Origin of the sequence: Secundilactobacillus collinoides DSM 20515 = JCM 1123 (assembly GCF_001435975.1) — a bacterium.
GTDB classification, from domain to species: domain Bacteria; phylum Bacillota; class Bacilli; order Lactobacillales; family Lactobacillaceae; genus Secundilactobacillus; species Secundilactobacillus collinoides.
The window spans coordinates 91,687-138,780 of record NZ_AYYR01000054.1 but is presented as its reverse complement, the minus strand read 5'-3'; the positions used below and the strand labels follow the sequence as shown (position 1 = coordinate 138,780).

Genomic DNA, 47,094 nt, shown 5'->3' with positions numbered 1-47,094 from the left:
TTGCCTTGCTGAACACGTTTCGACAAGAGTGTGAAGCAAGGCGGTTAAAGGGCGGAACATAAGCGACTTTGGATTGGAAATCCCGCTTTTGGATTTCTAAGCCGAAGTTGCTTATGTAGTAGCCCTTTGCCTTGCTGAACACGTTTCGACAAGAGTGTGAAGCAAGGCGGTTAAGGGCGGAGCATAAGCGACTTTGGATTGGAAATCCCGCTTTTGGATTTCTAAGCCAAAGTTGCTTATGCAGTAGCCCTTTGCCTTGCTGAACACGTTACCCATCTGTTCCTAAACGTCGCTACTACCTATGATACATCCATTTAATCAAAATCAGTGTACCAGTGTCACGTTTTCCCTGACATGGCTTAAAATTTCTGGTACTTTGTGGCCGAGAAGGTCCATGGCCAGGTGGCGCTCGCCGTACGCGCCCATGACGAGGTGGCACACGTTGTCTAGATTGGCGAAACGGGCAATTTTTCGCACCGGATCGCCGTACATGACAGACCAGATAAAACGAATGTCTGCCTCCGCGGCCATTTCGCTGTGACGTTGCATATTGAACGTTCCCAGCGCCTCCTGTGTCTCGATCCAGGTCTCCCACTGATCCTCATCATAGGGCAGATTCTGGACTGTATCAATGACATAGATACCATAAACGGCTTTGTGCCGTTCCTCAGCAAGTTCAATGGCGTACTTAAAAATTCGGTTAGCATTCTTCGTGTTCTCCATGGCGACGACGACGTAGTTTCCCTGTTCAGGCATGCGCGGAACCTCCTAGTTTTACGACCTAATCTACTATCATAACAATAGCAAAAACCGTCCCTTCTGTCAGCCAAAGTGCCACGCATTTCTTAAATCAGTTGCATAATGAACACTTGTTCAACGCAATCATGATCATCACGTGTTGTGCCTGTCAGCTTGAACCCTAACGTTTCGTAAAAGCGAACGGCGGAAACGTTGTCGCGCAGCACCCAAAGAAATGCCGTGCGGTACTGCCGTTTTAACTGTGCTAGGGCTTTGGCCATTAATTGCTGACCCAGGCCCAGATGCTGGAATGCCGGTAATATGTATATTGAATACACCTCGCCCATGTTTGCCAGCGTTGGCGTTCGCGATGCACCATACGCGCAAACACCAACGATCCGGCCTTCATCCGTTTCCGCAACAACTGTCTGTTGCCACCGCTTTTCCGGATGCCACATATCTGTGGTCAGGCCGGCCAAGAATGCCTGGTCAAACAGTCCAGCGTAAGTTGCACGCCAAGTCGTCAAATAAATCTGCGCGATGGCTTGAAAATCATCATCCTTTCGCGCGGGTCGAATCCGCATCCGCATCAGTTCTTTCTGTAAGTAGTCTTTCTTTAGTTTAGCATGCATCATGCACGTAATTCTCTAAATTTTTAACTGATTCCGAGAAATTTCCAAGAGATAATAAAGTCCCCGGCCAGAATAAACGGGTTCTGACCGGGGACTTCTAATGTTGTAGTTCAAATTCTTTTTAGAAACGACCTAGATGACGCCTTGCGCTAACATGGCATCGGCAACTTTGTTGAACCCGGCAATGTTAGCGCCGGCCAAGTAATCGTTACCCAAGTCATATTCATCAATTGCGGCTTGCGATTCATCAAAAATATTTTGCATAATATCCTTCAAACGGTTGTCAACTTCTTCAAAAGTCCATGACAGACGTTCGCTGTTTTGACTCATTTCAAGGGCAGAAACCGCAACCCCACCGGCGTTAGCAGCCTTGGCCGGGCCGAGAAGTACGTTGGCCTTGCTGAAAGCAGCGACAGCAGCTGGTGTACATGGCATATTGGCCCCTGAGGCAACAACCGTGGCGCCATTCTTGATAACGCGATTGGCTTGGTCACCGTCAATTTCGTTTTGGGTGGCACACGGCAATGCAATGTCGTACTCAGCATCGAAGTCCCAGACGGATCCTTCATGGTATACCGCTGTTGACACGCGGTCAGCATAGTCCTTGATCCGGCCGCGTTCAACTTCTTTGATCTGTTGAACGACCTTGTAGTCAATGCCGTTTGGATCGTAAACAAAACCGTTCGAATCAGAAGCAGTCACCACAACAGCCCCTAATTCAGTCGCTTTTTGGATAGCGTAGATAGCAACGTTCCCAGAACCGGAAACCTTGATTTTCTTGCTCTTCAAACTGTCATTGTTTGCGGCTAATAACGCCTTGGTGTAATACAGCAATCCAAATCCGGTGGCTTCAGTGCGGGCTAAACTCCCGCCGTAACTGAGACCCTTACCGGTTAAAATACCACGTTCAGCGCCTCGTAAACGCCGGTACTGGCCGTACAAGAAGCCGATTTCACGACCACCGACGCCAATGTCACCAGCTGGCACGTCAATGTCCAGCCCAATGTGGCGTTGTAGTTCAGTCATGAAACTCTGACAGAAACGCATGACTTCGCCATCGGATTTACCCTTCGGATCAAAGTCACTCCCACCTTTACCACCACCGATCGGCAGCCCGGTCAGTGAGTTTTTAAAAATTTGTTCAAAACCTAAGAATTTCACGATTGAAAGATTAACGGTTGGGTGTAAACGCAAACCGCCCTTGTACGGGCCGATTGCGGCGCTATACTGAACCCGGAAACCCCGGTTAACCTGCACGTTACCAGCATCATCAACCCACGGTACACGGAATTGGAATGCTCGCTCTGGTTCGACTAACCGACCAACAATGTTGGCCTTCACGTATTCGGGGTGTTTTTCCAAAACAGGCACAATCGTCTTAAAAAAGTTATCGATGGCCTCCAAAAATTCGGGTTGGTTAGGATCTCGTTGTTCAAGTTGGGCACGAACTGATGCTAAATAGTCTGTAGCTGCTGTCAAATTAAATCAATCCTCTCGTCAGTAAAATCAGTAAATTAAAACTGTATGAAAGTATTATAGCATATTAAAAATTGCTCATAATTATGCTTAAGCCTTATTTAAATGCATTGGAAACGCGCTGTGTAAAGGATTTTGCGCGAATTGTCTCATGATATTTTAATTTTTTGTTACAAAATTGGAATATTTTGATATAGGACTTATAAAAACTGCTATTTCAGGAATTAACGTGATAGGAAGAGTGATAAACTAGCAATTGGTATAATTTGAAGCCTAAAAATATTCTTTATAGGAATATTTGAGTATTATTCGCATAAGAATTAGATAGGATTATTTGTTTGATTAACTATTTTTGATGATTTGGGCGTTTGATTGCGATTTTCTCAAGTTCGCCTGCTTTTTTGTTCTTTGTCCTTGAGATTAAATGTGCTGTTGAAGGGCACGGAACCGCACATGAGCCAATTCTGGTTCAGTTGAACGCGAGAATTCGTACCTAATGTCTGGTGATGTTTAACCGGCTGCTGCACAAGCCGCCTTCTTTCGCAAGCAACACAAAAACACCCACTAGCGCTGTATTCTAGTGGGCGTCTCATACTTTTATTTACCGTACACTCATCGTCAAGGGGGTGAGACGAGTTGGTACGACTTACCTTGGTGATACCGGCGCCTAACCGGTATCTGTGATCAGTATTTGGAGGACGCTGACCAGTTTTGCTATATAGAGAGGTGAATGGGTAATTTTGGGATTGTGTTGCAATGTTTGGGGGTTGTAACTTTGTTTGGAAATCTCTTTATTTTGGGGTGTTTATGCTTGTGAGGTGTTACTTATTTGGGAGTATTTATTACTGTTTATGCTTGAGGAATGTTGCTTATCTTATTAGTTGTTCCTAGTTAAGAGCGAGTGTGGTATCGAAAATTTCGAGTTACAGTGCGTGTTCAGTAGTTTTTCCATAAAAAGGACTTCCTTTCTGATCTGTGCTGTAGTTGTTTTGAACTTAATGTTCGAAGCCTATGTTACGGTGGCTGGCTTAATGTGAGCTTAAAATGAAATAAAGCCCTTTTTAAGTTTGGTAAGAAAAGCTTAAGCAGTTGAAATAGGGCCGTTATTGTTGGGAACCGCAGCCGATTATTCACCATACTTTTTACCAAATGATTTTAAAAAAGTGACCACTGTTACCTGGAGAACACATTGGGAGAACGTTTTGCCAAAAAAGCCGGACGCTATTCTCGGCCGTATTTTATTAATTGCCGGTGGCTGCTCATTTGCACGACACTCTTTTTGAAAACAGCAAAAAAGCATCAAGTCCCTCAACCCGATACTTCCGCCAATACTGTAAGATTTTAGAATACCTGCACGTCCAGACTAGATGGCATCCAGATGCAGCGTTGTCGTTTATACAAATAAGGCTGTTAACTCCAATTCTAGGAATTAGCAGCCTTATTTAAATGCATCGTACTCGTTTCCTACGCGTTTACGATGACTTTTTGTATCTCTCCCTAGTTATCCACTCGTGTTGCAATGAAACTACCTTGCCGCCTTGCCGTCTAAATCGATACTCCCTTAGTTTCGATTTAATTTCTAAACCTCGTGATCTACCGGCCAGCCAATAACCTTGGCTCTGCCGTTTCACTCAGTTGGTGTAAATAGGTGTCCTCAGCTTCTTCCCTAAGCTGACAGGCACGTTCATATGTGGTGACCGTCTTGTTCAACACGTACTTGCCGTTGTATCGCAGACGGGCAACATATAGTCCCGTTCGTTTGACGTATGAGACGCCGATGTGACCGGAGCGGTTTCGCTTACTGCGTCGTAGCGACGAGTAACAAATACCGTCTTCATTTTTCAGCTGTGACGCATTATTTGCCTTCATTTGAATGAACGCATCATTGTCACTGCTTCGTCTGGCTGAGTCTTCGCGTCGTAAACATCCGCAGCTCTTGGTTCTCCCTTTCCGCAAGCGGTAGGAATCCACCACGCACTCTTGACCGCAGTCACACTTACAAATCCAACGGGCATCACCATTGGCGGCGTTCAATGTCGCCCTGGCAATCACCGTTAACCGGTTGTAATGCTTACCAATTAAATCAATGGCACGCAATCGCATTTCCCCCTATCTTTGATAACCCTTAAAGTTCCCAATTGTTAATCTTGGTATGCAGCAAGCCAACGTGTCACTCCCCCGAGCTCACGTTGACGTCTTCCACGCCAATGACTGATATCAGCCACTTGAAACTGTCCTATAAATCAATGTTTCAACTGCACCGGTTCTTTGGCATCGGCGCCATTAACAATTGGCTTTAATCGGTAAGTCACCCTTATGACGAACCTCGTTGTCAAAAGATACAATGAGTTGAGATACGGTTGTGCCTCAAGCAGCAATAGATTCAATTACCCGATCACACACCGTTGTGAATCAGAGTAATAATTGCACAAGATGGTGTATAATTAGCTAGTAATAACGTGACGATTATTTTTATAATCTGTCACCTCTCTATTCCCAAAATTCTAGAGTGAAAACGCCTAAAGCTCAACCCTTTACGCGTGTGTGTTTTTTTGAAATTTTGCAAAAAACTTGCACACACAATTTGCTAATTTTGTGTAATCATTAGCGTTGGGGAGGGTGAACGGACCCGGAGGTGAACCCCACAGATGAATTATGCGACTTTGTTTAACGATGACGACCAGACCAGCTTTATTGTGCTGCACCTTTTAACCGACTCAGATTCTGGAACTGTTTCACGAGCTGAGCTGACAGAAAAGCTGGATCTGACCCGTTACCAATTAGATAAATGTTTCGATAATTTAAATAATGATTTAAGCTTGGTCGCAGGTGAGGCTCCGAGTTATGTCGATGAAACAATCCAGGGTGTTTGGCACGTCAATAACGTGACCGCGGACATGTTGCAACGGATTCAGTTGCAGTATCTGTATCGCGCAACAAAGTACGTCATCTTGGAGTATCAGTTCTTCTATTCAACACTGTCTGGCAAAACGGCCTTTGCGGAAGCAAATCACTTAAGCCGTTCCAGCTTTTACAGTGGTGAACGGGCACTGGCGAAACTATTAAAGAAGGAAAACTTCTATGCGCCAACGAGCCTGATTGAAGATCCTGAATTCACCATCCGCCTGCATCTGTTCCAGTTGTATTACACGCTGTTCAACGATATTGACGACCCGTTTCCAGATTTGGACGAACTTGTTACCCAGCTTCTGGCTGCCTATCATCGCTGTTTCAACCGGGCATTGGCGCCAACGCAGGAAATCAAATTGAGCTTCTTTTTAAAAGTGTGGCTCAAACGATTGGGTAATCAGGGTCATCTCACCGAAGACACGATTACAACACCCGTTACCGACGAGACCGCTATTGACTTTCTCGGGCAGGTTCAGCAATTACTAGGTGACACCTACGTCGTTAGTCAACAGGAACTCGATTATGTTTACTACTTCCTGTTGTCACAAGCGCTTGTGGACCCGAAAAACGACCACGTGCTTGCTGACACCTTTCCGCTAGCCAAACGATTGACAGACGATTTTATTAAATCGTTGTCCGGCGGCAGAATCATCGTCTCACGCGATAATCTTAACTGGGCCGAATTACGAAACAGCCTGTTTAGTGTCCACATGCAATATACATCGTTTTATATAGAACCAACTACGTTTACAGATCCCAGCAAAACCACATTTTTCCGAGATTTGTATCCAGCTTTCGACATTGTCATTACGAGATTCATCACGAACCTCGTGCACTCGCACCTCGTGCCAGTTAATGGCAACGGTCAGGTCAACCTGTACTTCAGCTACATGTTCTCACTGATCAACTCGGTGCCGCCGGAAGCCGTTGTCGACCGTGTTCATATCTTCGTTGATTTCTCACAGGGCTGCCTTTACAGCAGTTACGTAAAGAAATCACTCAACGCGTTTGACAATGCCAATCTCGTTTTGGAAACACAGTTAACTGATGACGTCGATATCTACATCTCAGACTTTCACTCAAAGAAGGTCACGGCACCGCAAGTTGTTTGGCAGGATCCGCCCACTCCAAATGATTGGTCGAATCTTGCGGACATGATTTTGGAACGTAAACATAGTAAATTAAAGCAATTAAGTCACATTGAAGAAGAGTCATAGGGGCATGCCAGAAAGGAGGAGCAGATGATGAAGGTCACAATTGGGGAGAAGCACGACCGCCAGCTTAGCAAATGGATCACACTGGGTGTGGCATCATCCGTGCTGTTCTTAGCGAGCCAAGCTAACCAAGGCGTAACCGCTAATGCAGATACTGGTGGTAGTACAACTAGTTCGTCAAATACAGGCACGCCGACTACGACAATGCCTAATGTCAATAATATCGGCCTGAGTTTGTCGTCAGACGGCGAGTTTACCGTTTCCGGCAACAACTGGACCCAAGTGTCTGCGAATTCCAACTATAGTATTATCGCCTACGATGTAACGAAAGACAGTACTGGCGATTATATTTATCACAAGGATTCCAAACTTGTTCTGCTCTTCAACTCTGACGAGGATCTCAGTAATGGCAGTTTTGCGTTGAATGCAGACGATGGCACTGGTGACTACGACAGCGGCAGCTTTACAACTACTAAAGTCGGTGGAAAAATTTACTCTGGCGTTTATTTGGACAGCGGTATGATAAAGGATATCGTTCAAAAAAATATCGCCGGCCACACCTCGACATTAAAATTGACGAACGGCCCGTCGACAGTGTCTGACAGTCTAAAACTCAACATTGATGAACAACTAACTGTCAATTTACCCACCCAGAATGAACAAACAGATGGGCAAAACGCCAGTACCTTTTTAGTTGGCCAGTCAGTCTCACTGAGTGATGATTTTGGTGATGACAACATTGCTGCCTATACGCTGACAGCCGATGACATCACAATGAAGGCAGATGGGTCAAGCACTGGATCTTACGAATACTACTTGAGCACGACGGGCCGCACCCATATCACAAAACTCATCAGCGAAAAATCGATTAAAAATAGTTTTGTCGATTTAAGTGCTGAGAGCACCTATGGTCAATTTGAGCTGTTAGCACAAGGCGCAAGCACTACTGGTTCTTCAAGTACCAGTTCTGCTGCTTCGACTGACGGGTCAACCTCGAGTTCAAATCCATCAACCACCTCAAACGATAACGGCAGCGGCACTGACACAGAATCCACGGGCGGAAACAGTGTTCCAACCGCAGATACTTATACCTACACAATCAATTATGTGAATAATCTGAATAGAATCGTTGACACTAAGGTGATTACAGGTACTGCCAAGAGCAATCAAACAATCGATTACAATGACTACCTGCCAAGTGGTTATGAGATTGCCAGCGGACAAGCTACCTCCGATGACCATTACTTCGATAAAGATCACACGATCAATATCAAAGTCGTTGTGTCAAATACGCTTGTTTCCGGGACTGTTGAGTACGTTGATCAAAATAACAATCAAGTCACCACTGATGCCCTAAAAGTGGCCTCTGGCGCATTACAACTTTATAGTGTCACGGTACCTTCCGGCTATGTTTTAGCTTCCGGGCAACGAACTTCGGTACCGTTTATTTGGACAAACGCCGACAGTTCAAAAAACACGCTGATAATTCATCTCATTAAGTTGGCGACCCAGGACTACGGAACTACAACCGTCAATTACGTTGATGCCGATAACGGTAAAACACTTGATTCTGAATCGTTTACCGGCATTGTTGGTACGCGTGTCCCATTTGACACGTCCACCATTGTTAGTCGTTTCTTAAAAGAAGGTTATTTGGTTCAAAGTAATGGAACGTTAGCAACCGCCTGGTACACAACACAGGGACAAACGCTAACGGTTGTGTTAAAGAAACAGGCAACCACTAAGACTGTGACGCCAAAGTCATCAGGTCGCGTCGTTCTACCATCAACTATGAAACAACCAGCTTCACAGACCACCACAAAGTCTGGCAATAACAGCACCACCCCCGTTGCATCCGCAACCCCATCTTCAACCAACGGGACGAGCACTACTCCTATGAGCAATGCATCAACAGGCACTGTATCAACTGGCGACGCCTCGCCTTCCATCAGCGAGTGCCCCCTTTGTTACTCTGACCGACGATGCTACCCCGTCTACGTCCGATGCAGCCACTCCATCTACGGCGGAATCAACGCCGCAAACGACCGCTGACACGCAGAACACATCTACAAATGAAACAACTCCAGCACAGCAAAAAGCTGCCGAAGCCGCTGCCACCCAGCAGCGGCAAATCACAGCAGCCCGCAAGGCAGCCGCCGCAAAACGCGCTGCCCATGAGCGGGTACAGCGAGAAGCCTTGAAACAGTTCGAAGATGCCAATGAACGTGATCAGTTCCAGCATCAAAGTGTCGCCTTTTCAGACAGCGGCCACTCGCACCAGCATGGTGACGGTGGCCCAGCCGGTGGCGGTGACAGTTTTACGGAATTGGCAAAGTACTTTTCGGTATTGTCAGGGAAAATTAATTTCGGACGATAGTAAAAAAGTGCCCCCTCATCATTTGAGGGGGCACTTTTTTGCCTATTTCGTCGGTTTATAGGCGCATGTCACAGCGCGACTCGCCAACGGCTGACTCATTATACGTCTTGGTCGTCTTAAACCCATGACGTTCAAAGAACAGGACTGCATCTTCATTTTTTTGAAACACACTCAGTTTCAGGTGTGGCTTTTTAGCCTTTAACGCAAACAACAGCATGCTGCCCACACCCTGTTTTTGGGCATTGGTTCTCGTATAAATACCCAACAGCGTGTTACCCAGTGTTACAGCAAATCCCAGAATTTCACCGTCATCATCAACCACCGCAGTAACATCACTTTCGCGCATCTGGCGTGCCACATTGTCACGCTGATGCCGCCAATATTCCGGTTGAATAAAATCATGACCAGCTAAATTACTCGAGAGCCAAATACTCATCAGCTGTGCCAACTGGGTGTCGTTGATAGCATCTAAATTTTTAATTTGCATCGTTTTAACCCTCTAATCTATCCTCAATCTATAACTCTGTTCTTTCTCTCATCATAAGGTAGTCTCTTTTCTTCAAAAAAGCCATCTTTTTAACTCACTTTTGCAAATTTTTTTATACTTTATCAATCCCATGAGACCAGCATTCATAGTGAATCGGTTACATTTAATCTGTTTTTAATCTTGATTTTATTTTCCTTTAATGATAAATTAATCTCATACTACAAGCGAGGTAATTGACTATGAAAAACACGAACACGTCAACTAAATCTTTAGTCATCCGGGTCGTCGTCATTTAACGTACGGGCCGTTGATTTAGTGCCCGTAATAAACAACGGGCAGTGTTGGTGCAAACCAGGGGCTGTTCATTAGGCTTCTGGCTTTTTTTATAGCATGACCCTTACTGGAGGTGAGGCCAATGAAATAACATCGCGTGACAGTACGCAAGATTACATAGTAACTAAAACAACGAAGGGCGTGACCTGTTATGTCTAAACTAACGGGTTCTGTTCAATCAGAACACCCAGTTGTTTCGCTTCAAAATGACGAACTAAGCTGATTCAACTGGGAATTGCCCAGTTCATAACTTAGCATATTAAATCTGGAGGGATTTTTAAAATGACACGTAAAATTGGTATTATCGGTATGGGTAACGTTGGCGCAGCCGCAGCACACTACGTCGTTGCCATGGGCTTTGCTGACGATTTAGTTTTGATTGACACACGGACTGAAAAGGTTGAAGCTGATGCACTGGATCTTCGCGATGCTATTGCGAACCTGCCATATCACACCAACATTTTCACAAACGACTATTCAAAATTGTCAGACGCTGACGTCATCATCTCAGCTATTGGGAACATCAAGCTCCAAGATAACCCAACTGATGACCGGTTCGCGGAATTACCATTCACCCGTGTACAAGTTCCACGTGCTGCTAAGCAAATTAAGGAATCCGGCTTCAACGGTAAGATTGTGGTTATCACCAACCCAGTTGATGTCATCACCTCGATCTACCAAGAAGTCACGGGTCTGCCAAAGAATCACGTTATCGGAACTGGGACCTTGCTTGATTCCGCTCGGATGCGTCGTTCAGTCGCTGAACAGTTAAATATTGATTCACGTTCCGTTGTCGGCTATAACTTAGGCGAACACGGTAACTCTCAATTTACTGCTTGGTCAACGGTTCGTGTACTGGGTCATCCCATTACCGAAATTGCTGAAAAACGTGGCCTAGATTTGAATGAACTGGACCATCTGGCCCGCATCGGTGGGCACACCGTGTTCCATGGCAAAAAGTACACCAACTACGGGGTTGCTACTTCTGCTGTACGGTTGGCCTACACGATTATGAGTGATGCACAAACTGAATTACCAGTGTCAAACTACCGTGAAGAGTACGGCACTTACCTTTCATATCCCGCTATCGTTGGCCGGGACGGCGTTCAGGAACAACTTCAACTCGATCTGACTGAAGAAGAACTTAAAAAGTTACAGACTTCTGCCGACTTCATCAAGACGAAGTTCGCCGAAAGTCGTGATGATATCGACTCAAACAAGTAATCCTTGCTTGCTGAAACATCAAATTTGAAGTGCAAAATTTCGATGTCTGCTTTCATGACACCCCAGCCCTTTCTCAGCTGGGGTGTTTTTGTATACCAACATTTTCAGAAAATACATCAGAATTCCCGAAAATTTCAAGACTTAGTAAACACGCGTTCAATAACAAGGATATATGACCCATATTAAGTTCTAGTATTAGGTTATTAAGTGCATTGACACATTTTAAATGTATAATAATATACTAATTAACAACATAATTGACATTATTGTTCATCAAATCACCATTTTTGAATAAATTGTACGCAATATATTTTCGGCTAAAGCATTGTATTTAAACCTTTTTCAAGTTATAATAACTGTACTCGATACTTGTAATTGAGTACTAGGCTATTGGAGACTCCCGTACAACATTCCCCTATAATTGTTGTGCGGGTTTTATTGTAGCCAGAGTGCGAAGCAAGACGCTTTGTGGGCGGAGCAGAAGTGAGGCAGCTATAGCCTACGTTACCGCTGAACGGATCACACATCTGAGCAGAGAAACGTCAAATACATAAAAACCACTACCTGATTTTTCAACTGATCAAGTAAAAAATAAACCCTAATACCTAATCATCGAAGTGTGACTGCAGCATACCATGCCAGTGTAAATATTCTGGATTAAACTTGTAAAAATCGTGTAAATGATTTATCACGAAAAAACGACCTCTCCCGCACGGAAGAGGTCGTTTTAGTATCTATTCATTTTAACTGTTAATCGTTCTTAGAAGCTGAGGAAACAGTATCTACCAGCTCGCCAATTGCAGTCTTAGCTGCAATCGGGCCGAAGGTGAAGATATCAGCTAACGAGTTCCCACCAAGACGATTCCCGGCGTGCAGCCCGCCAGCAACTTCACCGGCAGCGTACAAGCCGTTGATCTTAACACCGTCTTTATCCAAAACATGTGCGTCAGGATCAATGGTCAAACCGCCCATGGTATGGTGAATGGCTGGTCGACGCGGCGTTGCGTAGAATGGCGCGTGTTCAACCTTCAAATCGAAGACGTTCTTGCCGAATTCTGGGTCCTTGCCGGCGTCCACGTAACTGTTGTACTTGGTGACCGTATCCTTCAAGGTATCCGGATCAACATTGATCTGTTTTGCCAGATCATCCAGGGTGTCAGCCTTGAACAACCGGCCTTCTTTAACCTGTTGTTCGAGTTTTTCTTTGCTGGTGTTGTAAGCCGTTTTCTTGATTTCATTATCGGCAATCAAGTAGAACAACCCGCCATTATCAAAGGCTGCCTGAGCCAAAACATCACGTTCAGCAAATTCGTTGACGAACCGCTTCCCCTTGTTGTTGACCATCACGAAGTTGGCAGGCGGACATTGAATCCCGGAGAACAGTTCACCAGTATCCGGGTCGGAAACGGGCATCATTTGGATAAAGCCCATCCCAAATTCACCAGCGTTAACACTTTCGCCCAAACGAATCCCGTCACCAGTAATCGCTGGTGAGTTCGTCGTGGCAATGTTGTCGTCGATAGTTGACCAGTAGGTGTTGTACTTTTGAACCATCTTCGTGTTGGCACCAAACCCACCAGAAGCTAAGATGACTGCTTGAGCATGAATGGTGATGGTCTGACCGTTAGCTTTCTTGACGATAACTCCCTTGACCTGACCGTTTTCGTGGATCAGTTCAGTAACTGGGCTCTCCAACATAATTTGGCCGTTGTGGGCCTTAATGTAGTCGCCTAATGCAGAAATGTAGCCGAAACCAGCTTCTTTAACTGGTTTGTGACCACGCCGCCAAAGGGCACCTACGGGCATCGTTACTTGTGAGTAGTCAAAGTCAACGCCAATCTTATCCAGCCACTTTTGTGAGGCCAGTGCATTGTCGGTCAACTTCTTGACCAGCGGGTACTTCCCGAAAATCCGGTTACCCTTCAAATCGGTCCGTACGCCACCCAAGTATGTTTGGATCCGGTGCAATTCAACGGAATCAAACAGGTATTCGTGGCCGGACTTCTTAGTATCTGCTAGGTAGTCGGTAATTTGTTGTTGTAACGTCTTAAAGTCGGCTTGATAGTCGGCGTCAATATCGTTAACGTCCATGTCCAGAAAGGCTTGCAGGGACTTGTCTTCACCAGGAAGAGCGTCAAACTTGTTTTGCCACTGTGGGTCGGCAGCGTTCATTGGACCGCCGGCACGAACGGTGTTGCCACCAAGAGCAGCGGTCTTTTCAAGTAAAATAACCTTCTTGCCCTGATCCAAGATAGTAGCAGCTGCTGATAAGCCAGCGCCCCCGCCACCAATCACAGCAACGTCCGTTTCAATGGTCTTATCTTCGGTATCAGCATTCGGGTTCACATATTTTGCACGTGCCTTCAATGCATCCGGATTCCCACCAGCTTGTTTAACGGCTTCGGCAACCCCGTTGATAATCCCGTGACTGGTGTCAGAAGCACCGGTAACCACGTCAACGTTCAAGGTTTGGCCGGCAACGATTTCAGCTGGCAGCTTCACATAAGCTGTGTCACCGATTCCCTTTGTTTCAGTGTCACCCTTCACTTCAACGGCTTCGATCCGATCGTCTGACAAAGTAACGTCCAGTGGGAAGTCACCGTTGTGACCCTTAGCCTGAACCGTGTACTTGCCAGCCTTGAAATGCTGGTCATCCTGTGCTGGGACGGCAATTGGTGACGCTTCTTCGGTCTTGGAAGCGCTGGTCGTGGCATCAGCAGCACCATCGGCTGCGTCGTCGACCGGTGCACCGGTCTCCTCAGAAGCTGCGGTCGTTGTGTCAGCAGCTTCATGCTTTGACGCACCGCTGGTCACATCCGCAAAAGCGCCGTTTTCAAACAGGCCGATAATGTGTTCAACACTCCCGGTAAATTCAATGGTGCCAAGGTAGGATCCGTCCACGTCGCGCAGGGCGTAGTACTGGATCAGTGTCCGGTGACCATGCATAATCAGTGGGCGCTCCACCATGTCCTTTGACCCATCTTTAAAGCTGTTAATAATGGCCTTCACTGCAGGCAAAGCCTTCGGTGGGTGACATTCATCGACAGTTTCACCAATTTCATTGACGTGACGCACATGTTCACGGTTTGGTTTATCTGAGTACCAGGCAAAGTGGTCGGTACGGTCAATTAAATCAATTTCAAACGGAATGGTACTAAAAATTTGTTGGGCTTCCTTAAAAGTCAAACGGCCTGTAGGGAAGTTAATGTAAGCCTCGTTAACGAATGGTTGTTTTAAAGTCACAAGATCATCCTCCTTCGTACGACTTTCGAGTGCATCAATCAGCTGAATAAAGCTGGTAAAGCTCTCTTCCAGATTCTTCACGGCGGCGGCATCGGTAATGTTGCCATCCTTAGTAAAGTTGTTGGCCGCTTTGCCGACCAGTACTTCATGGCCGGACAGAACAGCAGCGTTACAGTCAGGCGAAGCCAAAATGGCCCGCACTTGTTCCTGCGCTCTTGAGGTTGCCTGGGTGCCGTACGACACCCCAACAACCATGGTTGGCTTTTCTTCCAAAATATTCTTTGGATTGTAGAACAGCCACTCAATAGCGCTGATCAACGCTGCTGGAATGGCGTGGTCATATTCGGGACAAGAGAAGATAACGCCATCCGCATTTTTAACGGTCTGCTTGAACTTCCACACTTCCATGGACTGCTCTTCGTAGGGCTGATCCTGGTCGAATGCTGGCAGCTGAGCAATTTCCAGCACGTCAATGTCTGCTAACTGCTTAAAATGTTTCTTCATATATTTCAGCAGCAGCCGGTTGTAAGAAAAGTCGGCGTTGGTGCCGACAATGGCAGCAATTTTCATTATGCTTCCTCCTTACTTGCATTTTTGTGTCCAGCAAACGTGATGAAATCGCTGAAACACGATTCAAGAAACTTAACAGTGCCCTCATCCTTCAGGTCACCGTTGTCATCAAATGCGGTGTTGCCGTTACCCAGCATAAATTCGTTGCCCTGCCAAGCTTCAGCGTTAACGCCGGGGGAGTTTAAAATCCCGCGCAGTGCCATTTGAGCCCGGGAACCCCCCTGCGGCTTTGATGAAACACTGACAATCATGACGGGCTGATTAGCCAGTGGATGCAGGTTATACGACAGCCACTCAATGACGCTCTTCAATGAAGACGCCACGGTGTGTGCGTGCTCGGCACAGCTGATGATAACAGCGTCCGAGGCTTTGATTTGGTTAGCCAGGTCAATGACTGGTTGGGGGTCACCGCCAGGATAATTTTCGTTAAACATGGGAATTTGGTCGATATCTGCCACCGTAATATCCTGGTCGTCAAAGTGACGCGCCATAAATTTCAGGAGTTTGCGGTTGGAAGAGTGTTTCGAATTCGACCCAACAATTGCCGTTATTTTCACAGCATTCACCTCTACTTATTTTGATTATTAAAACCAACACCGCGATTCTGCATACTGCGCAGTCACGGGTCAAACGATTTTCAGAAAGCGTGATTGAAATCCGACAGGGTGCGACTGAACTATCTGTTATCTAGTGAGCATAAAATTAAAACGCTTTCTTATCTATTTTGACACTACCATTATGCAATTATTTATTTCGTTTGTGAAATAGATTCTTAATTGAAAAAGTATGCCAGTTTTGGCATACTTAGACTATAGTCATCTGAAGGGGGTTATTTCGTGAAGCAGTTGGAACGTGAACGACAAATGATTCAGATTTTGGAGGCCATTCAGACTTACGGCAACGTGTCACAGGCTGCTGAAGCGCTGTTTATGACCCAGCCGACAGTCAGTAAAATCATCCGCAATCAAGAAAAACAGTACGGCATATCGTTTCTCGATCGAACCGAACACCCGTTGAAACTTACCTACGCCGGTGAATTTTATCTTGACCGGGTTCGCAAACTGGTCGCCGACTATCAAACGATGAGTCACGATCTCAGCAACTTCGCTGATAACCGGGTCGGGCGGCTCACCATTGGCGTGAACCAGTCGCTAGCACAAGTGGTACTGCCCGCTGTGTTACCGGAATTTCATGAGCGGTACCCGCAAATTCAGGTTCAACTGAGTGAAAAAACTTCCGCGACGATGGAAGAGGAAGTCCTGAACCAGGAGCTGGATCTGTACGTTGGCATCACACCGGCTTATAATGAACGTCTTCACTATCAGCGACTCTACACGGATGGTGGCGTGTTGCTGATTCCTAAACAGCGCGCCATTGAAGATGCACCGGAGGAATTGTTAGACGTCAGTCCGTTGATCAACGGCCGCGACTTCATTGTCGAAACCGAACGTACCGGTTTCCAGCGCATCGTCAACTCGTATCTGACCAAGTATAATGTGCGGCCAAACATCGTGCTTCGGACCGCCAACATCACGACTGCAATGAGTCTGACGGCTGGCGGCATGGGCGCCACTATTGCGCCGCTGTCCGCGCTGACACCGGAACTTACGGCGCAGACCCAGGTCGTTAAATTGACCCCCACCGCGCTGCAGTGCGACATCGCCATCGTTTACAACAACCAAAATGAGCCTACCAAACAGGCACAGAGTTTTATTGAACTTGCTAACAGAATTTTTGAAACCACACACGAGGAGCGCGAGTAATCTTGCTGCATAAACAATACTACGGATTAGGTACGGCCATTAATCTGACCGTGGCTGAACCCGCTACCGAAGCCGACCTGACTGCCGGCTACCAACTCATTCAACACTACGAAGACCTGCTGACTGTCAACCGCGACCAGTCCGAGGTCATGTCCATCAACCATGCGGCCGGTGACCATGCCGTTGGCGTGTCGCCCATCACCTATCAGTTGATCAAAAAAGCCGTCGCTGTAAGTGCCATGCATTTGGGCTTTAACGTGGCCATTGGTCCGCTCGTAAAACTGTGGGCAATTGGGTTCGATGGTGCCAACCTGCCAAAGGATACCGACATCCAGGAACGGTTACAATTAATCGACCCGGCTAACATTGAACTCAACGATGAACGCCAGACCGTTTTTCTGACCAAGAAAGGTATGGAACTCGACCTTGGAGCCATCGCGAAAGGTTACATTGCCGACGCCATTAAAACACTGTGGCTGACCCGCGGCGTCAAGACTGGAATCATTGACCTTGGCGGCAACATTTTGTTAGTCGGCCCCAGCACCCACGACGACCTCAAGTGGCGCGTAGGCATTCAGAGCCCTGACGAGAAGCGTGATGTACCAGCCGGTGTTTTGAATACTGTGGAGAAATCGCTAGTCACTTCTGGCATCTACGAGCGGTTCTTAGTTATCAACGGTCAAGAATACCATCACATGTTCGATTCTCACACCGGCTACCCAATCAAAAACGATCTCGCCAGTGTCACAATTGTTAGCAATCAGTCGATTGATGGCGACATTTGGACGACCCAAGCATTTTATCAGGGCATCGAAAAAGGACCCGCGTTAATTGAGGCCCAACCCGGCCTGGAAGCCGTGTTTGTGACCCGTAACCATGAAGTTGCTGTGACAAGCGGCATCACTGATACATTCCGGTTAGTTGATAGCGAGTATCACATGATCAACACCAATTAGGATCGGAGGCCATTACATGGAAGATGACGTTTTAAAAAATATCGGTACGATTGCCCGCGCTTTAGACGCCATTGCAAATGTCGAGTTCAAACAATTTGACTTGACCAAGGGCCAATACGTTTATTTAGTCCGCATTTGCGAACACCCCGGCATCGTGCAGAGTCACCTGGCCGAATTGGTTAAAATCGACCGGTCAACCGCTGCTCGGGCCATTAAAAAGCTTGAAGCAAGCGGCCTGATTGCACGTAAAAAGCAACCTGGAAATGACAAGAATAAAGCACTCTTTCCGACTGATAAGGGACTCGCCATTTACCCAACCCTAAAACGCGAAAACGACTACTCAAACGAGATCGCGCTCACTGGTATCAGCGAGACGGATCGGCAAAAATTACTGGCTTTAACGAAACAGATGGCGCAGAACGTTGCTGCTGATTGGACGCTGGTCAAGGATGGGCATAAACGGCCATATTAGTTTTAGTTGTATTTACCACAAAATGAAGCTATACTCAAAGTAGTCATTTAAGTCACAGGAGGCCTGCCAATGTTACTAGTCAAACACACCAACGAGTTAACCCCTCAGCAACTGATCACCATTCTGAAAGCCCGGGTCGCGGTCTTCGTAGTCGAACAAAATTGTCCTTATCAGGAAGTGGACGACGATGATTTTGATGACCTGCACGTTGCCCTTTTCAACGATACCGGCGACTTGCAGGCTTACACACGGGTCATGGATCGGAATACTGAAGTCAATTTCGGCCGGGTACTTGTTGCGGAACAATTCCGGAAAGCCGGTTTTGGACGAAAAATCGTTCAGACAACACTAGATGTCATTGCCGAGCGCTATCCAAATAAACCAATCAAGATCCAGGCCCAGGCCTACCTGCAACAATTTTATGAAGATTTTGGATTTCAGGCCCAGTCTGATGTTTATCTTGAGGATGACATTCCGCATTTAGATATGGCGCTGACGCCGATTCAAAAATAACGCGTGACAAAAAAAGCATCGTAACGTGACCGACAATGGTCGCTAACCGTTACGATGTTTTTTTGTGACTTCATTTATTTCAATCGTTCCATCTGTGGCTTGATCACCGTCGACCACATACTCTTCAGCACAACATAGGCCACAACAACGCCGACCAAGGCGCTTAGAAAGAAGCTGGGTACAAACACCCACAACGCGCCTTTAGTGCCGAGAAAAAGTGCCGCAACCGGATAGGCAACAAAAGCGCCGATGATGCCAGTTCCGATCAACTCACCCAAAACTGCACCAATTAGGCGTTTCGTGTAGCGGAATAACCAGCCGCTCATGAATGCCCCAATCATACTGCCAGGGAAGGCCAGAATCGTACCTGTACCCATGATGTTGCGAATCAGGGACGTTAAAAATGCTTGCGTGGTTGCCCACCACGGCCCTAGCAGGACACCCGAAAGTACGTTGATCAAATGTTGCATTGGGGCGACCTTTGCCACCCCAACTGTAAACTCAAATAAACTGCCGCCGATGACACCTAGTGCCACCAACACTGACGTTAATGCGAGATAGTACACGCGTTTTGTCATGATACCAAATAACCCCTTTATTTAGTCTAGCAGCGGGTATTTTTTGGCAACTAAACTGGTCAAATAGACCCCCACGCCTAAAAGTAAGAGCAGGAAGAACGTAGTGCCCAAGAAAAAGTCCAATTTTTGCAGCCAAGAATAACCCACAACACCAATCAGCCACCAAACAAAGTTCAACCAAACGGCCAGCCGGGCGTGCAGGAAGAACACGCTGACAAAGAGAATCGCAAACAACGGCGCGAAGACAGCCCCAATGGCGTACAGGAAGTTTTCGTAGTAGGTCATTGAAACCCCCAACGCGATCAGTAACCCAAGGAGCGTCACGACAATCGCAATCAAATTCACGCGCTTGGTCTTCACCAGGTTCGCAATGTTGGTTGCCGCCGAATAAGCGTCCATGAAGGTCGTGGTCACCGTCGAGAAAACGATAATGAACAGCGCAACAATACCCAGTTTGGTTTGCGACAGTGCCACCGTGAAGTTTGACTCACCCGTTAAAATCACGGTGAACATGCCCAGCGCAAACATCCCGAAACTGGCGATAAAGTAGCCGCTGACACTCGCTAAACTAGCCTGAAACGGCTTGTCTGTATGTTGCGTATAGTCCCCGATCAGCGGTAACCAGGACAGCGCCATTGTGACACTCAATTCAACGGCCGACCCAAAACTCATGGGAGCCAAATTAGAAGTTGAATGACTGCCGCCATGAGCCACAATCGTCCACAGAATCATGATCATCCCAAGCGCTAACAGAACAACGATGGCGTTATTGATTTTGAATAACCACTCGTGATCCATTAACAGCCAAACGATGATCAAAACGGCCACGATAAGCGACATCACCACCGCGGACTGATAGTGGAATAGCGTTTTTGCGATACCGTTCATCGCCTGTTGTGCATTGACGATCATTACCGCCGTCCAGCCTAATAGTTGAACCGCATTTAGGATTGAAAACAGCCCGACACCCGCACTGCCAAAAACAGTGTTAGTTGCTTGAATCGCCGTTTGATCCTGTTTTGCCGACAAATAACCCGCCGGCAGCAGGAAGACAAAACAACCAATCAAATGCCCCAACAAGATTGCACTCAGGCCTTCCAGCCAACCCAGCGGCGCCACGAGCGTCCCCGTTACAATTTCAGCGATGGAAATCGCGGCCCCCGCCCACAGCAGAAACAGACCGCTCATTTTCGTGTTACCCAAATGAAAACCCTCCTTATACTCATCTCATCGGTTTATTGACAATAAAAACGAGGATGCTAACACCGTCCACGGTTAACCGCAAACAGTGAAGATCCTCGTTATTTTACCCGATAGATTTCGACACTTTCCTTCGCAAGAATTAACTTAACAGGTTCAAAGGGATCAGAATTGCTTCTATCTCAGCCATTACGGCACCCCTAGTGTGTTTTCAATTAGGTTTAATTTTATCGGTTTATTAGTGTTTTTTCAAGTCAGGTTAACAGATTTTACGCCGATTTTCCGCACTCATTCGGGCATATCGTGCACCGTGACTATTTTGTGACAGCCGTTTTTAAAATCTTCGTGAGTTGCTTGTACTGACTGAGCATCCACTGATCGTAATCTTTACCGGCAGGCAACGTTTCGGTCACTTGTAAGACCGGCACGTTGTTGGTCTTTGCGAGCTTCATAATATTTTCCGTTGTCTTGCTGGTAACCTGACTATTGTTAACGAAAAACGCCACCTTATGCTGCTTGATGCCTGCCTGCATCGTTGCAATCGATTTTGGTGATGGATCACTCTCGTTTTCGATGGCTTCCTCAAATGACTTATTGGCGACGTGAAAGCCGGTTGCTTCTAACGCGTAATCAAATACGGGTTCACTGACATAGACGTTCTTATTCGGCAGTTTCTCCGCTAGTTGTTTGATCGTTGCAATCTCAGTTTTAATGTTCGCCAAAGTCTTAATATATTTTTGCGCGTTCTTCTCAAAATAGGCCTTATTTTTCGGTTGTTGCTTACTAAACGTTGTTGCTAATTTGTTTGCCAGCTTCGGCATGGTGGCCGGATTGTACCAAATGTGCGGGTTATCGCCATCCTTTTTTCCCATTAAATCGTTACCGACCTTAATGTTGGTGGCCTTGCTATTGGCGGTCAGCTTCGTCATCCAGCTGTCATACCCGATGCCGTTTGCCACAGTCACATCGGCTGCGTGTACCTCCTTAGCCACTGCTGGTGTCGGTTCGTAATCGTGAGGATCAACTGAAGGCTTATTGATGATTGCGTGTACTGTACCCTTGTTGCCTAAAACCGCCCGGGCTGCTTCACCATAAAAATCAGTACTGGTCACCACGTCAATTTGATTTCCCTTGCTAGTTGATGATGCCTTGCCGCAACCGGTCAGCGCAGCACCAACCCCAATCAGTGCAACGATGACAGCTAAACTGCGTCCTAATCTACCTCTAAACATTCTAAAAGACCTCCAAATAATTTAAATAGTAATTATTACGTTTTATAGATTAACAAAGTCAAGCAATTTTGTAAATAGTAAATATTACGTTTTACAAAGTTGTAAGCTCTTTGCTTGCCTTAACACCCCGTTTCATGGATAATGCTAAACCGTAACCGTTATTCTTTTAGAATACGGCAGATTGTGCGTGTACTTATTGTAAGAGTGTGAAGCAAGGCGTTTAAAGGGCGGAGTGTAAGCAACTTTCGGCATGAAATCCCGGGCTTGGATTTGATGACGGAAGTTGCTTACACAGTAGCCCTTTGCCTGGCTGAACACGTTTCGACCAGAGTGTGAAGCAAGCCGTTTAAGGAGCGGAGCGTAAGTGACTTTGGATCGGAAATCCCGGGCTTGGATTTCTAAGCCGAAGTTGCTTACGCAGTAGCGCCTTGCCTGGCTGAGCACGTTTCGACCAGAGTGTGAAGCAAGGCGTTTAAGGAGCGGAGCGTAAGTGGCTTTGGATCGGAAATCCCGGGCTTGGATTTCTAAGCCGAAGTTGCTTATGCAGTAGCGCCTTGCCTTACTGAGCACGTTTCAAACAGCAACCGAAAGCACCATTACCCATACATCACATCATTTAGGAGGCCAAAATTTGGCAAAGAAATCAAAAATCGCAAAGCTTCAACGGCAACAACAATTAGTCGCAAAGTATGCAGATTTGCGCCGTCAACTGAAAAAAGAAGGTAACTATGAGGCACTTGCCAAGTTACCAAAGGACTCAAACCCAGTTCGTCTGCACAACCGTGACCGGATTGACGGCCGACCACACGGTTATATGCGCAAATTTGAAATGTCCCGCCTCAATTTCCGGTTATACGCCCATCTAGGGCAGATTCCTGGTGTTAGAAAGGCAAGCTGGTAACCGTACAACCGGTTATAAGCCGATAGAACAGGCGTAAGGACTGGTGTTAAATCCGGCTCCTTGCACCTTAACAACCAAACAAAATAAGCGTTCCGTTTTTGGCCGATTAATAACCAAAAGCGGAACGTTTTTCGTATCTACAAGTATATTCAATTAAGCCAATCTATGCCTTTTCGACCACTTGAGGTACCTGAATCACATACCGCCCATAGTCCGGCAGATCAACAATACGCACCGGCATCTCAAACACATCCGTCAGCAACTGCTCATTAATGACATCTTGTGAGGAACCGGCCTTCACTAACGTCCCATTTTTTATCAACCAGACTGCGTCACTCACCTGTAACGCTTGGTTTATATCATGCAGGACCAGAATCACCGTGATGCCTTGATCTTGCTGCAGCTGCTTGATCAGCACCATTAACTCCCCCTGGTAACGGATATCGAGGTAAGTCGTGGGTTCGTCCAAAAACAAATAACTCGGCTCTTGCGCTAATGCCATGGCAATCCAGACACGTTGCTGCTGGCCGCCAGACAGCGATGTAAGTGAGCGTTCAGCATAATCCGTCAGTTGAACCTGGTCTAAAAATGAGGCCACCTCCGCATCCGCCACCGTGTCCAGCAAACTATGAAACGGACGCCGGCCAATTTTAACGGCTTCAAGCACGGTCATATCATCGAATAGCTGATGTTGTTGACTGACCACCGCAATCTGGGCCGCGCGCGCTTTCAATGAATAATCACCAAGCGGCTTTCCTGCCAGCAAAATTTGACCGGCACTGGGCTTCAACTGCCCATCCAATAAAGCTAAGAGGGTCGATTTACCGGCACCATTTGGCCCTAAAATCGTTAATATCTGACCTTCCGGCACCTGAGCTGTGAAATCAGTGATAAGTTGTTTACCCGTTTGATATCCAAAGTTAACGTGTTTCAGTTCCACGACCAAGGCCCCCTTTGAAAACCAGAAGAATCAAGAACGGTCCACCAATCACTGTCATTAACGTCGCGACTGGCAATTCGCTTGGCAGTATGATCAACCTGCCGATCGTGTCGCCCAGCAACAACAGCCAAGCACCGCTCAGCATCGAAAATGGAATCAACGTCTGGTAATCGTGCCCGACCAGTTTACGGGCAATGTTTGGCACAATGATGCCAACAAACGGAATCGTCCCCAGCGCTGAGGTAACCGTTGCTGACAAGAAGACGACCAGTGCCAGTAACCCTACCCGCAAGACTTTGACAGGCATTCCAGCGGCGGTCAGTTGGGCATCCGCCACTTTTAAGTTGTTAGCCCAAGGTGCCAACACAAGTGCAAGAATCAGGCCGAAACCACCGACAATCAGCAAAGTCAGGGTCGAATCCCAGGTAATGCCGTTTAAACTCGTGTCAGAATTAACATCGATACCTTTCGTGAACAACGTTGTAAACCCTTGAAAAGTCAGGTTCAGTGCAACCCCAACGATAATCAGCATGTAGGGTTGCGACAGCGTGTGACGATTCGTAAGCAGGGCGAGTGCAAGCACTCCACCCAGTAGTGCTAAGATTAGTTTTTCAAAAGGCAGGCCCGGCAGCAAAAAACTGCCAAGCAGGATGAACAGATCACCCGCACTTGTTACACCAAGAATGGTCGGGTCTGCTAACCGGTTACGAAACACCGACTGGCTTAACGCGCCAGCAACCGCTAGCACTCCGCCACCAATGAGACTCGCCACCAACCGCGGCAAACGAAAAGTGAGGACGTTGTTTAAAACGTCTGGATTTGTACCCACCAAGGCATGCCAGAGCTGAATCGGCGTGTAAAATGTCACGCCAAACATCAGCGCAATGACACTGGTTACCAAAAGACCAACCAGCACGATACCGTAAGCCCAGCCTGCTTTTGACATCGATGTTTCCCCCTTTAATAAAGATATGTAGTCAGAAACCGGTTATTTAATTGACCACCGGTTTCTGTTCAAGACTCAATTGTTAGTACTCTAGCACTTAGCCAGTGCCTTTTAGACACCAACTTGGAAGTGATTATGAAAACTGTCTTCAAAACGGTTGTCCCCATGTCCTACTTTGTGGGATACAGCCACTTTGAAACTAATCCCAGCGCTTTAGCAGCTCGCATGTTGGCAGTTGCATCAAAGTTTGGTTCCTGCAGGTCATACACGCGTTTATGCTGAACAGCCGGTGTGTTTTTCCAAAACGACTGCTGCTTAAATTCCGTATTGAACTGGTCGATAACTAAGCTTGGCATCGCGTGGGCTAATCTCAAAATCACCTGTGGCCGTGACTTTTCGATTGCTTCATCACTAGGTTCAATGTAAGACTGACTCTTCGACATGAAGACGTTTTTACCACCAGCCAGACGTACTAAATCACCAACGTATGATTTATTGGTACAAATCATGTACCCGGCGCCGGGCATGCCCAGCAATAAGAGCACCCGTGGTTTCGTCTTGCCAACCGCGCGTTTTTTGGCTGTTGTTTCGGCGTGGTTAATTTCCGTGATTGCCGACTTAGCCTCAGTTTTTCGGTCATACTCATTGCCCATCTTCGCGAGCGTGTGTTTTAAACTGGTTACGCTTTGCAGCGACAAAAAGTGAGGTTTGATATGTTGCTGTTTGAACGATTTGCCAAACTGGTCCTTCAGTACAGCAACTGAATAAACCGTTGTCGGGTGCGTTGAGGCGATTTTTTCTGCGCTGGGACTCATGGGACTGCCTACTCGTGTCACGTTTTTGTAACGGGCCGGAATTTTATTCTCGGTGGTCGGCACACCAACCAACGGTAAGTTTAACCGGTCAGAAATCTGTACAATCGCATACGTTGTCGCGACGATCCGCGGACTTTTAGTCTTTGTCGCTGTTGTGTGCACAGCAAGGGCGCCAATAATACCAAAAACGACAATAAGCGTGATGACAATACCCGCAATTTTTCGTGGCGATTTCACCCTAATCCCCCCTGCTATGACGACCACGTCCACCGGCTAACCACAGGGCACCGCCGCCAACAATGACGATAATGGCAACAATTCCCGAAATCAAGACTGGTAATTTTGATTTCGTTTGACTGTGATCTTTCTTATCCTCAGACGTTGCAGTTGCCTTTTTTTGAGGCGTTGACGAGACAACTGCCGAACTACTGGAGGAACTGCTGCTAGCCGATGACGCTTTACTATTGCTTGATGTCGCAGCGGCTGCGCTGGCAGCTTGTTTGCTGCTGTCATCCTTAGCCTTAATGGCCTTTAAACGACTCTCATTTGGTTCACTAGTAGCAGCCGTGCTGTTTGCAGTTGCCTTTTTTGTGGACGTTGACGTCTTAGTTGTTGAGGCCGCACGGGTCGCAGCAACCGCATGAGACTTACTCGTTAAACTGGGCAGACCAGCCGTACTGAATTTAAATGTGATCATGTGTGTTGCCTTGTAAACTTTTGGAATATTAACCGTTAATTTTCCGTTGATCCGTTTTTTAAGATTGGTCGTGACAAACGAATAGTACAGATTTGAATTACCGGCACTATCCTTCACTTTTCGCACATTTTTAGGCTTAGCGCCATTAACCGAAATGACTTTAACGGGAAACGACGATAGTTTCTTTGCCGTTTTAATGCGCATCGTTACGACATACTTGTGGTTTTTAACCACAACGCTAGCGGGACGGACATAGTAACCGCTGGCCATGGACGTTTTGTTAGTACCATAAACAAGCGCTTGGTAGTTGATCGCCTTAGCGAACGCAGGCTGAGTCTGGATACTAAAGATAAACGCGATTGCCACGCCGATGCCCAACAACCAGCGTTTTATTGTTTGTTTCATGCTGCGTGCCCCCTCTTATAAATGGTAAACCCAATGAGCGATGTCACTGCAAGAAGACCCAGGAAGAACAGGCTTTGCTGTTTTTGTTCATCGGTTTGCGGCAGCGTCCCCTTTGCTGTCCGAGCAGTACTGCTATCCGGTGAGTATTTAACGCTTGCCTTATGAGTTGGCGTGGTGCCCGTTGTTGACTTACCGGAACCATTACCAGCAGTTGCTGCATCAGCAGCGGTAGTTGTTTTATCACTGTTTGAGTTTGCGGTAGACGACACAGCGGCATGACTAAATTTAAACCGAATACTAAAGTCCTCGTTGATACCTACCATCGGTACCGTCACGTGAATCGTGCCCGGAATGATTTTATCGAGCGCACTTAGTGAAGCAACGTCAAAACTATAGCTGACGGTGTAATTACTACCAGAAGTGCCATACTTAATATTTTCGGCCTTCTGACCATTGACTGTTAACGGAATGACACCCTTAGCACCCATACCTAAGCTTTTGGCAAAGCTGACTGTTAATGTAACTTGATACTTGTCATCGGAGATCTTTTTGATGACCGCCTTGTGGGTGTAATATTGATCAGCATCGGATTTCGTATCTTCATCGGCTTTGAGAACTGTATAAGTCCAGCCCTCAGTTGGGTCGGTTGTTGTTGCAGCAGCTGCTTTCGCCGCTGCTTTTGTTGTTTTGGTGGCGGCCTGCGTGCCAGATCCCGCACTTGAACTGCTGTTGGTACTGGAAGAAACGCTGCTGGAAGATGATGAGCCAGAGTCACCTGAAATACCGGTCAAATCGCTAAAATTAAGTCGAATACCAAATTCTTCGTCCATATTAAACGATGGCACAGTCACGTGAATTGTTGCCGGAATTGGACTGTCCAGCACAGACTTTGAATCAATAGTAAAGCTATACGTGCAAGTGTAGTTATCGCCTGATTCACCATAGGACACATCAGACACTGCCTTACCATTTACCGTTTCGGGCACTAGTCCCTGCTGAGTCATCTCGGCTTTCGGGTACGCTGCAGTCACCGTTACTTTAATTGACCCATCTGATAACGTCTCTAAAACAGCGCTGCCTGTATAAAACTTGTTCGCATCAGAAAGGACATCCGAGTCACTCTTTAAAACATTGTACTGCAGCGAAGATGTTTCGGTTGAACTGCTCGATGCCGACGAACTAGAAGAACTCGAAGCAGTACTGTCGGCACTGGTGTCTGCGTTTGACTCACTTGATGATGAAGCAGCTGAAACGCCGGTCAGGTCGCTAAAATTAAGTCGAATACCAAATTCTTCATCCATATTAAACGACGGCACAGTCATGTGAATCGTTGCCGGAATCGGACTGTCCAAATCAGATTCTGACGCAACGGTGAAACTGTATGTGCAGGTGTAGTTATCACCGGATTCACCGTAGGACACATCCGACACCGCCTTACCATTCACTGTCTCAGGCACCAAATCTTTCTGACCCATTTCCGCCTTGGGATATGCTGCCGTCACTGTGACTTTGATCGACCCATCTGACAACGTCTCTAATTCAGCACTACCAGTGTAAAAATTGTTAGCATCGGAAAGCACGTCCGAATCACTCTTCAAAATATTGTATTGCAGGGAAGTCGTATCAGCTGAACTGCTTGAAGAAGTCGTACTGCTGGCTTTGCTGCTTGAAGTAGCTGTACTGCTAGACGAATCACTAACTGAGCTTGAACTGTCCGCAAGTGCAGAACTGACAGAACTCGAAGAGGTCAGTGCGCTAACTGCACTCGTTGCGTCACTGCTTGACGACGCACTGGAACTTGCGGTCGAACTGCTGCTTGTTGCAGTTGAAGAACTCGTAGCCGAAGAACTTGCGGCTGAAGAACTATCACTAGTAGCAGCATTTAAATCTGGTACACCGCTCCAATCGATGTGCAGATCGGCCTTTTCGTTCATCTTAAACAAGCCAAAGAAATCGATTACAAAACCAATCGTCACTGGCGATGTTTTATCAGCGACACTAAAGTTCCAATAAACCCCACTGTCACCATCCGAAGTACCCTTTGTTGCGCTGGTATCATTGATCGTAATAGCATCGATTAATGCTGACCCAGATGATAAAAGATCCAGTGAGACATCATACTTATCGCCATCTGGCGTCACCGTGGCATTGCTGTTGAAAAAACCATCCGCCTCTGATTTAGTACTTGTTCCAGTCTTATCCATTTCAATCGGCACCGTATATGTAGTCGCTGCCCGTGCCTGTGTGGTCGTGGCACCCAGCCCCAGCGCGAAAAAGAACAACGCCCCCAGGATGCCAATGACTTGCTTTAACCCCTTAATTTTCATGTTACGTCCTCCTACGAACCATATATAATTGCAAAAATCAGTCATACACATTTGGTATATTTAATAGAATATCCCCTCCGTTTTTAAATAAGATCATTTGTAATTTCACTTATCAGGTGATTAGAAAGAATCTAAATTGAATCAATAATAAATTAACTATCATGCAAAATAAGGCACGCGTCAACCGATAAGTCTTGTAAATACGGCTTTTCTACAAATTTATGTAATCGCATTCAAATTATGTGGAATTGAATATTTCGTATATAATTTTGGAATGAGTTTTACACAACACTTTTCGGATTTCTATTTGTTTTATAGAACTGATAATCAAAAAAGGCATTGATTGTTTTTTCATGGAAATCCTGCGCCATCTTTCAGGGAGTAACTCTCAGACCTACTCTGGAAGAGTGACTTTCTTGCGTACTCATCATTTAGACACGCTCCGTTGCGCAATTTCTTCGTGTTAAATTCTCTGAAAAGGTAATGGAAGTCTGTGTCAACGGGTTAGAATCTCAAAATCAGGTTTCCTTCTTTCTAGGCACCATTGCCGAAACGTGCTCCAGAAGGACAGAGGCCTACTGCATAAGCCAACTGTGACAAAAATGCCAGGTTCAGGCATTTCTGCCTTGATTGGCTTTTTCTAGGCACCATTGCCGAAACGTGCTCCAGAAGGGCAGAGGGCTACTGCATAAGCCAACTGTGGCAAAAATGCCAGGTTCAGGCATTTCTGCCTTGATTGGCTTTTTCTAGGCACCATTGCTGAAACGTGCTCCAGAAGGGCAGAGGGCTACTGCATAAGCCAACTGTGACAAAAATGCCAGGTTCAGGCATTTCTGTCACAGTTGGCTTATGCTCCGCCCTCTAACCGCCCTTCTTCCGCACTCTGATTGACTTTCCCCCACCAACCCCTATAATCAAACATATACAAGAGCGTGAAATCGGTTACAAATAGGTGTTTTTAGCGCATCCGTTTCACTCAATGGAGGGGATTATTATGCTCGAGCTGCAGCATTTAAAAAAGTACTATCAGGTGGGTGACACGACTACAAAGGCACTGGACGATGTCTCGGTGTCTTTTCGTAAACAGGAATTCGTTGCCATCCTTGGTCCCAGCGGTTCTGGGAAGACCACGTTACTAAACAATATTGGCGGGTTGGACGTCTATGACTCCGGCGATTTGATTATCAAGGGGAAGTCCACTAAACAGTTCAAAGCATCCGACTGGGACGCTTACCGGAACAATTCCGTTGGGTTTATTTTTCAAAGCTATAATCTGATTGGCCACCTCGGAATCATCGATAACGTTGAGTTAGGGATGACGCTCAGTGGCGTGTCAGCTGCGGAGAAAAAAGAAAAGGCCATCACCGCTTTGAAACGCGTTGGACTGGGTGAACATATGTATAAGAAGCCCAATCAACTTTCTGGTGGGCAAATGCAACGGGTGGCCATTGCGCGGGCAATTGCCAACGACCCAGAAATTTTGTTGTGTGACGAACCGACTGGCGCGCTTGATACTGAAACCAGTCAGGAAATTATGCAGATCATCAAAGAACTATCCAAGGAACGGCTTGTCATCATGGTTACACATAACCCGGATTTAGCCGACCAGTACGCCGACCGGATCATTCGTTTTGAAGATGGAAAAATCGTAAACGACACCAACCCTTACGATGAAAAGGAAGAAAACGAGCAGTTCAAGTTAACCAAGACGAAAATGACCTATTGGACAGCGTTGAAATTGTCATTTACCAACATCCGCACTAAAAAAGGGCGAACATTCTTGACGGCGTTCGCATCCAGTATCGGGATCATCGGGATTGCAATTGTGCTGGCCCTTTCCAATGGGTTCCAAAAACAAATTAACCAAACGCAATCCAATACGCTGGCCCAGTATCCCGTAACGATCTCACAGACCGCCACTTCACAGACCACGGCTAACGACACCAGCAAGAAGGAACACTTCTCCAAGGATAAATCCGTTGTGGCTGAAATCAGTGAACAGGATAAATCACAACACACAAATAAGATCACACAAAAATATGTGAGCTATATCAAAAAACTAAACCCTAGTTATAGTAAGAATGTGGGTATTACGTACACCACAGGGATGAACCTGTTGCGCGACGTCAATGGCAAGGTCAAGCCGGTTGAGTTATCTAATGACAGTCAATCCAAATCAAGCAGCATGAACATGTCTAGCGCCCTAGCCAGTACCGCGGGCATCGGCGTTTCGTCCTACCCCACTGACAATCAAGGCAAAGCCAGTTTCTTAAAGAAGCACTACAAGGTCATGGCCGGTAATTATCCGACCAAGGCCACCGATGTTGTTTTAATTATCAATAAGGACAATTCAACGAACATCAACGCACTGAAAAACTTAGGCTTTAACGTCAAAAACAATCAGAAGGTCAATTTCAACAAGATTGTGGGCACCACCTTCAAGACCGTCAACAACGACACGTACTACAAGTCCGCCGCCGGCATGTACCTGCCAAATACCGACTACAAGACCATGTACAATAATAGCAGCAACAAAACGTTACGTGTCGTTGGTGTTTTACGCGTCCGGTCAGCGAATGAAGAGGATATCCTTGCGACCGGATTTGCCTATAGCGATAATTTAACCAAGGCATTGGTCGATCAAAATGCCGATTCAAAAATCGTCAAGGCTCAAAAGGCCAGTTCACGAAATGTGCTGACTGGAGCAACACTAAGTTCGTCTTCTGACAAGACGCAACTCGTCTCAGCCCTGGGCGGTTCCAAGATTCCATCTAGCATCATGATCTACCCGAATAACTTCAAGAATAAGGACAAGGTTCTGAGCTACTTGGACGCTTACAACAAGGGCAAGTCCAAGGCAGACAAGGTGATTTATACCGATATGGCCGGTTCAGTGTCTAAGCTGACTGGCGGGCTCATGGATGCCATCACCTATGTACTGATTGCGTTTGCCGGAATTTCTCTGGTTACCAGCATGATCATGATCAGCATCATCACCTACACTTCAGTACTGGAACGGACCAAGGAAATTGGGGTTCTCAAAGCATTGGGTGCTCGGAAAAAGGATATCACCCGGGTATTCGATGCGGAAACAGCAATTCTCGGTGTGGCTTCTGGGCTTATCGGGATTTTCATCGCCTGGGCCGCGACGTTCCCAATCAACGCCGTGCTCAAGAGCATGACCAATTTGAGTAACGTGTCTCAATTGAACCCGACGGCAGCCATCGTCCTGATTTTGATCAGTACTATTCTCACCGTATTGGGCGGTCACATTCCAGCGCGGATGGCATCGAAGAAGGATGCTGCGACAGCGTTACGAACGGAATAACCCTCAGAAATACAACGCTAGAAATACGCAAAAAACGTGCGACCGTTTTACTCGGCCCGCACGTTTTTTTGCCTCACTATTTCCGATTTCGAATGACCTGTAAGACCACCGCTAAAATAATAATGACGCCCTTAACGAACCGTTGCGGCCCCTGCGCGACATCCAGCAGGTTCAGTCCGTTTGCGATGACCCCCATGATCAGGGCACCGATAATCGTGCCGAAGATGGCACCCTTGCCACCCTGCATATCGGTGCCGCCGATGGCAACGGCGGCAATGACGTCCAGTTCGATACCGTCAGCGGCGGTCGGAACAGCTGAATCCAACCGTGCTGTTAGGATGACCGCGGCAATGGCACAGCAGAGCCCCGAGATGATGTAGACCATCGCAGTATTGCGTTTCACTTTGATCCCAGATAGCTTTGATGCTTCGGCATTGCCGCCAATCGCGTAAATGTGACGGCCAAACTTGGTGTACTTCAGTGTGTATGCGCCAATGATGAAAACGATGACCATTAAAATTGCTGGAATCGGGATGACCCCAATTGAGCCACCCAAATAATCAAAGGCTGCCGGCAAGGTATACACTGGCTGACCACCAGAAATCGTGTAGGCCAGGCCCCGGAACATGGTCATCGTTCCAAGTGTGGCTACGAAGGGCTGTAGATTCAGCTTGGCAACCAAGAAACCGTTCAGTCCGCCAATGGCACCTCCGATGACCAGTCCGGCTAGGATGGCCAGCACTACGGGTACGCCAGTCTTCATCATCATCGCCATGGCAAGCCCATCAAAGGCCACGATCGACCCTACGGAAAGGTCGATGCCGGCAGTTAAAATCACATAAGTCATCCCGACCGCAATCGTGCCGACTTGGGCAATTTGCAGCAGCACGTTAAAGATGTTGTTTAACGTGGTGAAATTGGGGGCAAACGCGGCCATCGCTACTAACAGTATGATGAGGGCAATCGACACACCGAAATTATTGTTTGAAACTAGCCGCCGCCAGACAGATTCACGCTGCGGCGTTTTTACCTGCGTACTCTCCATATTATTCAACCTCACTCGTGGCTAACGTCATGATTTTTTCTTGGGTCGCCTCACCCCGGTCAAGTTCGCCGGTCAGCTGACCTTCACGCATGGTTAAGATTCGGTCACTCATGCCGATGACCTCAGGCAGCTCGGATGAGATCATCAGAATGCCCACCCCATGCTTTTTCAATTCATTCATAATTGTATAAATTTCATATTTCGCGCCCACGTCGATGCCACGAGTGGGTTCGTCCATCATCAGAATTTGCGGCTGCGCTTCAAGCCACTTGGCGATGACGACTTTCTGTTGGTTACCGCCGCTAAGGGTTCCGGCCTTTTGCCGCCCGTTAACGGCTTTTATATCCAGGTCGTGCATGAATTTCGCGCCGACCTGCCGCTCCTTTTGCATACTCAACGCCAACCGATTTTTTTGAATGGCGCGAAGTGCGGGAAGCGTGATGTTCTGGTTAATATCGAGGGTCATGATCAATCCTTCATCGCGTCGGTTTTCGGTAACAAACCCAACGTGGTGGGCAATCGCATCCGCTGGGGACGCCACTTTCACCTTTTTGCCGGCAACGAAAATTTCACCCTCATCAATGGGGTCAATACCGTAGATGGCCCGGGCAATTTCAGTTCTTCCGGCACCCATCAGCCCCGCAATTCCCACGATTTCACCCGCGTGAACCGTTAAACTTACATCGTGGACGTGTGCATTTGACAAGTGACTGACCCGCAAAAGTTCGCTACCGAGTTCCTGTTCCACGTGGGGAAACTGATTTTTAATCTCCCGCCCCACCATGAGCTGGACGAGGCGGTCGTGACTGGCCTCAGCAATCGGTGTTAACCCAACTGTACTGCCGTCCCGCATGGTGGTGACATAGTCGCCGACGTACTTAAATTCCTCCAGCCGGTGAGAAATATAGATGATGGAAACACCATGGGTCTTCATCTCGTTAACGATAGCGAAGAGATTTTCAATTTCTTCATCCGTCAGCGCCGACGTTGGTTCGTCCATAATAACGATTTTGGCATCCACGGACAGGGCTTTGGCGATTTCCACCATCTGTTGCTGGGCCACCCCGAGTTTGCCAACCTTCGTCTTCGGGCTGATGGCCACGTGCAACCGATCAAGAATCTTTTGTGCTTCGCGATTCATGCCTTCAAAATCCACCTTACCGCCAAAGCCAACCAGTTCCTTGCCCAGAAAAATATTTTCAGCAACGCTCAGGTTTGGAATCAGGTTGAATTCCTGATAGATCATACTGATGCCGTTTTTCTCAGCGTCAGCCGCATTGTTAATGGTCACCGGCTCGCCGTTGATGCGAATCTCACCGCTATCCTTGTGATAGGCGCCGGTGAGGACCTTCATCAGGGTGGACTTCCCGGCACCATTTTCGCCCAGCAGGATATTTACCTGCCCGCGTTTAAGGACCAGGTCGGCATCCTTAAGAATATGAACACCCGAAAAACTGATATTGATGTGGGTCATTTCTAAAATGGTGTCGGTATCAATCACAATTACTCACCCGTTTCGTTTAAATTGATTACTTGATGTACTTGTTAACGTTACTCTTATCAACGACCACCGTTGGCACTTCGTTGATCTTGTTGGCCTTCTTTTCGCCCTTAATGGCTTTGATGGCGTCTTTAACCGCCCGTTTACCCATTAATTTAGGATTGGTGTAGACACTCCCAGTAACGTTGCCCTTCTTGATGGATTCCAAAGTGTTCGGGTTGCCGTCGATTCCAATGGTAATGGCGTTTTTAATGCCGGCTTGTTTAGCTGCTGAAGCGGCCCCGATGGCCATTTCATCGCTTAGCCCATAAAAGGCATTAATTTTCTTGTTCCCCTGATACATGTTGGTGGCCACATCCAATGCTTTCCCGCGATCCCAGTTAGCTGATTGTTTGGAAACGATATTGATGTTCTTGTATTTCTTAGCCGCGGTCACAAACCCGCCCTCACGATTTTGGGTAAAGACGCCAGGCAGTCCTTCAAGAATACCAACGTTCAGTGTCCGATCGGCGTACTTGGTGCCCATCCACTTAGCCACACTGGCACCGGCTTTAGCTTGGTCGTAACCAACGTACGAGTACACCTTGGCACCCTTAACCTTGCTGAGCGAGTTGAAAACGACAACGGGTACTTTATCACGGTTGGCCTTCTTCACGGCAGCTGCCATGGTCTTGTCGTCAGTGGTACAGATGGCGATAGCGTTGGTACTCTTGCTGAGGGAATCCTCGACGATTTTCAAGAGACCTTCGTAGTCGTCTTCCTTCTGGGGTGCCAGCACATCCAGTTTGTATCCCTGCGCTTTGGCTTCCTGCTTAGCCCCTTCAATGGTCGACTTATAAAACGGGCTGACCATGGCCGGTGGCAAGAAGGTAATGGTCTTTTCCTTTGTGGCACTGCTGCTTGATTTGCCACAGGCAGCAAGACTCCCCACCATCAACGTTGCGGCAAATAGGATCGATGCTTTCTTTAAAACGGATCTCCAATTCTTCACGACAATTCCTCCCAAAAAATGGTTACCAGGCATGGTTAACCCCAATGAATTATTTATGACACCTTATATAACGATAAATCATATATAAGGCTTGCAAGAGAACTGTATCATAGCTAATTTTAGAATTCAACGTCACAAATACAGAAAAGTATCGTTTTATACATTAAAGATACTGGTACATCGCGGTTTTTATACGGACAAAAATATTTTATCACGTGATATATGACGACATATATTAAACGTTTTACTTATTTTTGCATATTGATTCCGGTACTTGCGTGCACAAAAAAAACTCGCAGGCTTGATGCCCTGCGAGACTTTTGGTTACGATTTTTATTTTGAGGTGTGGCTTTAACGATGGCGATAGCGGAATGTGCGCTTAGGCAACTATCCGCAAGCAAACAGTCGTGGTTTCAACGATACTTGCACAGATTCCTAGTTCGGAATTGTGGGTTTGGTTGACCTTGATTTTCTTGCTGCGTGCTTGGATTTTATACTGCTGAAATGTGTTTTGCAAGGCTCAAGGCTAATGTTTAAGCGCCTTTCGACTCACAATCTTAGTTTGGGATTGTGCCTTTGATTGCCTGAGTTGTGTTGGCGACGTGCTTGGATTTTATATTGCCGAAACGTGTTCCGCAAGGCAGGAGGCGGAGCGTAAGGCACTTCGACCAAAAAAGGCAGACCCGGCCTTTTTCGGTCAAAGTGCCTTACGCTCCGCCTCCTAGACGCCTTGCTCCACACTCTTTAATTTGTCTGCTTCACCTTAGCATCTTCGTACATGTAATCTCTGGTCATTGGCAGCCCAGTTCCACTAGGTTGTTTTGTTAACAGATACTGCATCACGTCGATGTTGCCTGATTCAAATGAACCGGCGCAGGCCTGCAGGTACAAGTCCCACATGCGGGCAAATTCTTCGCCGTACTTTTCGACGGCTTGGTCAAAGACCTTGAGGTAGTTTTGGTCCCACATTTCTAGCGTCTTTTGGTAATGACGACGCAGTGGTTCCAAATCAGCCAACTGTAGCTTAGCATTCATCACATGAGTCAAGTTTTCGGCCATGTTTGGAATGTAGCCGCCCGGGAAGATGTATTCGCTGATAAATGGATCCACACCAGCACCTTCATGTTGGCCGGTAATCCCGTGAATCAACGCACGACCATCATCCTTCATCAGATCACTGACCTTCTGGAAGTAGATACCCAAGTTTTCCTTACCAACGTGTTCAAACATCCCAACTGAAGTGACATAGTCAAATTTGTCGTTCATTTCACGGTAATCTTCCATGATGACATCAACTTTGCCTTCAAGGTGGCGTTCCTTAATTTGTTGTTTTGTGTAGTCGTATTGTTCTTGGCTTAATGTGATCCCCGTTGCGTTCAGATCATATTCTTCAGCAGCCGTGAACAACAGTGTGCCCCAACCACTACCAATGTCTAACAACCGCTTGCCAGCTTCTGGTTCGAGTTTGTTTAGAATGTGGTGGACCTTGTTCATTTGTGCTTGTTCAAGTGTGTCGTCTTCATGTTCGAAGTAGGCGCATGAATAAGTCATCGTATCGTCTAACCAAAGTTCATAGAAATCATTACCAATGTCGTAGTGACTCTGAATATCCTTTTCACTGGCTTTCTCAGAGTGTGACTTCTTTGGTAAGTGCTTCAAAAATGGATTGTTGGTTAAGAAGCTGCCTGTGTGGCTGAAGGCTGAAGTGACTAAGGCTTGAATGCTGCCGTCAATTTCGAGGTCCTTCTTCATGTAAGCTTCAGCCAACGTTTTCGTTGGCGCCGAAGTGATTTCTTTAACTGGAATTTGCTTGTTGAGCTTGATTTTAACAACCGGATTGCCCTCACCATAGTTTTCCGTTTTGCCATCCCAATAAGTTACGGATACTGGAATATCAAATGCCCGACTTAGTAATTGACGATAAACTGTTTTCTCTAACACCGATTTTTCCTTCTCTCATGCAGGTTATTTAGATGACTAAGCATTAGTATCTAAATTAATCAAAAAGATTTCATTATGCTTATATTTATTGATTATTTATTAAGAATAGTTGTCTTTTTTACATTTGTCAAAAAATTTAGCCGATTTCACGCTTTCATTTTCAAGTTTAGACAGATTGTTGTAAGTGTATGACGCTATGCTGGCAATACCGTCAAAAAAAGGCTCGTCGTTGCGAAAACGACACACCTTTTAACTGTTTTTTCACTGATTAACCTGCATGTAACGATAAACGTTTCCTAATGGTCCGGTGTATTCCGTCTGCCAAGGTTTTGGTTGCCGCTGATAATGCAACAGTTTTGTGTTGGCTGAAATCCAGTCAGGAGTGAGCCCAGCTTCAAGATAGCAGTCGTAACTAGGCACATCAAAATTCCACTGTTTATCGTCAATCGGGGTGACCTGTTCCCCGTATAATCCGTTCAGAATATCCTGGTCGACTAATGGCAAATCATCATGGGTGGCAATGTAGGCCGCAACATCCTTGAAATTGATCACCTGCCGCGCTCGGTCTAAATCAATCAGTAAAACACCGGTGTTATAGTACGCGTGATTAATTTGCATCCGCTGTCGATTTTCTTGTTGTCTGTCTTGATGTGCAGCAGCGGCGAAGGGTTGGTGATTCATATCAAGTTGCCACAATGCGTCTAACGGTCCCTGTGCTAAAACATCCGGATCAATGTACAGCACGCGATGCAATGTCTTCGGTAATATTTGACCACTTAATAACCGAAAGTAAGTCTCAACTGGGTATTGATCGGTAATTGGTGCATCACCGAATACGGCTGGTGTTGCCTGGCAGACTTCAAACCTCATTCCAAGATCAGTTACCCACTGTGACAGTGCTGTGAGTTGCTTTGCTGCGATGTTTCGATGAATGAGCCAAACACGAACAGGTTGTTTTTCATTTTGGTAAATAGATTTTAACAGTGTTTTGAGTGGCGGAATGTAAGTTTCGTTCACAGTTACTAGAAGTTCAATCGGCATTTTTTGAAACCTCTTTTTTGAGTTTAGTTCTATTATAGAGGTTTGATTGGTGACTGCTTGTGTAAATTAAAAAGAAGCCGTCCGTTAGCAGCTTCTTTGGGTAACTATTTTGAGGATGCGTGGAGGTGGGGTGGTTGTACATTCCTAATATTGGCTGGCTAAACTTGTTTCAAAAACCAAAGACGTCTTTGCGTTCTTCTTTTACCTAGCTGAAACGTGCTGCAGCAAGCAAAAACTTGCACCTAAGACAAAGAAGACAGTAAATCCGGAACCGGGATTTACTGTCTTCTTTGTCTTAGGCTCCAGTTTCTGGACGCTTGCTTCCGCACTCTAGCCTCTTCCATTAATCATCAAATCCACAGTCGCCGTCTGCGGCAACATTGGGAGATGATTGTGTTCTTCTAATTTAACACTGGACTGACTTTTTTTGGCCAAGTTTTGAATCAATCTTTGTGCGAAGTTGCTCGTCATACCAGTAATTAACCATGTTCGTTTCATATTTTAGTATCCCCTTTACAACAATCGATTTCCAGACATGTAGACAGGTCGTTCACCTGTCAATCGCACGGCTTACGTGCTTTTGCTTGAGAATATAATACCCCAAAAATCGTTAATGTCAATGAGTCTGACTGGATTTCTTCTTAAATATTCTCGTATTAGTCCAAGCCCCTTTACTGGCAACCCTTCGACGATAACGGTACACTTGCAAGTATCTGATAAAAGGTAAGTGATGATCGTGACGAAACGTGACATCAGCGTTGGTACCCGCGTTGGCCTAGAACTAATCAACAATAAGTGGTACGCCTTAATTTTAACAAATTTGACCGATGATTTTTCGGATTTTATGATCTTACGCAAAAAAATACGCGGCATTTCGACCCTTAACTTGTTGTTAGCCATCAGCAAACTAATGACCTTAGGCTTGATCACTGATGATGATGAATACGCCTACCGTCTATTACCAGCGGGTGTGGCGATGCAAAACGTCTTAAATACCTTGCATCACTGGGGTAATCAGCAATTAAAAGGATTGAATCAAGCAACAATGCGTTAGGTTAACATCATTAAAGGGGAGAAACTATCATGACAATTGCAAAACCGCGTTATGATCGGTTACTGACAGGCACCTTACTAGCCGCTACAGCTGGCGGTCTCGATTCTTATACCTACTTCACACATGGTGAAGTCTTCGCCGGCCTGCAAACAGGTAACTTGATCTTACTAGGCAGTCATATTGGGCTGGGAAACTGGTCACGCGCCAGCCATTATTTAATTGCTATTTTAATGTTTATGATCGGCACCATCATTGCGCGATTCATTCAACACCGTTACCGAGAAGGTTTTCGTATGAGTCGACAAACATTTGTCGTGAGCTACGAAATCGTTCTAATGGTTCTGGCTGGCAGCATAACAGCAGTTGTGCCTACCATGGTAACCATTGGTCTGCTGTCCATGGCAGCCGCTGCCCAATTACAAGAGTTTCGACAACTGAAGGGCAAGGGGTTCACGTCATTGATGATGACTGGTAACTTACGGACGTTTGCTGAAGCCATCTATGACGGCCTGTTTAAACGAGATACATTAGCTTGGGATAACTTAACCACCATCGGTACGATTTTGCTAGGATTCGTTGCCGGGGCCGCATTAAATGGTCTGTTGATCGGCATCCTGCATGGGCAAACCATTTTTGTTTCAGCTCTTATTTTGGTGGTAACCATGTTGGCAAGCCACAGAGGCTAACACGTCCCCCCAAAACCAAATAATAATAGGTACTAGAATCACCTCTCATGGATGATTCTGGTACCTATTTTTACTTATCGTAGTGTTTCAGCTTGTCGAATCTGCACTTCACTGAGATTTCTCTTAGCTGGTTGGTGCATTGCTATTTCATTGCTTGATAATCAATGCTTGCTCAAGCCATTGATGTTTTTGTGGCTGAAGGCATAACTCGTTGTCCTCTTAGGCCATCGTGTCGAGTCGCGTTCCAACGTGTAGGCATCTCCCACTCACGCAACTCTAGTACAAATCCCTAGTGTGGGAATTGTGGGATTATTTGACTTTGTTGTGACGTGCTCGGCATTTAAACATTGTCGAAACGTGTTCCCATGGTTGAGAGCAACTGTTTACGCAACTTCCGATAAAAAACCAGAAACGGAAATTTCGGTCGAAGATTGCTGTGCTCCGCCTACAAAGCGCTTAGTTCAACACTCTATTGTGCGGTATATCCACCATCGACAACAAATTCTGAACCAGTTGCAAACTTAGATTCGTCTGAGGCGAGGTAGACACAGATGTAGGCGATGTCGTCTGGTTCACCGATATGGCCCATTGGTGTCTTTGTACGAGCTGACATAGCTTCTTCAGCACCTGGTAAATCTTCTACCAATGGTGTTTTAATGTAGCCTGGGTGAACGGTGTTAACACGAACATCATAATTCATAATCCTTCAAAGCACAGTCAACGGCTGCTGACTTTGACATGATCCGAACGCCGCCCTTTGAAGCATTGTAGGCACCCAGGTTAGGATCGCCGATAAAGCCTTCAATTGAGGACATGTTAATGATTGAAGCACCGAGATGCTTGTTCTTCATCCGTTGAATTCCTAAACGGGTACCAAAGAAGACAGCATCCAGGTTGATAGCCAATTGTTTGTGCCATTCGTCTGTCGTTGTGTTTTCAATACTCTTGTTGATGGCAATCCCAGCATTGTTGACCAACGTGGTTACAGGACCATAAGCCTTTTCGGTTTCGTCGAACAATTCGACCCAACCCTTTTCATCAGTTGCGTCATGTTTGATGAACCGAATCACGTCTTCGCCGCCGATACTCTTAGCAGCTTTCTCACCAACGTCAGCGTGACGACCGGTGATGACAACCTTGGCGCCCTCATCAACGAACCGCTTTGCGACGCCTAAGCCAATACCCAATGTACCACCAGTAACAATTGCAACTTTACCCTTTAACCGATCTGTCATGTGAATCCCTCCGAGTTAATTTTTAAGTTTATTTTGAATGAATTTAGTATAGCATATAATTTGATAAACTGTTCACAATTAGATTAAAAATCACACTATTTTCATAAATAAGTCATATTTTGGGAACTGTAATCCATGTTTCCAGGCGCTTATATAAAGCGCTTTATCTGCTATCAAATCAAAGTTTAAGTTTTTTTAAAAAATGTCCAATGTACCCAGAAGATGAATCCATATCTTTTGATTTAATTAATGAAAAATTCACAAAACACATCATTTTCAGTCAAAATTGTCCATCATTATTATTTAATGTAACAATTAGCAAGCACCCCCGTGTCCTTTTTTGAGCAAAGGCTCTATAATCAGTATCAAAGGAAGTGTTTACGATATGGCAAACGAATCAAACGAAGGCGCCGCTTGTGCCTGGCAGCCGAAAAAGAAACCATCCGCAATATTAAACCAACGCTTTTCAACCGGCGACCTGCCAATCGAACCTAACCGTTATTCATTGATTTGGGCCTATTTTTGCCCCTGGGCAAACCCCGTTAAAATGGAAATTGATCTTTTAGGACTCGACAACGTGATTGCTAGCAGCCCCATTTATTCTTTACGTCACACAGGAATCGATGACGACTGGTTCTTCGGCCCAAGTGAGACTGATGAGGACCCGATTTTAGAAATCAATCGTGTCTCGATTGCGTACAAAAAGGCTGACCCAGGCTTTGACAGCCGACCGACGATTCCAGCACTGGTTGACGTCAAAACTGGCGCTGTGGTTATTAGCCAATCTGCAACCTTGCTTGAAGAACTTGGTAGCGAATGGCGTGACTTCACTGCCCCTGATGCTCCGGACCTCTTTCCAGAAGCCGAACGTGATGACATCAGCGCGCTTAGTAAACGTATTGCCGACCTATCGAAAATCATCAACGGTGCATCAACTGCCACTTCACAAGAAGGGTTTAACCGACTCTCTGACCGGTTTTTCAATGAACTAAAGGATTTTAATCAACGGTTAGCCAATCAAGCCTATCTTTTCGGTGAGCATCTGACGACTGCTGACTTGATGTTATTTGCCCGACTATTGCGTTTTGACTTGGTTTGGTACTATACGGCAAAGCTCAATCAGCACAAACTGCAAGACTATCCTAACCTTTGGCGTTATGCCCGGGTACTGTACAGCAATCCCATCATTAAAGCAGATACCGATTTTGATAAGATCAAACAGCATTTCTATCAGGTGACGCAAAAGGTAACTAGCTTCGATCATGTGATCCCAGCCGGTCCAGATATGAGTGATTGGACTGATTAATAAAACAGACCCAGAAGTTGTTGTCATTTATATGACATGCAGCTTCTGGGCCTATTTTTTAAAAAATAAATTAACGCTTCCTATATTAGTCGTTTAATCATCAACGACCGAAAACCGCTCGTGCAAATGTGTTGGGTTCTCAATCTCATCAAGCACTGCGCTGGCAAGATTGCCAGTTGATACTTTAGATTGCCCCTCTTTATTAGTTAACAAGTCATCTTTTCCAATCCGATAAGTCGTCTTAGGCCCCGGCACAAAACTTGCTTGTGGTGAAATAGCAGTCCAGTTGACGTTATCGACCCACTGCAGAAAGGCATATTCGTGGACTTGTTGAATAGGTGTTTGAATCCAAGGTTGTCCGGCATTTTCCTTCAAAATATTGTCCAGCAATGGCTGACCATTTGCCTGTTTAAGCGAACTGGCACCCAAAATAAAGAACAACGTTGTGGTTGCATCATTACGAAAGGCACTAACCAAACGAGCCGCTAAGTCTAAGTGCTGATATGTAGCCTCTCTTGAAGCAAAAGCGTCCACAACGTAGTCAAAATTTGACAGATCATCGTAGGTCAACGATAACGCATCTTTTTCAATGACCGGTACGTCACTGCCCAATATCTTATTTGCCTTAGCCGTACTACGCACAATTGCCGTTACTTCAATGCCCCGAGCCTGTGCCTGTTTGACAATTTCTTGACCAGTATGCCCAGTCGCACCAATGACACCAATTTTCATTTTGAACACCTCGTTGAATTAATTTGTTGCTAGAGTTACTTAAAGTCTAGCACTGCTAACGATGACAGCGTTCGAATAGGCTCATGGCAGTAAATTTTCTAAATTTCTAGCCGAAACGATTGGCGCCCGAAATGCCGAGACAACATTGCTCAAATGGTAGAAAGAAGTACCACATAGCACAAGCTACTGCTACCGAATGACCAATACTGATATCGGTGCGTATTTTGCCATATATGCAGCTTGGCTCCCAAAACGTCGCTTGATGCCCTTCTTCGCAATGGATCCTATGATCAATAGGTCCGGATTAACATGGGGAATAATGTTCTTCACAATTGTTTCCCCCGCATCACCTTCATCGACAATTAAGTCGACATCTTTGACGCCAGCCGCTTTCGCCTGACGCTGATAATCCAACAGATGGTTTTCCAGATCACTGCGCTCACCATGAATATAATCCTTATCCAGAGCTTGGTAAACGCTCATATCATCGCTTTCGAGTACCGAAGCAATCGTCAACTTAGCGCTCAGTTTCACGGCGTAGTGAATCGCGTAATCAAATGCGAGTAATGCATCTTCAGAATCATCGACCCCAACTAAGATACTTGTAAAATCAGTTTTAGCCATTATCTGACCCTCCCTTAATTTGCAGTGCCAGCTGCCGGGTTATTTTTGTCGGCATTAGCAATCTGAGCTTCCAGCCGCTTATTGCCTTTATACAGGTCATAAATGGTCCAGATCAACAGCGCTAACACGGCAACAATTAAAACGTAAGCAATCAGATTAGCCGTCTGTGTTTGCGCCGCCGTGATGTTTGCACCATAGAATCCAGCGATGGCATCAGGCAAGCCTTTCATGTTTAAAAACGTCAGTGCAATCACTGAGAACCAGCCACAGACTTTAACCCACATATGATTTTTGAACCGTTCCCCCATTTCCAATTTACTGTTCGTCATCATCAGCAACGGCAACATTGAAAATGGTAAGGCGAATGCCAAGAAAACTTGTGAGTTGTTCATCAGATTATTCAACGCCTCATGTTGCTGAATTGGCGTGTCGCGACCAGTTAAGGCAACGCAGAACAGAACAGGAATGACTGAAATAACTCGGGTGACTAAGCGCCGGAGCCATAGTGGCATCCGCATATGAACAAAGCCTTCCATAATCACCTGACCGGTTAAAGTCCCAGTGATGGTTGAATTTTGACCAGATGCTAACAGTGCGACTGCAAATAAAATGGACAGCACACCAGATTTAGCGACACCAATCAAAACACCATTGCTTAACATCGACGTGTCGGAAAGTGCTTGAAATAAGCCGAAAAACGAAGGATCCTTCACGGCACCGCTCCTAAAGACGGCAACCCCCATGATCAGCAGCAATGAGTTCACAACGAAGGCCAGCGATAGTTGAATGTTGGAATCCCAAGTTGAGAACCTTACCGTCCGAGCAACGTCTTCTTCGTCGTTGTGATCCATTTTCCGTGTTTGGGAAATGGCCGAATGCAGGTACAAATTATGCGGCATAACGGTGGCGCCAATGATGCCTAACGCACCGGTCAATGGTGTATCTCCGTTGACGTGAATGGCACCCGAGAAGGTGTTGCCATTTGGGACTAATCCGGCAATCACACCACTCCAGTTAGGACTCGACAGCGCGACTTGATACGCAAAAACCAATAAGATTACTAAAATCAAACAAACGACGATTGCTTCAATTTTCCGGAACCCAATTTTCGTTAATAATAGCAGTACTAAAACATCAAGAACCGTGATCAAAACAGAAATCACTAATGGAATATGGAACAGAAGGTACAGTGCAATGGCTGCCCCAATAACTTCGGCGATATCCGTCGCCATAATTGCTAATTCAGTAAGGAGCCACAACACGATTCCCAGAGATTTGCTGGTCCGAGCCCGAATTGCTTGGGCAAGGTCCATCTGACTCACGATGCCAAGTTTAGCTGCCATGTACTGCAACAACATCGCAATCAAACTTGACATTAAGATAACAGACATCAATAAATACTGAAAATTTTGACCCCCGGTAATGGAAGTAGACCAGTTACCTGGATCCATATACCCGACTGCAACAAGCGCACCGGGTCCGGAGTACATGAATAACGCCTTCCAAAACCCGATATTCTTTGGAACTTCAACGGTACCATTGATTTCTTCCAACGACTTTCCGTTGGCGTATTCAATCAAATGATGCTTTCTTGGTTGATCTGCCAAAATTAAAACCACCTTTCTATTTGTGACCACACACATTGTACAATAAAGTTTATGTCATTCAAATAGAAGTTTAGGTATTCCTTAATAGATATTCTATAGAATCAAATATAGTTAACGCTTTCTTTGCTGTTTTAATAGGTTTTACAATATTTTCATAATTAATAAACTTTTTTTCTGTGTCCCAAACATTTATCAGACGAATTGCTAATATATGACATATGTCTGATTTATTAGGGTGTTATAAATGTTTCAAAATGGTCATAATGTCGCTAATTATCATTTAACAATTATTTTCATAATTATATAATTGACTTTTATTTTCGGTTATCCTAACATAGACATGAACTTAATTGTTCAAAGTAGTGCGTTCAACCAACTACTTTTCTATGGGCTAAAGTACCGAACCCACATGGATTCGGTACTTTTTAAATTTCTCCTATCATCCGTTACTGAATAAGCGTTCCACTCCCACAAGGCGTCTCTGGAAAGGGACGCCTTTTTCGTAGCTGTGCCAAAATAAAACTGGAGCAAAAGTCTATATTAGGGATAAAGATGATTAGTCCTTCCCGTTTATTTAGCTAAGACGAGCAAGCAACCGCCCCCAGCCACATAAGAGCCCCATCTAAAACCTAAGTTCAGGATTTTAGATGGGGTCCTTAAAGTTTGGACGCAAATCCGCCTTTTTGTCATGCTCTTATTCTTATGATTACTCATACATTTATTTTTCATGACTCTTTCTCGGCAACCGAGCGGAAACGAGTTCCTCAAACCAAAGACTTGCACAGAAGCGGACTATTTTACAAAATCTAAGCCCAGGATTTTATAAAATAGTCCGCTTCTGCTCCAGTCTTTAACCGGTTTGTTCCACTCTCTCCTAAGATTAACCAAGGAAATAAATTTATACCGCTCTTTCTAGGCCACCGAGCGGAAACGAGCTCCAGAAAGCAGAGACCGGCCACGTAAGCGCCATTAGAGACAAATCCAAGATCGGGATTTGTCACTAATGGCGCTTACGTTCTGGTCTCTAACCGCTTTCTTCCACTCTCTTTCCTTC

General features: G+C 46.0%; 36 protein-coding genes, 3 pseudogenes and 1 riboswitch. Of the genes and pseudogenes, 12 read left to right on the top strand and 27 right to left on the bottom strand.

Translation table 11 applies throughout. The features are described 5' to 3' along the window. Nucleotides 1-324: 324 nt before the first annotated feature. From FC82_RS10075 to FC82_RS10060, 4 genes are all read right to left on the bottom strand, one after another. Nucleotides 325-756 (bottom strand): universal stress protein, encoded by a 432-nt coding sequence (locus tag FC82_RS10075; RefSeq protein WP_054761297.1) that lies wholly within the window; start codon nucleotides 754-756, stop codon nucleotides 325-327. A gap of 89 nt (nucleotides 757-845) precedes the next feature. Then, the gene (locus FC82_RS10070) at nucleotides 846-1,373 is read right to left on the bottom strand and encodes a GNAT family N-acetyltransferase (RefSeq protein WP_054761299.1); all 528 of its coding nucleotides are present in this window, start codon (nucleotides 1,371-1,373) and stop codon (nucleotides 846-848) included. A 129-nt stretch (nucleotides 1,374-1,502) separates the two neighbouring features. Further along, nucleotides 1,503-2,849, bottom strand: a complete 1,347-nt coding sequence (gdhA, locus tag FC82_RS10065) for an NADP-specific glutamate dehydrogenase (RefSeq protein WP_056996906.1) — start codon at nucleotides 2,847-2,849, stop codon at nucleotides 1,503-1,505. A gap of 1,590 nt (nucleotides 2,850-4,439) precedes the next feature. Next, nucleotides 4,440-4,943: a hypothetical protein gene (locus tag FC82_RS10060; RefSeq protein ID WP_054761303.1), complete on the bottom strand. Its 504-nt coding sequence runs from the start codon at nucleotides 4,941-4,943 to the stop codon at nucleotides 4,440-4,442. 551 nt (nucleotides 4,944-5,494) lie between these two features. Here FC82_RS10060 and FC82_RS10055 point away from each other — a divergent pair. Then, on the top strand, nucleotides 5,495-6,973 hold the full coding sequence (locus FC82_RS10055) for a hypothetical protein (RefSeq protein ID WP_054761305.1): 1,479 nt from the start codon (nucleotides 5,495-5,497) through the stop codon (nucleotides 6,971-6,973). A gap of 27 nt (nucleotides 6,974-7,000) precedes the next feature. Next, entirely contained in the window at nucleotides 7,001-9,022 is a 2,022-nt protein-coding gene (locus FC82_RS10050) for a mucin-binding protein (protein ID WP_056996905.1), read from the top strand. Nucleotides 9,023-9,402: 380 nt separating this feature from the next. On the opposite strand, the gene FC82_RS10040 is transcribed toward FC82_RS10050, so the two are convergent. Beyond that, nucleotides 9,403-9,834 (bottom strand): GNAT family N-acetyltransferase, encoded by a 432-nt coding sequence (locus FC82_RS10040; protein ID WP_054761310.1) that lies wholly within the window; start codon nucleotides 9,832-9,834, stop codon nucleotides 9,403-9,405. A gap of 615 nt (nucleotides 9,835-10,449) precedes the next feature. Between FC82_RS10040 and FC82_RS10035 the strand changes: the two genes are divergently transcribed. Continuing rightward, nucleotides 10,450-11,391: an L-lactate dehydrogenase gene (locus FC82_RS10035; RefSeq protein ID WP_054761312.1), complete on the top strand. Its 942-nt coding sequence runs from the start codon at nucleotides 10,450-10,452 to the stop codon at nucleotides 11,389-11,391. A 750-nt stretch (nucleotides 11,392-12,141) separates the two neighbouring features. Here the strand turns inward: FC82_RS10035 and FC82_RS17480 are convergent. From FC82_RS17480 to FC82_RS10025, 3 genes and pseudogenes are all read right to left on the bottom strand, one after another. Further along, nucleotides 12,142-14,046, bottom strand: a pseudogene (locus FC82_RS17480) (flavocytochrome c); the annotation flags it as partial. Nucleotides 14,047-14,271: 225 nt separating this feature from the next. After that, a pseudogene (locus FC82_RS17475) lies at nucleotides 14,272-15,204 on the bottom strand (NADPH-dependent FMN reductase); the annotation flags it as partial. Beyond that, a complete protein-coding gene (locus FC82_RS10025; protein ID WP_054761314.1) occupies nucleotides 15,204-15,761 on the bottom strand; it encodes an NADPH-dependent FMN reductase in 558 nt (185 codons plus the stop codon). The gene FC82_RS10025 and the pseudogene FC82_RS17475, both read right to left, overlap by 1 nt. Before the next feature lie 279 nt (nucleotides 15,762-16,040). On the opposite strand from FC82_RS10025, the gene FC82_RS10020 reads away from it, so the two are divergent. The 4 genes from FC82_RS10020 (at nucleotide 16,041) to FC82_RS10005 (ending at nucleotide 18,908) form a co-directional block, all read left to right on the top strand. After that, nucleotides 16,041-16,967: a LysR family transcriptional regulator gene (locus FC82_RS10020; RefSeq protein WP_056996904.1), complete on the top strand. Its 927-nt coding sequence runs from the start codon at nucleotides 16,041-16,043 to the stop codon at nucleotides 16,965-16,967. Nucleotides 16,968-16,969: 2 nt separating this feature from the next. Continuing rightward, on the top strand, nucleotides 16,970-17,923 hold the full coding sequence (locus tag FC82_RS10015; protein WP_054761320.1) for an FAD:protein FMN transferase: 954 nt from the start codon (nucleotides 16,970-16,972) through the stop codon (nucleotides 17,921-17,923). A 16-nt stretch (nucleotides 17,924-17,939) separates the two neighbouring features. Further along, a complete protein-coding gene (locus FC82_RS10010) occupies nucleotides 17,940-18,395 on the top strand; it encodes a MarR family winged helix-turn-helix transcriptional regulator (protein WP_056996903.1) in 456 nt (151 codons plus the stop codon). A 69-nt stretch (nucleotides 18,396-18,464) separates the two neighbouring features. Further along, nucleotides 18,465-18,908 carry a GNAT family N-acetyltransferase gene (locus FC82_RS10005; protein ID WP_054761322.1) on the top strand — a complete coding sequence of 148 codons (444 nt, stop codon included), beginning with the start codon at nucleotides 18,465-18,467 and terminating at the stop codon, nucleotides 18,906-18,908. A gap of 74 nt (nucleotides 18,909-18,982) precedes the next feature. On the opposite strand, the gene thiW is transcribed toward FC82_RS10005, so the two are convergent. From thiW to FC82_RS09990, 3 genes are all read right to left on the bottom strand, one after another. Then, a complete protein-coding gene (gene thiW, locus FC82_RS10000) occupies nucleotides 18,983-19,486 on the bottom strand; it encodes an energy coupling factor transporter S component ThiW (RefSeq protein WP_054761324.1) in 504 nt (167 codons plus the stop codon). Between the two features lie 21 nt (nucleotides 19,487-19,507). Continuing rightward, nucleotides 19,508-20,689: a putative hydroxymethylpyrimidine transporter CytX gene (gene cytX, locus FC82_RS09995; RefSeq protein WP_235809210.1), complete on the bottom strand. Its 1,182-nt coding sequence runs from the start codon at nucleotides 20,687-20,689 to the stop codon at nucleotides 19,508-19,510. Between the two features lie 108 nt (nucleotides 20,690-20,797). Beyond that, nucleotides 20,798-20,898, bottom strand: a riboswitch (TPP riboswitch). Nucleotides 20,899-21,000: 102 nt separating this feature from the next. Further along, nucleotides 21,001-21,918, bottom strand: coding sequence for a metal ABC transporter solute-binding protein, Zn/Mn family (locus tag FC82_RS09990; protein ID WP_056996902.1), 918 nt, complete (start codon nucleotides 21,916-21,918; stop codon nucleotides 21,001-21,003). A 631-nt stretch (nucleotides 21,919-22,549) separates the two neighbouring features. Between FC82_RS09990 and rpsN the strand changes: the two genes are divergently transcribed. Continuing rightward, nucleotides 22,550-22,819 (top strand): 30S ribosomal protein S14, encoded by a 270-nt coding sequence (gene rpsN, locus FC82_RS09985; protein WP_056996901.1) that lies wholly within the window; start codon nucleotides 22,550-22,552, stop codon nucleotides 22,817-22,819. A gap of 163 nt (nucleotides 22,820-22,982) precedes the next feature. On the opposite strand, the gene FC82_RS09980 is transcribed toward rpsN, so the two are convergent. From FC82_RS09980 to FC82_RS09960, 5 genes are all read right to left on the bottom strand, one after another. Continuing rightward, on the bottom strand, nucleotides 22,983-23,759 hold the full coding sequence (locus FC82_RS09980; RefSeq protein WP_056996932.1) for an ABC transporter ATP-binding protein: 777 nt from the start codon (nucleotides 23,757-23,759) through the stop codon (nucleotides 22,983-22,985). After that, nucleotides 23,740-24,705: a FecCD family ABC transporter permease gene (locus FC82_RS09975; protein ID WP_056996900.1), complete on the bottom strand. Its 966-nt coding sequence runs from the start codon at nucleotides 24,703-24,705 to the stop codon at nucleotides 23,740-23,742. Before FC82_RS09975 ends, FC82_RS09980 begins: the two co-directional genes overlap by 20 nt. Nucleotides 24,706-24,875: 170 nt before the next feature. Further along, a complete protein-coding gene (gene isdE, locus FC82_RS09970) occupies nucleotides 24,876-25,757 on the bottom strand; it encodes a heme ABC transporter substrate-binding protein IsdE (protein WP_056996899.1) in 882 nt (293 codons plus the stop codon). A gap of 1 nt (nucleotide 25,758) precedes the next feature. Next, nucleotides 25,759-26,622, bottom strand: coding sequence for an NEAT domain-containing protein (locus tag FC82_RS09965; RefSeq protein WP_056996898.1), 864 nt, complete (start codon nucleotides 26,620-26,622; stop codon nucleotides 25,759-25,761). Continuing rightward, entirely contained in the window at nucleotides 26,619-28,949 is a 2,331-nt protein-coding gene (locus tag FC82_RS09960) for an LPXTG cell wall anchor domain-containing protein (RefSeq protein WP_056996897.1), read from the bottom strand. The genes FC82_RS09965 and FC82_RS09960 overlap by 4 nt, the downstream gene beginning before the upstream one ends. Nucleotides 28,950-29,943: 994 nt before the next feature. Between FC82_RS09960 and FC82_RS09955 the strand changes: the two genes are divergently transcribed. Next, on the top strand, nucleotides 29,944-32,277 hold the full coding sequence (locus tag FC82_RS09955; RefSeq protein WP_056996896.1) for an ABC transporter ATP-binding protein/permease: 2,334 nt from the start codon (nucleotides 29,944-29,946) through the stop codon (nucleotides 32,275-32,277). 76 nt (nucleotides 32,278-32,353) lie between these two features. Here the strand turns inward: FC82_RS09955 and FC82_RS09950 are convergent, their stop codons facing one another. From FC82_RS09950 to FC82_RS16740, 7 genes are all read right to left on the bottom strand, one after another. Further along, nucleotides 32,354-33,322 carry an ABC transporter permease gene (locus FC82_RS09950; protein WP_056996895.1) on the bottom strand — a complete coding sequence of 323 codons (969 nt, stop codon included), beginning with the start codon at nucleotides 33,320-33,322 and terminating at the stop codon, nucleotides 32,354-32,356. A gap of 1 nt (nucleotide 33,323) precedes the next feature. Next, nucleotides 33,324-34,823 (bottom strand): sugar ABC transporter ATP-binding protein, encoded by a 1,500-nt coding sequence (locus FC82_RS09945; RefSeq protein ID WP_202813733.1) that lies wholly within the window; start codon nucleotides 34,821-34,823, stop codon nucleotides 33,324-33,326. A 28-nt stretch (nucleotides 34,824-34,851) separates the two neighbouring features. After that, the gene (locus tag FC82_RS09940; protein WP_054762346.1) at nucleotides 34,852-35,814 is read right to left on the bottom strand and encodes a sugar ABC transporter substrate-binding protein; all 963 of its coding nucleotides are present in this window, start codon (nucleotides 35,812-35,814) and stop codon (nucleotides 34,852-34,854) included. A gap of 379 nt (nucleotides 35,815-36,193) precedes the next feature. Next, nucleotides 36,194-36,331 carry a hypothetical protein gene (locus tag FC82_RS16900; protein WP_162260941.1) on the bottom strand — a complete coding sequence of 46 codons (138 nt, stop codon included), beginning with the start codon at nucleotides 36,329-36,331 and terminating at the stop codon, nucleotides 36,194-36,196. A gap of 227 nt (nucleotides 36,332-36,558) precedes the next feature. Continuing rightward, on the bottom strand, nucleotides 36,559-37,755 hold the full coding sequence (locus FC82_RS09935) for an SAM-dependent methyltransferase (protein ID WP_056996894.1): 1,197 nt from the start codon (nucleotides 37,753-37,755) through the stop codon (nucleotides 36,559-36,561). 261 nt (nucleotides 37,756-38,016) lie between these two features. Beyond that, complete coding sequence (locus FC82_RS09930; protein ID WP_054762348.1) at nucleotides 38,017-38,796, bottom strand: glycosyltransferase family 8 protein; 780 nt, start codon at nucleotides 38,794-38,796, stop codon at nucleotides 38,017-38,019. 330 nt (nucleotides 38,797-39,126) lie between these two features. Further along, nucleotides 39,127-39,294: a hypothetical protein gene (locus FC82_RS16740; RefSeq protein ID WP_156405142.1), complete on the bottom strand. Its 168-nt coding sequence runs from the start codon at nucleotides 39,292-39,294 to the stop codon at nucleotides 39,127-39,129. A 232-nt stretch (nucleotides 39,295-39,526) separates the two neighbouring features. Here FC82_RS16740 and FC82_RS09925 point away from each other — a divergent pair, with 232 nt between their 5' ends. Together FC82_RS09925 and FC82_RS09920 are read left to right on the top strand one after the other, a co-directional pair. Next, nucleotides 39,527-39,850, top strand: coding sequence for a winged helix-turn-helix transcriptional regulator (locus tag FC82_RS09925; protein WP_056996893.1), 324 nt, complete (start codon nucleotides 39,527-39,529; stop codon nucleotides 39,848-39,850). 29 nt (nucleotides 39,851-39,879) lie between these two features. Next, complete coding sequence (locus FC82_RS09920; RefSeq protein ID WP_054762350.1) at nucleotides 39,880-40,536, top strand: YoaK family protein; 657 nt, start codon at nucleotides 39,880-39,882, stop codon at nucleotides 40,534-40,536. A 469-nt stretch (nucleotides 40,537-41,005) separates the two neighbouring features. Here FC82_RS09920 and FC82_RS09915 read toward each other — a convergent pair. Then, a pseudogene (locus tag FC82_RS09915) lies at nucleotides 41,006-41,771 on the bottom strand (NADP-dependent (R)-specific alcohol dehydrogenase). A 385-nt stretch (nucleotides 41,772-42,156) separates the two neighbouring features. Here FC82_RS09915 and FC82_RS09910 point away from each other — a divergent pair. Then, entirely contained in the window at nucleotides 42,157-43,077 is a 921-nt protein-coding gene (locus tag FC82_RS09910; RefSeq protein WP_054762352.1) for a glutathione S-transferase C-terminal domain-containing protein, read from the top strand. 93 nt (nucleotides 43,078-43,170) lie between these two features. Here FC82_RS09910 and FC82_RS09905 read toward each other — a convergent pair whose 3' ends face one another. From FC82_RS09905 to FC82_RS09895, 3 genes are all read right to left on the bottom strand, one after another. Continuing rightward, on the bottom strand, nucleotides 43,171-43,809 hold the full coding sequence (locus FC82_RS09905; protein ID WP_054762355.1) for an NAD(P)H-binding protein: 639 nt from the start codon (nucleotides 43,807-43,809) through the stop codon (nucleotides 43,171-43,173). A 189-nt stretch (nucleotides 43,810-43,998) separates the two neighbouring features. Continuing rightward, nucleotides 43,999-44,433 (bottom strand): universal stress protein, encoded by a 435-nt coding sequence (locus tag FC82_RS09900; protein WP_054762357.1) that lies wholly within the window; start codon nucleotides 44,431-44,433, stop codon nucleotides 43,999-44,001. Nucleotides 44,434-44,447: 14 nt separating this feature from the next. Continuing rightward, nucleotides 44,448-46,040: an Nramp family divalent metal transporter gene (locus FC82_RS09895; protein WP_054762359.1), complete on the bottom strand. Its 1,593-nt coding sequence runs from the start codon at nucleotides 46,038-46,040 to the stop codon at nucleotides 44,448-44,450. Nucleotides 46,041-47,094: the final 1,054 nt, after the last annotated feature.

Excerpts from the sequence above, each read along its gene's own strand:
- FC82_RS10075 (WP_054761297.1), bottom strand. The coding sequence starts at position 756 with ATGCCTGAACAGGGAAACTACGTCGTCGTCGCCATGGAGAACACGAAG.
- FC82_RS10070 (WP_054761299.1), bottom strand. The coding sequence starts at position 1,373 with ATGATGCATGCTAAACTAAAGAAAGACTACTTACAGAAAGAACTGATG.
- FC82_RS10055 (WP_054761305.1), top strand. The coding sequence starts at position 5,495 with ATGAATTATGCGACTTTGTTTAACGATGACGACCAGACCAGCTTTATT.
- FC82_RS10050 (WP_056996905.1), top strand. The coding sequence starts at position 7,001 with ATGAAGGTCACAATTGGGGAGAAGCACGACCGCCAGCTTAGCAAATGG.
- FC82_RS10040 (WP_054761310.1), bottom strand. The coding sequence starts at position 9,834 with ATGCAAATTAAAAATTTAGATGCTATCAACGACACCCAGTTGGCACAG.
- FC82_RS10035 (WP_054761312.1), top strand. The coding sequence starts at position 10,450 with ATGACACGTAAAATTGGTATTATCGGTATGGGTAACGTTGGCGCAGCC.
- FC82_RS10010 (WP_056996903.1), top strand. The coding sequence starts at position 17,940 with ATGGAAGATGACGTTTTAAAAAATATCGGTACGATTGCCCGCGCTTTA.
- FC82_RS10005 (WP_054761322.1), top strand. The coding sequence starts at position 18,465 with ATGTTACTAGTCAAACACACCAACGAGTTAACCCCTCAGCAACTGATC.
- thiW (WP_054761324.1), bottom strand. The coding sequence starts at position 19,486 with ATGACAAAACGCGTGTACTATCTCGCATTAACGTCAGTGTTGGTGGCA.
- FC82_RS09990 (WP_056996902.1), bottom strand. The coding sequence starts at position 21,918 with ATGTTTAGAGGTAGATTAGGACGCAGTTTAGCTGTCATCGTTGCACTG.
- FC82_RS09975 (WP_056996900.1), bottom strand. The coding sequence starts at position 24,705 with ATGTCAAAAGCAGGCTGGGCTTACGGTATCGTGCTGGTTGGTCTTTTG.
- FC82_RS09965 (WP_056996898.1), bottom strand. The coding sequence starts at position 26,622 with ATGAAACAAACAATAAAACGCTGGTTGTTGGGCATCGGCGTGGCAATC.
- FC82_RS09960 (WP_056996897.1), bottom strand. The coding sequence starts at position 28,949 with ATGAAAATTAAGGGGTTAAAGCAAGTCATTGGCATCCTGGGGGCGTTG.
- FC82_RS09955 (WP_056996896.1), top strand. The coding sequence starts at position 29,944 with ATGCTCGAGCTGCAGCATTTAAAAAAGTACTATCAGGTGGGTGACACG.
- FC82_RS09950 (WP_056996895.1), bottom strand. The coding sequence starts at position 33,322 with ATGGAGAGTACGCAGGTAAAAACGCCGCAGCGTGAATCTGTCTGGCGG.
- FC82_RS09930 (WP_054762348.1), bottom strand. The coding sequence starts at position 38,796 with ATGCCGATTGAACTTCTAGTAACTGTGAACGAAACTTACATTCCGCCA.
- FC82_RS16740 (WP_156405142.1), bottom strand. The coding sequence starts at position 39,294 with ATGAAACGAACATGGTTAATTACTGGTATGACGAGCAACTTCGCACAA.
- FC82_RS09925 (WP_056996893.1), top strand. The coding sequence starts at position 39,527 with ATGATCGTGACGAAACGTGACATCAGCGTTGGTACCCGCGTTGGCCTA.
- FC82_RS09920 (WP_054762350.1), top strand. The coding sequence starts at position 39,880 with ATGACAATTGCAAAACCGCGTTATGATCGGTTACTGACAGGCACCTTA.
- FC82_RS09910 (WP_054762352.1), top strand. The coding sequence starts at position 42,157 with ATGGCAAACGAATCAAACGAAGGCGCCGCTTGTGCCTGGCAGCCGAAA.
- FC82_RS09905 (WP_054762355.1), bottom strand. The coding sequence starts at position 43,809 with ATGAAAATTGGTGTCATTGGTGCGACTGGGCATACTGGTCAAGAAATT.
- FC82_RS09900 (WP_054762357.1), bottom strand. The coding sequence starts at position 44,433 with ATGGCTAAAACTGATTTTACAAGTATCTTAGTTGGGGTCGATGATTCT.